This is a genomic window from Mesorhizobium sp. M1403 (assembly GCF_040317695.1).
Taxonomy (GTDB): Bacteria; Pseudomonadota; Alphaproteobacteria; order Rhizobiales; family Rhizobiaceae; genus Mesorhizobium.
Genome location: NZ_JAMYKY010000008.1, coordinates 115,344 through 171,544 on the forward strand (window position 1 = coordinate 115,344; position 56,201 = coordinate 171,544).

The window sequence follows — 56,201 nt, forward strand, 5'->3', positions numbered from 1 at the left end:
AAGGAAGTCGGCAAGGCCGTCTACCAGAACCGCCCGCTGTCGAAAGCCGGCATCTCCGAGCGCTTGTTCGCCTTCCTGTTCTCCGGCCTTGTCTATCCGCAGATCTGGGAAGATCCCGAAGTCGACATGGACGCGATGCAACTCGGCAAGGGCCACCGCATCGTCACCATCGCGTCGGGCGGCTGCAACATCCTCGCCTATCTCACCCGGTCGCCGGAAAGGATCGATGCCGTCGACCTCAACGCCGCCCATATCGCGCTGAACCGCATGAAGCTCGAAGCCGTCCGTCACCTGCCGTCGCAGGGCGACCTGTTCCGTTTCTTCGGCGCGGCTGAGACCGGGCACAATTCGCAGGCCTACGACCGCTTCATCGCACCGCATCTCGACCCGGTCAGCCGCCATTATTGGGAGCGCCGCAACTGGCGCGGCCGTCGCCGCATCGCTGTCTTCGACCGCAATTTCTACCAGACCGGCCTGCTTGGCCTGTTCATCGCCATGGGCCATCGCACCGCAAAATTCTTCGGCGTCGAACCGGCCGACATCATGGACGCCAAGAGCATCGCCGATCAGCGCCGCTTCTTCGACGAAGAGCTGGCGCCTGTGTTCGAAAAACCGCTGCTGAAATGGGCGACATCGCGAAAGGCTTCGCTGTTCGGCCTCGGCATTCCGCCGGCCCAGTACGATTCGCTGATCACCTCGGGCGACGGCACCATGGCCAGCGTGCTGAAGGCGCGGTTGGAAAAGCTCGCCTGCGATTTTCCGCTGAAGACCAATTATTTCGCCTGGCAGGCTTTTGCCCGCCGCTATCCCAATCCCGGCGAGGCCGCCCTGCCCGCCTATCTCGAAAAGCGCAACTACCAGACGATCCGCAACAATGTCGATCGCGTGGCCATCCACCACGCCAATCTGATCGAGTTCCTTGCCGGCAAGGATGCGGGCTCGGTGGATCGCTTCGTGCTGCTCGATGCACAGGACTGGATGACCGACGACCAGCTCAACGGGTTGTGGGCCGAGATCACCCGAACCGCCTCCACCGGCGCCCGCGTCATCTTCCGCACCGCAGCGGAACCCAGCCTGCTGCCCGGCCGCGTCTCGAATTCGCTGCTCGACCAGTGGCGCTACGAGAACGACGCCTCGCGCGAGTTTTCGGCGCGCGACCGCTCGGCGATCTATGGCGGCTTTCATCTCTACGTGAAGCAGGGCGCATGAGCACGACCGAGTTGCCGGCCAGCCATGCCGAGCTGATGGACGGCGTTTACCGCTGGCAGCGTCATATCTACGACCTGACCCGCAAATATTATTTGCTCGGTCGCGACCGGCTTATCGCCGGCCTGGATGTGCCGGCCGGCGGCACCGTGCTCGAGCTCGGCTGCGGCACCGGCCGCAACATCATCCTTGCCGCCCGCCGCTATCCCGGCGCGCGCTTCTTCGGCCTCGATGTTTCGGCCGAGATGCTGGAGACGGCCACCGCCGCCCTTGCCCGCGAAGGCCTCTCCGGCCGCGTCACGCTGGCGCGCGGCGATGCCACGGATTTCGACGCAAAGGCGCTGTTCGGCGTCGAAAATTTCGACCGCGTCTTTGTCTCGTATTCGCTGTCGATGATCCCCGGCTGGGAGAAGACGGTATCCGCGGCTCTTGCTGCCCTGTCATCTGGCGGCTCGCTGCATATCGTCGATTTCGGCCAGCAGGAGGCCCTGCCCCGCTGGTTCCGCACGCTGCTGCGCGGCTGGCTGAAAAAATTCCATGTCGAGCCACGTCAATCGCTGCGCGCGGTTCTGGATTCGGAATCTGCAAGAACCGGTGCAAGCTTCCGTTTCCAAGCGCTTTATCGCGGCTATGCGTGGCTCGCTGTGATCGGCCTAGGTCGATAGCCAGGGTGTGTTGAGATTCAGGTCAGGCCGAGTCGAAAACGGTGGGCTCCGAGAACCGGCGCGGGGCGTACTTTTGGGTACGTGAGCACCGGCCTACGCCGGCCGTAGCCTTAACTGCCACGACCGCTTATGAGTGCTTTGGCCGGCGAAGGCCGGAAGCGCAGGAAACCGCCGTTTGCAGGCCGGTATCACCTGAATATCGATACAGCCTAATGCAGCGCCTTGACCAGCGCCGCCACCATTACCTGCGGCCGGTAGCCGAGCCTGGCCGGCGTCAGCCCGAGCCGCACCACAACCAGCTGCTCGGAGGGAATGATGGCGACCGTTTGCCCATCATGCCCCTCCATCCAGTAGGTGTCCTTGGGCAGGCCGGCGGCAATGCCGGCGCCGGGATTTTCCTCGTCGCCCGGCCCTTCGATCCATAATTGCCCCTTGCCGTAGACCTTCGAGGCAGTTGCCGGTTCCCGCATCCAGTCGACGAAGCCGGCGGGCAGGATCGCCTTGCCGTTCCAGACGCCACCCTGCAGCAGGAATTGGCCGAAGCGCGCCCAGTCGCGTGCCGTGGCATAGAGATAGGACGAGCCGACGAAGGTGCCGTGCTCGTCGGCCTCTAGCACCGCGCTCCGCATGCCGAGCGGATCGAACAGCGCGACCCTCGGCCACGCCAACGCCTTGTCCTTGTCGCCGATCGCGTCCTGCCACAATCGGGACAGCATCACCGCCGTGCCGCTCGAATAGGAAAACACCTTGCCGACCTCGCCGGTCAGCGGCTTGGATCCGGCAAAGCCTGCCATGTCCGGTTCGAGATAGAGCATGCGCGTCACATCGGCGACGTCGCCATAATCCTCGTTGAATTCCAGTCCGCTCGACATTGCCATCATGTCGGCGAGGCTGATCACGGCACGGCCATCTGCTTGCCAGGGTCGAAACAGGCCCTGGTTGGTGATCGCCAGCTTGCCGTCCTTCATCAGCGTGCCGACGATCGCCGCATTCACCGTCTTGGTCATTGACCAGCCCAGTAGCGGGGTCTTTTCGGAAAAGCCGTCGCCATAGCGCTCTGCGACGATGCGGCCGTTCTTGACCACCACCACCGCCCGCATGCCAGCACCGGTCAATGCCGGATCGTCGAGGATTGCCGTGACCTCGGGATCCTGCGAGGCATCGGCCTTGTCGCCCTCCGGCCAGATCGCATCGGGCAGCGGCGCCGGCGTCGGTGCAACTCCCGCGACAGCCTTGGCGGCGGCAATATCGCTGTCGGGAACCGAGGCGCAGCCGAGCCCGTCGCGGGCGACCGCGACACTCTTGCCGAGCCCGCCGAACAGGCCCGCCGAAACCGTTCCCTTCTCCTTGTCCACCGACACTCTCATCAGCTTCAGCAGCGGATGGCCCGGCGCCTGCACATCGACGGCGAGCACGTCGTCGGCGTCTCGCCCTGCGATGAAGACGTTCGAACAGACGATCTTGGCCGAATAGCCGGAACCGACGCGGATCAGTTCCGGCGGCGCGAAATACAGCCAGCCGGCGAGTGTCGCGGCGGCCAGCACAGCCAGGCCCAGCAGCCATTTGACGAACTTCAGAAGGATCTGCATTTTTTTCGAATTCCCCCCGAGCGCGATCTATGTCATCGATTTGCCGCCATTGTTTCGGCAAAATCGCGGCTCTTGTCGAGCGCCGTCAACCGAATATCAACCATGATCGGCGATCACGAGGGACTGGGCGATTCTGTGGGGTGATCGTCCGGCTGGGCTTGCATGCATGTGTCCCAAACTGCGCAACGGTTTGGGAATGCATGAAACGAAGATCCAGGCGCTTCGCGTAAGTCAGTTTCAAACGCGTCGCGCCCGGTCGAGGGGCCACCCGCGGAAAGACCCATCAGCGGCCGGCTGAAACCGGCTCGGGAAGTAGCGATGCGCCGTTTCGCGGTCCTCATCACGCTGATGCTGCTTGGTGCCTGCTCGACGGTCGATGATCTGACGCCATCGCTGTCGTCGCCCAGCGCCCCGACGGTTGCGGTACGCGCGCCCCGTTTTGCCGATTCCGACCCGCATGAATGGGATAGCGGCGCACCGTGGAGCTACGCCGTCCACGGCACCGACGTCTCCAAATACCAGACATCGATCGACTGGCCGGCGGCCAGGGCCAGCGGCATCTCCTTTGCCTTTATCAAGGCTACCGAAGGCGGAGACCGGTTCGATGAAGCTTTCAACGAGCATTGGAGCCGCACGAAGGCCTCGGGTATCCCCCGTGCCGCCTATCATTTCTTCTACTTTTGCACGCCGGCCGCTACCCAGGCGCGCTGGTTCATCCAGAACGTGCCCAAAGACAGTTCGGCGATGCCGCCCGTTCTCGACATGGAATGGAACCCGAAATCGCCGACCTGCAAGCTGCGGCCAGATTCCGCCACGGTACGCAGCGAGATGAGCACATTCCTCAAAATCGTCGAAAAACACTACGGCAAGAAGCCGATCATCTACACGTCGGTCGACTTCTTCGAAGATAATGGTCTATCGGGTTTCCGGGGCTACCCCTACTGGCTGCGCTCCGTCGCCGGGCACCCGCGCCAGAAATACGGCAGCCATCCATTCACCTTCTGGCAGTATACCGGAACGGGCGTCGTGCCGGGCATGGCCGGAAACGCCGACATCAACGTCTTCAACGGCTCCGAAGCCGCCTGGAAGAAGTGGTTGCGGCAGAACACCCGTTGACACCAGGCCTGCCGCCTGCTTTTCGACACAGCCAATGACGAATACCCGCAACCGCTGGTAATCTTCTCGGAAGGATGGCGATGCGATCGCGCTTTGGAATTCTCGCGGCGCTGCTCCTGACCGCCGTGCCGGCCGCGGCACAGCAATGCGGCGGCGATTTCGAGGCATGGAAGCAGGGCGTGGCGGCGGAGGCCAGGGCGGCCGGCGTCGGCGCTGCCGGCCTTGATGCGCTGGAAAACGCCACCCTCGATGAGAAGGCGCTGGCACGCGACCGCGCCCAGGGCGTCTTCACCCAGACCTTCATCGAATTCTCGAACCGCATGATCTCGTCGCACCGACTGAAGCAAGGCGCGGCCAATCTGCAAAAATATGCCGAGGTCTTTGCCCGCGCCGATCGCGAATACGGCGTCCAGGCGCCGGTCATCGCCGCCTTCTGGGCCCTGGAAACCGATTTTGGCGCCGTGCAAGGCGATTTTCATACGCTGAACGCGCTGGTGAGCCTCTCGCATGACTGCCGCCGCCCGCAGTTGTTCCGGCCGCAGATCGTGCCGCTGCTGATGCTGATCGATCGCGGCGTGGTGCCGGCCGACGTGACCGGTGCCTGGGCCGGCGAGATCGGCCAGACGCAGATGTTGCCTTCCGACTATCTCGGTCATGGCGTCGACGGCGACGGCGACGGCCTGGTCGACCTGCGCGGCAGCGCGCCCGATGTGATCATGAGCACGGCCAGCAAGATCCAGTCGCGCGGCTGGAAGCGCGACCAGCCTTGGATCGAGGAAGTGCGTGTGCCCTACGATTTGCCGTGGGAGCAGACGGGGCGCACCAACAAGCTGCCGTTGACGCAATGGACCCAGTGGGGCGTTACCAGGCCAGACGGCACGCCGCTTCTCGACAACGGCCTGAAGGCCGGCCTGGCGCTGCCCATGGGCCGCAAGGGGCCAGCCTTCCTGACCTACGACAATTTCGACGTCTATCTCGAGTGGAACCAGTCCTTCACCTATGCCCTGACCGCGGCAAATCTTGCCGCCCGGCTGGGGGGCGCGCCGCGATTCGATCCGCGCAACCCGGAACCCGGCCTCAACGGCGACCAGATGAAGGCGCTACAGACCAAGCTCGAGGCGAAAGGCTATGACGTCGGCACCGTCGACGGCATTCTAGGCACCAACACCCGCGAAGCGATCCGCAAGGAGCAGATGCGGCTGGGCCTGCCGGTCGACGGCTGGCCGACGCTCGAGCTGCTGGCGGGGCTGTGAGGGCGGTGAATGGTGAATGGTGAATGGTGAAAAGAATAGCACCGGAGCCGCACTGAACACCAGAGCTACTACTATTCACTATTCACTATTCACATCACCGCCTGGCAAGCAAGAAATCGATGAAGGCTCGCAGCGGCGCGGGAACCTGCCGGGAACTTGCGTGATATAGATAAAAACCCGGAAATCTCGGCGACCAGGCTTCGAGAAAGCGGATGAGCTTTCCCGCTTCGATCCACGGCCGGACCTGGTATTCCAGCATGTACGCCACGCCGACCCCATCCAGAACCGCCCCGATCATCAGGTCCGTATCGTTGACCGTCAGGCCACCGCTGACGGCCACTTCCAGGGCACGTTGGCCTCGGGCGAACTCCCACCGGTAGAGATTGCCGCCGCTCGGCCACTGGAAATTGATGCACTGGTGCTGATGCAGGTCCGCGGGGTGACGGGGTATCGGGTGATGCTGCAGATACCTCGGCGCCGCCACTGCAGCCATCTCGAGCTCCTCGCTGAGCTTCACAGCCACCATATCCTTGTGCAGCCGCTCACCCAGTCTGATTCCAGCATCGAAGCGGCCCTCGACGATGTCGGTGAGCATGTCGTCGACAATGATTGTGAGGGCGATATCGGGATAGGCGCGGCGGAAATCGCCGAGGATCGGCGCGATGAAACGCGTGGCGGCGATGCGCGGAACATTGATGCGCAGCGAGCCTGCTGGCCGGCCGCGTGATGCATGCGCGTCCGCGACGGCGCCTTCCAGTTCGCCGAATGCCGGTGCGATGCGGGCAAACAGCTTCTCGCCCTCAGCGGTCGGCGACATGCTGCGCGTGGTGCGGTTAAGCAGGCGGACACCGAGACGCTCTTCCAGCCCACGTATCGTCTGGCTGAGTGCTGGAGGCGAAATCCTGAGCTTGGCCGCGGCGCGGACAAAGCTTCCCTCTTCGATGATTGCTGCAAATGCCGTGAGTTCGGAAAACTCGCTTCCTCGCATTATGTACCTCAGGCTTAACAAGTCAGTTAGATAATAGGCTATTCTCTGAGCAATAGCATGCCCCTAGCTTTTCCCCGGAACGCCGCTCGATCGAGGCGGCCGTAGCCAGACGAAGGAACAGCCATGCATCGTCCACTCGAAGGCAAGACCGCACTTGTGACCGGCAGCTCGCGCGGCATCGGACGCGCCATCGCCGAGGGGCTCGCGGCCAAGGGTGCTGCCGTGGTCGTCAACTATGTCGGCAACGAGAAAGCAGCCAGGGAAGTCGTTGCCGCCATTGAAGGGATTGGCGGAAAAGCCGTCGCCATCCAGGCGGACGTCTCCAGCATCCCCGACATTCGCAAGTTGTTCGACGAAACCGAACGGCAGATGGGGCCGATTGACATCGTCGTAGCCAATGTCGGCGTCGCCGTCATAAAGCCGCTCGTCGAGGCCACCGAAGCGGACTTCGATCATGTGTTCGGGGCCAATGCCAAGGGCACCTTCTTCACGCTTCAGGAAGCGGCGCGCCGCGTTCGCGACGGTGGCCGCATCATTGCCGTCTCCACCGGTGGAAAGAAGATGTTCTTCACGCACACGGCGCTTTATCTCGGCAGTAAGGGAGCCGTCGAGCAGTTCGTCCGCGTCCTCTCGCGCGAACTCGGCCCGCGCGCCGTTACCGTGAATGCGCTTTCGCCAGGCTTCACCGACACCGACCTGCTTCCCGACCGGGACCGCGCCGTGGCCGCCGGCATGTCGCCCTTCGGCCGGATCGGAGCACCGCGCGACGTCGCCGATGTCGCGGTTTTCCTGGCTTCCGACGAAGCTCGCTGGCTGACCGGCGAGAACATCCAGGCCGGCGGCGGAGTAGCCTGACTGAATGGTGAATGGTGAATGGTGAATGGTGAATGGTGAATGGTGAATGGTGAATGGTGAATGGTGAAAAGAACAACACCTGAGCCGCGCAGAGCACAAGAGCTACTACTATTCACTATTCACTATTCACTAATCCGCCATCGTCTCGAGGCTGGCGAACCCTTGCGGCGCGTCGCCTTCGTCGAATGGCGTTGCCACCTCGACGAAGGTGTCGGGATAGAAGCCGTTGAACCGTGTCCTGAGCGACAGCGAGTAGGCGCCGATATGGCCGATCTCGATCCAATCGCCGGTATCGACGGTTTCGGGCAGCCAGAACGGCCGCGACAATATGTCGACGGAATCGCAGGTCGCGCCACAGACCTTGAACGGCACGATGGTCTTGTCCTCGCCATTGCGCGAGCGGATCGCCGGATCGGGGATGAAGCGTGCCGGCAGCGTGATCTTGCCGGTCCATGAATCCGACAGCGACGCCCAGATGCCGTCATTGATGTAGAGCCTTTTGCCCTTGCGCAGCAGCACGCGCACGATCAGCGACAGGCAGCGCGCCACGATCACTCGGCCGGGCTCGGCCACCAGCGGCATCTGGTCGAATTGGTACTCTTGGAGGTCGCCTGATAATCGCGACATGATCTGGCCGAGCGACGGCATCTCCGGCTTGCGGCTGTTCGGGTCATGGCCATATTCGGCCGGAAAGCCGCCGCCGACATCGAGCCCGGCAATGTCGAAACCGACGCGGTTGCGCACCCAGTCGGCCGAGGCCAGCGCCCGCTCATAGGTGTCGGGATCCTCGATCTGGCTGCCGACGTGAAAGCACAGCCCGACCTTGTAGCCGGTTCGGTTCAGCCGTTCGGCGAGTTCCACCGCATTGGCCGGTCCGGCGCCGAACTTCTTCGACAGTTCGTAGGCCGCCGAGCCTTTCGTCTGGATGCGCACGAACACGGTAATCGCGCCCGGATCGATGTCGAGCGCCCGCACCACCCTGGTCAGCTTGGTGATCTCGTCCTCATGGTCGAGCGAAATGACGCGGATGGCGTATTTCTCCAGCGCCAGCCTGATGTCCGACTGCGCCTTCACCGGGTGCATGTAGAGCATCTCGGCGTCGGGCGAGACGGCGCGCACGGCGGCGAATTCGCCGGGCGAGGCCACATCGAAGGCGCTGACGCCGGCCTCGACCAGCGCGTTGAGCACGATCTGCTCGCCATTGGTCTTGACCGCATAGGCGGTCTTGCCGGGAAACATGCCCATGAACTGCTTGGCGTCCGCCTTCAGCACCTGCGGGCGGAAGCAATAGATCGGATCGTCCGGGCGAAGCGCCAGCGCTGCCTCGCGGGCATTTTCGAATCGCTGCATGGACGAATCCCTTGACTGAGGCTGCGCACAATTAATCCAAGCTAGCGGCTAATGAAAACAATTCCATGTCTCGCCGCCCTGACTTCGCCGCGCTATTCCGGTTCTGCACGCCGGTTATGAGCGAACTAGGCCATCGCTCAGGTTTCGGTGGCCCTTGCGGCCGGATCGGGTATGGCGTGAACAGACGCCTGAAGAGCATCTCGTCTGGGAGGACGGCCAATGGCGATAGCTGCCACCACCACGATGCGCGGGCCGATGGTGCTCAAAGACTGGGCGCAGCTTCTGCTGCTCGGCGCCATCTGGGGCGGTTCGTTCTTCTTTGCCCGCATTGCGGTGTCGGAACTTCCGCCGCTGGTGCTGGTGCTGTTCCGCGTCACCATCGCGGCGATCGCGTTGCAGCTCTATCTTGCGGTCCGCGGCCCGTCCTTTCGCCTCGCCTTCCCACATATCGGCCTGTTCTTCCTGTTGGCGCTCGCCAACAATGTCATCCCTTTCTCGCTGATCTTTGCCGGCCAGACCGAGCTTGGCGCCGGTGTCGCTTCCGTTCTCAATTCGACGACGCCGTTCTGGACGCTGATCCTCGCCAACGCGCTGACCAGCGACGAAAAACTGTCGTGGAACAAGCTTGCTGGCATCGCCCTCGGTATCGCGGGGACAGCGGTGATGATCGGTCCCGCGCTGATTGCCGGGCTCGGCGGCCCGGTCTGGGCGAAATTCGCGCTCATCGGAGCGTCGGTATCTTATGCGATTGCTCTGATGATGGCCCGCCGCTTCAAGGGTGTGCCGTCACCGGTCATTGCCACCGGACAATTGACCTGCTCGACCATCATCATGGTTCCGGTCGTGCTGCTTAGCCATGGCCCGGCCAATCTGTTTTCGGCCTCGCCGCCGGTGTGGGCGGCGGTGCTGGCACTGGCTCTGCTGTCGACGGCCTTCGCCTATATCCTCTATTTCAACCTCGTCGCTTCTGCCGGCGCCACCAACGCCTCCCTGGTCACGCTCATCGTGCCAGCCAGTGCCATCCTGCTCGGCTTTCTGTTCCTGGGCGAGCGGCTCGAACTGTTCGAACTCGGCGGCATGGCGCTGATCGCGCTCGGTCTCGTCACCATCGACGGTCGCCTGTTCGGGCGGCGTTAGAGATGGCGCAGCGAAGTTGTCGCTTCCGATGCTGCGCTATATGGGCGTGATCGCCGGAACAGATGAACCCTGCCATTCCAGACGCCAGAGACCGCCTTGCCGGAGATTCTGAACGAGATCGGGATGGAAGGCGGCGAGGCAGGTCCCGCCAACATGTCTCACGGAAGGATAGACAAAACCGGTCGCGGCGTCTTGCTTGCGGAGTTGCTTCGCCAGCGCCTGACCGGCAGGATAGGCTAAGGCAGTATCCGGATCGAGCACCGGGTCCTTGCTGAACTCAGCGCCGCGCAGATCGTGAAACGAGCCTATGAAGTCGGCAACGAGCTCCGCATAGTCGGTAACGTTTTCGAACCGTTCGATCGCGGCAAGCTCGCGCGTCAGATGAAACGAGACCTCGCCGAGCGCGGTTTCCGCATCGAACGCACAGTACCACACCCCCCTGGCATCATCGTTGAAACGATTGCCGCCCGGACGGGTGTAAGCGAACGCCGCATTGATGAAGGTGTAGCCCGGCCTCCCGAAAACCAGTTCGCGCGGATCGAGGTCGGGCAATCCCCCTTGCTGCGCCTGAAGACGGCCGCTGGTGGCTCCTTCAAGCTCCGCAAGATCCTCCAGATCTCCATGATTCCGGGCCAACGGCATCAGGACCGGCTCCTTGAGCCTGCCTGTCGAAATCAGCCGGATCGTGTCGCGCTGGGAAATGTCAGCGCGCGGCGGGATCTGCATTCAAAGTCCGCCACGCAAAGCGTCGATGTGTTGGCGAACCTGCAGCAGCTTCGGAATGCCGCCCTCGATCATCACGTCCAGGGGGCGCCGGCCACCATACAGAGGTCCTTTGTTCGGCAACCGCACCCATTCATCGGCAAGCGCTTCGGAAAACAGAAGCCGCAGTCCCTTGAAGATGCCGATCAGGGCGCTGATGCGTGTCAGCGAATCCTGGGAGAGAACGCCCTCCCACTCGCCTTTCTTCATGCGGAACCAGGTTCTCTCCGATACGTCGCCGATCAAGGTGCAGATCTCGGTGCTGGTCAGATGCCAGATGTCTGCGAGCCTGACGATGCCGGCAACAGCCGCTGGCGTGAGCCGCGCCCGTGCCGAGGCATCCGCCAGATTTGCCGGCAAAGCCTGATTTGCAGGATCGCGAACCGCATAAGCGACACTCATTCCAACCTCCATCACTTGGCAGACAATATACTGCCAATTGGCAGGATATGCAAGTCCCGGCTATCCTCACAACGCGCTGCTGGTTGCCCCATCGCATTCGTATAGCGTGCAGCACCCGGCTGGACATGCAAAGGACGCTCCGACGCTCCGAACCTTCAGTCGGTCCGAAAATCGAATCCGATTTCTGGCGCGGTAGCGCTGCCATTCTCGTTACTGCCCCGGCTTTGCCACAAATTATTCACAGGTCCCGGGCCAGCTTTTGACAAAGAGTTTCAATGCCTAACGGCAAACGGCAGGTCGCAAATTCCACAATCTCGTCGCATTGCAGCAAAGTTTCTGCTTGCCTGTGGCACAAATGACCCTAGACTCTCGCCATAGCTCTTTAAGAGGAGGCTATGACATGGGACTGACGAGGCCGATCAACGCATTGATGATTTGTGCTGCGTTTGCATTCATCGGCGCCCTCATTATGGGCGTCCTTCCATAAGGCCGCTAAGCGGGGGAAGACCAGCACCGAATACTACAAACCATTGAAAGGGCCGGGCATTTTGCCCGGCCTTTTGCATTCCCCCGATCTTTGACATTTCGCTTTACGCCGCGGCCGATCCAGCTGCCTCGACTTCGTGCGACCTGATGCCGATCATGTGGCAGATGGCAAAGACCAGATCGGCCCGGTTCATCGTGTAGAAGTGGAAATCGCCGACGCCGCGCTCGACAAGGTCCAGCACCTGCTCGGCCGCAACCGCGGACGCCACCAGCGCATGCGTTTGCGGGTCGTTCTGCAGCCCATCGAAGCGCTCGGCCAGCCATGCCGGCACCAAGGCGCCGCAACGCGCCGAGAAGTTGGCGACCTGGGTGAAATTGTGCACCGGCAATATGCCCGGCACGATCGGTATGTAGATGCCGGCCCGCCGTGCCCGCTCGACATAGCGTTCATAAAGATCGTTGTCGAAGAAGAACTGGGTGATCGCCCGCGTCGCTCCATTGTCGGCCTTGCGCTTCAGCATGTCGAAGTCGGTGGCGAAATCCGGGCTTTCCGGATGCTTTTCCGGATAGGCCGAGACCGATATGTCGAAATCGCCGGCGCCCTTCAACGCGTCGACCAGCTCGGCGCCATTGGCATAGCCTTCCGGATGAGGCCGGTAGGCCGCGCCGACGCCCTCGGCCGGATCGCCGCGCAGGGCGACGAAACGCTTGACGCCCATATCGGCGAACTCTCGGATCACCGCATCGACCTCGTGACGCGCCGCATCGACGCAAGTCATGTGCGCCGCCGGAGTCAGCGTCGTTTCGTTGAGGATGCGCTTGACGGTGCGGGCCGTGCGCTCGCGGGTCGAACCACCGGCGCCATAAGTGACGGAGACGAATTTGGGCTTGAGCGGCTCCAGCCGGGTGACCGTATCCCACAGCCTTGCTTCCATCTCGTCGTTTTTCGGCGGAAAGAACTCGAACGAAACCCTGACCTTGTCGCCGATGTCGGGGCGGCGGGAGAAGCGGAACTGGTTCATCAGGCGGTTTCCCCTATCGGATACGCATTGGCCGGTTGTCTGTCGTTGGAAGGCTCGGCAATCAGCATGCGCCGATCGCGGCCGAGCCAGAGTTTGACGGTGAGCTTGGCCTCGTTGCCGCCGCGCGGCTCGAATTCCTGGCTGTCCTCGAGGTCGAGGCCAGCCTCGGAAAACCAGTCGCCGATTTGCCGGTCGGAGAAGCCGAGACGCATATGCGCGTGCTCGTCGCGCAAAAACTCCAGCGTGTGCGGCGCGAAATCGACGATCACCAGCCGGCCGGCTGGGCGCAACAGCCGTGCCGCCTCGCGGATGGCGCGGGCAGGATCGTCGAGATAATGCAGCACCTGATGGATGGTAACGAGATCGAAGGCGTCGCGTTCGACCGGCGGCGCAAAAATATCGCCCTGCCGCACCTGCGCATTCGAAACGCCGGCCTTGTCGAGATTGGCGCGCGCCACCGTCAGCATCTCGCGCGACATATCGATGCCGACACCGCGCCGATAGAGCGGCGAAAATATCTCGAGCAGCCGTCCGGTGCCGGTGCCGAGATCGAGCATCGACTGAAACGGCCGCTTGCCGACGAGCTTGACGAGTGCTGCTTCGACCGCGCGGTCCGGCACGTGCAGCGAGCGGATATGGTCCCAGCTTGCGGCGTTTACCGAGAAATATTCGGCAGCCCGGTCCTGCCGCTTGCGCTTGACCGCGGCCAGCCGTTCGAGATCACGCTCGACCTGCGGATCGGCGCCGCGGATGCCGGAGACCAGCCTGAGCACGAAATCGCGCGACGTGTCGGAATCCGAAAGCCGGAAGAAGGCCCACGAACCCTCCTGGTAGCGGCCGATCAACCCGGCCTCCAGCAGCAATTTCAAGTGGCGCGAGACGCGCGGCTGCGACTGGCCGAGGATTTCGGTGAGATCGGAAACGGTCAGGTCGCCGCGCGACAGCAGTGCCAATATGCGCAGCCGGCTGGATTCGGCCGCCGCCTTCAATGTATCTACCATCGTGTCGAGAGCGACATGCATGCGAGCATTCTCTTTGAAAAAGATATAAACATATGTTTATGTCGATTTTGATAGGCTTGCAAGCGCTATGTCGCTTCCGGACAAGAAAATGACGCATGCGTGGCGGATCGCGCAAAGCCGCAAGCATCGAGGCGAGAACCATGTTCGAAACGCGCAGCGGCGAAAAGCTTCTGGAAACCGACCCGGAAACGATGCCGCCGGATGGCCATGTCGTCTTCATCGGCCGCATCGCTTCGCCTTGGACGACACGGGAGACTTGCCCCAAAAACATGAGGGCCGCGCGGGAGACGGGACAGCCAGCGCACTTGGTCATCGACCCGCTCTACCGGGATGGCCTGCTTGGGCTGGAACGCGCCAGCCACGTGATCATCCTGTCCTGGCTGCACCATGCGCCGCGGCAACTGATTGTCCAGAAACCCCGCCATGCAGTTGAACCGAAGGGCGTCTTTTCGCTGCGCTCCCCTGCCCGGCCGAACCCAATTGGGCTGCATGTCGCCAGGCTGGTTGCCGTCGACATCGATATCGGCCGCATCGATCTCGACGCCATCGACGTGCTCGACGGCACGCCGGTCATCGACATCAAGCCTTATTTCGCTTCGACCGATGCCTTCGCCGAGGCGACCATGGCCGGGCGGGACGAGTCACCCAGACCGGATGAGCAGTGAGCGCCCCGACCGGCCGCCGCCGCGCTATCGCCAAGGCGCTGACAGCGCTCCTGCCGCTGGCGCCCTATGCCGACATGGAAAAGATCCGTGCCGATGCCGGCGCCGTGCATATGAAGACCTTGCCGCCGAGCATTGCCGTATGGCTGGCGACAATAGCCCACATCCGCCATATGCACACCGACTACGAAAAGCTGCTGGCCGAAGGCTATGACCGCGATTCCGCGCGCTTCTTCGTCATCGAACAGACCAACATCGTGCTCACCCGCTGGCGCGCCACCCGCTTGCTCGACGATGGCGATGAGGCATAGAGCGATGCAAGCACACGCGTCGAGTTCTACGCTCTTCACCATTGTGATTGGCGAAATCCAGGGATGACAGCCAATCTCCAAAGTTGCAGGACTGAACGAGGCGCTAAACTAGCGTGCCAGCAAGCTCAAGGCAGTCGCGACGATGTCGGCGACCGGACGCGTGCCATCCAAGGTTATTGCCGCCTCGTCCGTCGCTGGCGCCTCCAGCGTGGCGAACTGGCTGTCGACCAGGCTTGCCGGCATGAAGTGGCCCTTGCGATTGCCGACGCGCCGCATCGCCGTTGCCGGGTCGATCTCCAAATAGACGAAAACGATATCCGGGCAAAAGCCGCGCAGGCGATCGCGATAGCTGCGCTTCAGCGCCGAGCAGGCAGCGACCACACCTTGCCCGCTTGCGATCGAGGCGGCCATGCGCTGGCCGATCGCGTCGAGCCAGCCCTCGCGCAGCGCGTCGGTAAGCGGTTGTCCGCTCGCCATGCGCGCGACGTTTTCGGGCGGATGCAGCCTGTCGCCTTCGATAAAGAGGGCGCCCAATGCTGCTGCAAGCGCGTCGCCGACGACCGACTTGCCGCATCCGGCAACGCCCATCACCACGATGGCGGGTATCGTTCGAACAGTGCTCGCCGGCTTATATGACACGTCGTTCCCGGTCATGCAGGTCAGCGGCTTGCCGGCGCGCGGCCATAGAGCAGCAGCATAGCGACGATGACGACGCCGTAGATGATCTGCCGCCCCGCCTCCGGCATCTGCATGACGGAGAGAATTGATTGCAGGAGCGTGATCAGGATGACGCCGGCGACGGTACCGAGATAGGAGCCCCGCCCGCCGAGGATCGAGGTGCCGCCGAGCACCACGGCGGCGATCGACGGCAGCAGATAGGCATCGCCCATCGACTGTGCCGCCTTGGAGGCATAGCCGGCCAACAGCACGCCGCCGAAGGCCGAGAGCCCACCGGAAACCGCAAAGGCGATCATCACCACGCGCCGTGTGTCGATGCCGGAAAGATAGGCGGCACGCTCGCGGTTGCCGATGCCGTAGACAGTGCGGCCGAAGCCGGTGCGGGTCAGCACGAACACCATTGCGGCGCCGATCAGCGCCCAGATGAGAACTGCGTTCGGCACGCCAGGAACGGCAAAGCCGGTCGCCAGATAGCGCATCGCACCGGTTGCCGAATCCTGCGGCGAGAAACCGCCCGTATAGACCACCATCAGCCCCTGCGCGACCGCGTTGGTGGCGAGCGTGATGATCATCGAGGGAATGCGCAGATAGGCGACGCCAATGCCGTTGACGATGCCGATCAGGACACCGCAGAAGATGCCGAACGGAATGGCAAGCGCCACGCCGACAGGGCCGTACGCGGCTGCGGCACAGGCCATCATGGCGCCGACCGCCACCGACCATGGCACCGACAGGTCGATCTGGCCGAGCAGGATGACCAGCATCATGCCGGTGGCGATGACGCCGAGAAACGAGGCCACCTTGAGCTGCTGCAGCAGGTATTCAGGCGACAGGAAGCTGCGCGAATAGAGGCTGCCGAGCAACAGCAGCAGCACGATACAAGCGAACGCCGTCAGCACCGCCGGGTCGGCGCGGCGAAGGAATTTCGGCATGCGGCCGGCGAGACCACTTACAGTCGTTTCGCTCACAGGAACCACTCCAGCCGGTTGCGGACCCGAAACAGGGCGAAGGCGCCGAGGCTGACCGCGATCAGCAGGATCACGCCCTGGAACAGCGGCTGCCAGAGCGGATCGAAATCGAAGACGAACAGCAGGTCGCCGATGGTGCGGAAGGCGAGCGCGCCGAAGATCGCGCCGATGGCGCTGCCCTTGCCGCCGAACAGCGACACGCCGCCGAGCACGACCGCGGCGATTGAAAACAGCGTGTAGGCGTTGCCGCTCGCATAGGCCGCATCGCCGGTATAGGTGAAGAACGTCAGGAACAGCCCGCCGATCGCGGCAAGCAGCCCGGCAAGCGCATAGGCGGCGAACTTTCCACGCCGGATCGGCACGCCGGACATGTAGGCCGCCATCTCCGAGGAGCCGGCTGCATAAGCGGCGCGGCCGAGCACCGACCGGCTGAACGGCACCCAGACGACAAGCACGACCGCCACCAGCGCCACCAGGCTCGCCGGCACAATACCAAACAGGCGCCCGGTCAGCGCGTCGGCGAGCCCCTCATTGACCGAGCCGCCCGGAAACGGCCGCAGCAGCAGCGCGATGCCGAAATAGACCGCGCCGGTGGCGATGGTGGCGACGATCGGCTGCAGGCGCCCATAGATAACGATGGCGCCGTTGATTGCCCCGCACAGCAGCCCGGTGCCGAGCACGGCGATGACGCCGAAGGCGGTCTCGATGCCGGTGCCGACGACCAGCCACGACGCCAGGCAGTTGGTCAGCGTGAAGATCATGCCGACGGAGAGGTCGATGCCGGCGGTGATCACCACCAGCGTCTGCGCCATGGCGACGAAGGCGAGCAGCACGCCCTTGTTCGAAGCCGTCTGTACGACGTTGGCGGTGAAGCCCGCCGGATGGTTCGAGGTGTAGATGACGAACATGACGACGAAGATGCCGAACGCCAGCAGCGTTCCGCGCTGTTCGGCAAGCCAGTAGCGCCAATCCTTCACGCGTCCGCTCCTTGCTTTGGCATCTCTTCGTGAATGTTGAGCGCGCTGGCGATCAGCGCCCGCTCAGTGATTTCGGCGCCGACCAGTTCACGCTTTACCGCGCCGTCATAGAGCACCAGCACCCGGTCGCAGCAGCCGATCAGCTCGTCATAGTCGGTCGAATAGAACAGGATTGCCGCGCCGCCGTCGGCAAGCTTGCGCATCAATTGGTAAAGCTCCTGCTTGGTCCCGACATCGATGCCGCGTGTCGGATCGTTGAGCAGGATGATGCGCGGCTGCCGCATCAGCCATTTGGCGATGACGACCTTCTGCTGGTTGCCGCCGGACAGCGCGCCGACCGGAATGTCGAGGCCGGCCGTCTTGATCGCCAGAAGACCGACCATGTCGTCGATCAGCCGCTGCTCGGCGGCGCGATCGATGATGCCGGCCCTGGACAGCCGGTCAAGGGCGGCGAAGGAGAGGTTTTCGCGCACCGTCATCGGCAGCATCAAGCCTTCGGTCTTGCGGTCCTCCGGGATCAGCGCCATGCCGATCCGGTCATCGCGCGCGGCGGCCGGGCTGGCGATCGCCACCGGCCTGCCGTCGATCAGGATTTGGCCCGACAGGCCGCGCAGCACACCGAAGAAGGCGAGCAGCAATTCGCGCTGGCCCTGGCCGTCGAGGCCGCCAAGCCCTACCACCTCGCCCGCCCCGACCGACAGCGAGACATCGTGCAGCCGATCAGTCCATGACAGGCTGCGCGCCTCGAGAGCCGGCGTGGCTGCAGCAGCCGCCCGCGCGGGCTTGGGCGGAAAGATGTGGCTGTATTCGCGCCCGATCATCAGTTCGACGACCTCATTGTCGCTCTTGGTGCCGGCCGCATAGCTGGCGACATTGCGGCCATTGCGGAACACCGTGCACTGGTCGGCCAGCTCGGCGATCTCGTTCATGCGGTGCGATATGTAGAGCAGCGCCAGCCCTTCCGAACGCAACCGCTTCAACACGGCAAAAACCCTGGCGACGTCAGCGGCGGTCAGCGCCGAGGTCGCCTCGTCGAGGATCAGGATGCGTGGCTTGCGCGCCAGTGCCTTGGCGATCTCGACCATCTGCCTTCTTGAAAGAGGAAGATCCTTGACCAGCGCCAGTGGATGGATATCGGAGGCGCCAGCGCGAGCCAGGGCTTCTTCCGCAACGCGGCGCTGTGCCTTGCGGTCGATCATGCCGAAACGCTTGGGCGGATCGGAAATGGCGATGTTGTCAGCCACGCTGAGTTCGGGGACGAGCGACAGTTCCTGGAAGATGCACACGATGCCGGCCTGGTTGGCGGCGGCCGGCGAAGCGAAGGTCACTTCGCTTCCGTCCAGCATCATGCGGCCTTCGTCGGGCGCGACGACCCCCGCCATGACCTTGATCAGCGTCGATTTGCCGGCGCCGTTCTCGCCGAGAATGGCGTGGATGCTGCCTGGAGTGACCGACAGCTCGGCCTTTTCCAGCGCCCGCACGCCGCCATAGCGCTTGGATATGCCTTCCATGCGGAAGAGCGGAACCGCACCGTCCATCGGCCCTCCCCAGGCGCTTGGCAATCAGGATGTCGAGCGCCGACGCCGCGGGATTTCCCGCGGCGTCGGGCTGTTGGAGCTTACTGGTTTTCCTTGCTCTGGCCCATGATTTCCTGCGCCGTGAAATTGATGCCGCAGGTCGGGAAGGAATTGCCGACGAAGAAATTGTCGGACTGGTCGGGGAAGTAATCCTGGCCTGCCTTGAAGTTCGGATCCTCGACGATCGCCAGCGGCAGCTTGACCGCTTGCGGCACGACCTGGCCTTCAAGTGCCGCAATCGCTGTCTTGATGGCAACCGCAACCTGGGCCGGGCCGGTACCGGCCGACGAGCATTTCAGGCCGTCAGCGGCGAACTTGGCGCAGAATTTGCGGAAGCCATTCTCCGTCTCGCCGCCGAACGGCACGAACGGATGCTTGGCATCGATCATCGCCTGCACGATGCCGGTATCGCCGCCCTGCCCGGTAACGCCGTCGAAGGGACCATTGGTGGCAATGGCGTCGGCCGAAGCCTTTTGCGCAACGCCGTCATCCCATTTGCCGACGACCTCGGTGACATCCCACTTCTTGCCGGACGCGTCGAGAACCTCGTGGATGCCGTTGTGACGGTCGGTGTCGACGGACGTGCCGGCGACGCCGCGCACTTCCAGCACCTTGCCGCCGTTCGGCACGTGCTTGACCAGCCAGTTGCCCCACAATTCGCCAAGGCCTTTCTGGTCGACATTGACGTTGATGGCATCCTTGGTGTCGAGGATGTTGTCGAAAGCGACCAGCACGACGCCGGCTTCCTTGGCCCGCTTGATGACAGGGCCGAATGCGGTCGGATTCTGAGCGTTGACGACAATCGCGTCATAGCCGGAATCGATGAAATTGTTGATTGCCGAAATCTGGGCCGGCACGTCTTCGCCGGTCGAGACCACCTTGAATTCCTTGAGCTTGGCTGCGACCTCCGGCTGCGCTGCATAGGCCTTCGCCGTCTGCACCATCTGGATGCGCCACGTGTTGGCGATGTAGCCGTTGGCCAGAGCGATGCGGTATGGGCCGTCTTTTTTGGGGAACTTGAAGAACTGCGTATCGGCAGACCAGGGCGCGAAGCACTCAGGCTCGGCCGATGGCCCCTTGACGATTTCAGGATCGGCGATCGCCGACGAGCTCAGCATGACAAAAGCAGTGGCGGCAACGATACCGCCAACGAGTGACTTGATCATCGAATATTCCTCCCAGTTGCAGTTTTGTTTGTTGTTACGTCGATGAATTTGCGCGTTCCCGGCCCGGCACCTCCCGCCTTACCCGTTGCGCGTTCAGGTGGCCGAATGCCGACCCGATTTCCTCCTTTATTGCCCGGCTAATCCCGCAAAAAACTATCATATTATACATAATAAACAAGCATGAGCTGTCGCTTATGTATAATAAACAGACTCCGCTCTTCGAGGCGAAATTCCGACCGTGGAAAGTGGTAGCGCTACCATGACGTTATGTAAAGCGCCATTTACATTGCGTTGAGCTCGCTTCAGCGCGCCGTGCTTTCACGTCGCTTGAGTTCGAAGCCGAGGTCGACGACCCGCTGCTCCGGCCTGTTGCCCTCGATAGCCGCAAGCGCCATAGCGACAGCCCGCCGGCCGATCTCGTAGCGATAGGTCCGAACGCTGGTGACCGACGGGAAAGCAACCTCCATCATGTCCAGATCGTTGAAGCCGACGATGCCGATCGTCTTCGGCACGGCGATCGAAGCGCGATGGCATTCGAACAGCACGCCAAGCGCGATATCGTCATTGTTGCAGAATACCGCGTCGAGGCTCGGCACCTTGGCCAGCGCGTCGCGGAACAATTCGCGGCCGAGTGTCACGCTGGAGGGCACCGGCGTCGTGGTCGTGAGCCTCGGATCGAACAGGCCGGCCGCCTCCATCGCCGCGCGATAGCCGGCAAGCCGCCGCTGCGAACGCGGATCCATGCGCGCGCCGATGAAGCCGATCCGGCGATAGCCCGCCTCGATCAGATGTTCCGCCGCCGCCTTGCCGCCCTCGAAATGTGAGAAACCGACCATCATGTCGACCGGATCGGGCCCGGTCTCCATCACCTGCACCACCGGACAGCCTGCCGTTTCCAGCAGTTTTCGCGAGGCCGGCGTCTGGTCGATGCCGGCCACGATCAGCGCGGCCGGGCGTTGCGGGCCAAACACCTGCAGCAGCCGCTCTTCCTCGAGGCCGGAATAGTGGGTGTTGCCGAGCTGGATGCGGAAAGGGCCGTCCGACAGGCTGTCGTAGATGCCGCGCACCACTTCGGCAAAGACGTTGTTGGTAAGCGACGGTACCAGGACGCCAAACACCTCGGCGCGCGCCGAAGCCAGCGCCCGCGCGTTCGGGTCGGGCACATAGCCGAGCTCGTTCACCGCAGACTCGATCTGGCGGCGCAGATCTTCCGAGACACGCCCCGGCTCACGCAAGGCGCGCGATACGGTAATGGCGCCGACGCCGGCCTTGCGGGCGACGTCGGCGATGGTCGGGCGGCCGCCGCCGCGGCGCGAGCGCGGCTTGATCACTATACTCGTCCCGACGCCGGGCAACCGCCCAGACGCGACCGTGAGACGATGTTCAGGGTCTTTGCCACTGCTGCCTTGCCAACCCGTTGCCACACCTTGTCTGGCGTCGCGCAGCCTTCGGCTATTGTCAAGCGACGGCCGGAGAGACTGTGCCCGTATCGCCGTGCTTCAGGCCGTCACAGCAGCGCTGCGGCGGGCCTTCCACAGCAGCAGCGCCATGGCCAAAATGTTCAGCAGGTTCCAGGCAATGCCGTTGAGGAACGCGGCGGCATACGAACCGGTCAAATCGTAGATCCAGCCCGACATCCAGCCGCCAATAGCCATGCCGAAGATGGTCGCCATCATAACGATGCCGACGCGCTGGCCAGCCTCTTTGGCAGGCATATATTCGCGCACGATGATCGCATAACAGGGCACGATGCCGCCCTGCGACAGGCCGAAGACCAGCGAGACGACATAAAGCGAGGCCAGCCCGTCGAACGGGATATAGAACAACAGCGACAGGCATTGCAGCACCGAGCCGATCAGGAGGGTTTTCACGCCGCCGATGCGATCGGCAAGGAAACCCGAGCCAAGCCGGCTGACGACGCCGGCCGCCAGCATGATCGACAGCATATCGGCGCCATGCGCCACGCCGTAGCCGAGATCCATGCAATAGGCGACGATATGGACTTGCGGCATCGACATCGCCACGCAGCAGCCGAGCCCGGCGACGATGAGCAGCGCCTGCAAGGCCGCCGGCGACAGCGAGATCGGCTGGACCACGCGGCTGCCCGGCGATCCGGGAGCCGCCTGGGGCGGTGCGCCGCGCCGGAGCAGCAGGATCAGCGGCACCATGGTGACCAGGCAGACGACACCGATCGCGGCATAGGTGAAGCGCCAGCCTTCGGTCTGCATGACATAGGGCATCGCCGTCGGCCAGATCGCTCCGGCGAGATAGTTGCCGGACGCGGCAGCCGTCACCGCAACGCCGCGGCGCCGGTTGAACCAGTGCGAGATGTCGGCAATCAGCGGCCCGAAGATCGCCGACGAGCCGACGCCGATCAACAGGCCCTGGACGAGGGTGAACTGCAGGATCGAACTGGTCAGCGACGCCAGCAGGAAGCCGGCGCCAAGTGTAATCGCGGCAATCAGCGCCGGAACCCAATACCCCACGCGGTCGATGGCGCGGCCGAACAGCACATTGCCGGCGGCAAAGCCGACCATGGTCGCAGTATACGGCATCGAGGCAGCGGCGCGATCGACGCCGAATTCTGCCTGCACGGCGGGCAGCACCACGACCACCGCCCACATGCCGACCCCGCCTATGGTTGCCAGCAGCATCGAGACGCCGAGCCGTATCCAGGCATAGGCACTGTCGATGCCGGAACTTGCTGCCTGGTTTGAGACGATGGGGGTCAAGAACGTTTCCTGTCCGCAGTTCTTAAATCGGCGGTTCTGACCACTATCAGCGCATTCGCATCGCGGAGCAGCGCCACGACGGGCCAATCCGTGGCTCCAGGGATTCGGGCCGAAGTGGAACAGTGGCGCACCATAGGGCGTTTTCTTTTCGAACGAGCTTGTGGAAGGAGTTTGCCATGACCGCGCAACGGAAATGGTCTGCCGACGTCACCGAGCATAGCGACGCGCTGGATCTCGAGGAGCACATCTTCGAATCCCACGATCCGAGGAAGATCGCCGCCTCGCTGAAGCGGTCGGCCGAGCACAGCGACCGGCGCAAGGCGGGGCCGTTTCAATCCGCCATGTCGATGCTGAATTTCTACATCAACCGCGCCGGCAAGAACCTGCCGGCGGCGCAGAAGAAAGTGCTGGAGGACGCAAAGGACGAACTGCGCGTCCTTTTTGGCCGCCCAAAGGAAGACTAGAATCGGTCACTATTGATTGGTTCTGCCAAATCAGGCTGAACTGGACCTAGTGACAGGGCCTCTTTGTCGCCAGTCTGCAGACTGGCTTGCATTCGCAAGCCTGCAAAAGCCTGGCGTCATGACGGTCAAGATCGGCATCAATCCCATCACCTGGAGCAATGACGACGTCCCGGCGCTTGGCGGCGACACGCCGCTGCAGACCTGCCTGTCCGAAACCGCACAGGCCGGTTATCGCGGCACCGAGCTCGGCGGGAAATTTCCGCGCCAGGCTGAGGTGCTTGGGCCGCTCCTGTCCTCCTATGGCCTGGAACTCGTCTCCGGCTGGTATGATGGCCGCATCCTCGACCGTACGGTCGAAGAGGAATTCGCGGCGATTACCCCGCATCTGGCGTTGCTGCGCGACCTCGGCGCCAAGGTCGTCGTCTATGCCGACACCTCGCGCGGTCGCCATGACGGCATTTTCGCACCGATCTCCGAGCGTCCGCGCCTCGCCGACGGCGACTGGCGGGCCTATGGCGAGAAACTGACCGCCCTCGCCGACAGCATGGCCGCATTCGGGGTCGGCATGGCCTTCCACCACCACATGGGTACCTTCGTCGAGACGGACGATGAAGTCGACAGGCTGATGGCGGCGACGGGCCGAAGCGTCGGCCTTTTGTTCGATACCGGCCACTGCCTGTTTTCGGGCGGCGACCCGCAATCGCTGTTGCAGCGGCATCTCGACCGTATCGTGCATTTCCATTGCAAGGATGTTCGCACGGCGGTGCTGGAAAAGGCACGCCGCGAGGACATGAGCTTCATGGCGGCGGTAGTGGACGGCATTTTTACCGTGCCCGGCGATGGCTCGGTCGATTTCCTGTCATTGCTGAAACCCCTCGCCGCGCGCGGCTATGAAGGTTGGATCGTTGTCGAGGCTGAGCAGGATCCGGCCAAGGCGCATCCGCTGACCTATGCCAGCAAGGGCTATTTCTCGCTGCTCGCCACCGCCCGGCAGGCCGGCTTCGAAGTGGCGACGCGGCAGGCAAACTGACCGGCCCGCATTGCGAGCCGGAGGAACATAATGGGCGCGCGCCTCGATGGGGTTAGCGACGCGAATGCGCCCGGCGATCCGCGCCGCCTTGCTCCCTGCGCGGCGCGGATCGCAGAATCCCGGCTCTGGATTTCAAACCCCGACGTTCGAGCTTGAGGCCGGCCGGAAGCCGTGCCTTGATGCAACCGAGGAGGAGCGACATGGCTTTCGAAGCTGCGCTTGGCATGGAACGGCTTTGCACCATCCGGGAGATTGCCGAGAAGGCGGAACTTGGCGCCGCCACCGTTCATCGCGCGCTGAAGAACAGCCGCGAGGTCCACCCCGAAACCAGGCGACTGGTGCTTGATACCGTCTGTCGGCTCAACGAGGAAAAGATCGCCCGCGCCGCCCGGTTCGTCGGGGGATAGTGCCTTGGCCGACCACATGCGCCTTTCCCTCGACATCATGTCGGTCGACCGCGCTTCGGAAGAACCGATGCATCGTCAGATCTACGCCGCCTTGCGACGCTTCATCCTTGACGGCCAAATCCCGCAGAACACGCTGCTGCCGTCGACGCGCTCGCTGGCCGAAGATCTGAAGGTCGGGCGCAACACGGTCATCGCCGCCTATGACCAGCTCCTCGCCGAAGGTTTTATCGAGGCGCGTGCCGGATCGGGCACCTGGGTAGCGCCGATCCAGCAGAACCGCCCCTTGGCATCTCTGCGCGCCGGACTGGCAGCGCCGCAAAAACTGTCGCGGCGCGGTCAGACCATCGTCAACGGCCCGCAACCGCCGCGTAATGCCGGCGTCATTAATTTCCATCCGGGCGTGCCTGAAACGGCGTCGTTTCCGTTCACCATCTGGTCAAGCCTTCTGGTGCGTAATGCACGCAGCCGCGACGAGAGCCTGCTTGGCTATCTCTCCTTTGCCGGCCACCCCGGCCTGCGTCAGGCCATTGCCTCGACCATCGGCCTGTCGCGCGGCATCAGCTGCACCGCCGACCAGGTGATCATCGTCACCGGTGCACAAGCAGCACTCGATCTCGTCTCGCGCGTGCTGATGGACGAAGGCGACCATGTCTGGATGGAGGAGCCCGGCTATCTCGGCGCCAAGAGCGCCTTTCTCGCCAGCGGCGCCAGGCTGGCACCGTTGAAGGTCGACCGGCGTGGCTGGCATCTTGCCGATCCGGAGCTGCCGCCGCCGCGGCTGATCTATGTGACGCCATCCTGCCAATGGCCGTTCGGCACCATCATGCGCATCGAGGAGCGATTGCAGTTGCTCGACATCGCCGAACGCAACGGCGCCTGGATCGTCGAGGATGACTATGACGGCGAATACCGGTTCCGCGGCCGGCCGGTGCCGGCGCTGCGCGGGCTCGATCATGCCGACCGCGTCGTCTATATCGGCAGCTTCGGCAAGACGCTGATCCCGGCGCTGCGCATCGGCTATCTGATCGTGCCGCGCGAACTGTCGGTGCCGTTCGACCGGGCGGTGAGCATCACCGGCCAGTTCGCGCCGCTGATCCTGCAGGCAACGGTCAACGATTTCATCACGCAGGGCTATTTCGCCACGCACCTCAAACGCATGCGCCGGCTCTACGCGCGCCGGCAGGCGAACTTCGTCAAGCTGTGCCAGGAGCATCTGGCGGAATGGCTGACCGTCACGGAAAACGATTCCGGCATGCAGCTGCTGGCGAGCTTCGTCAGGCCCTACAAGGACAGCGACGTGGTCGCCGCCGCCGTCAAGGAGGGGCTCGACGTCCAGGGCATCTCGATCAACTACCATTCCACAGAACCCGAGCACGGCCTGCTGCTCGGCTATGCGGCAATGGACGAACGCCAGATCCTGCGCGCGGTGCTGGCGCTGCGCGCCGCGTTCCTAAGGTTGGACAGAAGCTAGAGCCAGGCTTCCCCAATCCGGGCTTTCCGGCGCCGGCGCATGTTGCCTGGCAAGATCGGGAATCCCTAGGATCCCGGCTAGCGACGCCGATGCAGCCACGGCCGCGCCCGCTTCGCTCTCTTGGCGCGAAGAGATCGCCCCACGGATCAGCCGCGCGCGCTTACCCTACTGCTTGATCTCGGGTTCGACGAGTTTCGCCAGATTCGCAGCGACTCCTGCCAGCCGAGATAGCAGGCCTCAACCGGGATGGCATCTGGAATACCGGCCTGCGTGATATTCACTTCGGTGCCGACCGACACTTTCTTCAATGTCACGGTCACCTCGATCTCGCCGGGCAGGTTGGGGTCGTCGAACCGGTCGGTGTAGCGCAGCTGCTCATTGGGCACGAGCTCGACATATTCGCCCCCGAACGAGTGGCTGTCGCCGGTGGTGAAGTTGCGGAAGGACATTTTGAACGTACCGCCGACTTTCGCCTCGAAGTGATGAACCGTGCAGGTGAAGCCGTTCGGCGGCAGCCATTTCGCAAGTGCATCCGCTTCGAGGAACGCGCGGTAGACTTTCTCCGGGCTGGTTGTCAGAACGCGGTGCAGACGTACGGTGCCGGGCATATCGTTAATCCTCCGTGGTTGGTGATCGATGCCCCTAGGACGAGCGGGAGCCCGGCCTATCCGACACGGGCCTGCGGATTTTTTGACGACCGGTTATGCCGGCCGGAATCCCCGCCCGGCCGCCGGACAAGGAACTCGGCCGCAGGGTAGCAAACCGCGTCGGAACTGGTCTAGTTCACACTGTCGAACTTCTGCAGATCAACCGGTGCCGCTTTGCGCAATTCGACATCATCCAGCGAAGCATTTTCCAGCGCCACCCGCGCCGCCGCGTCGATGTTGTGGATCATGTCCTGAATATCGGTATCGTCATGCGCCGGGTTCATGGCGATCATCACCGTGCGATTGAGGATGTCGAGCGAGCGCTTGCCGAGGTCGTCGGCGTAATCCAGCCGCAGGCCCTGGTTCTCGGGCAATGCATAAGGATTGAGCGCCGGATGATGCGCCCCTTCATGCATCAGCACCTGGTCCCACTGGGTGAAATTGTGACGGCCGGTCTTGCCGGCAACGACGCTCGGAATGGTCTTCGAAAAAGTCTGCGCCGCCTGCTCGCTCGGCAGTAGGTACATCACCTGTGCGGCGCAATCGTCGTCCGGGCTGTTCATCGGCGACGGTGTCAGACCGAGATTGCCGAGATGGCGGGTGCCGGCCAGCACCATCTTCTTCTCGGCGCGCATCGCCTCGATGATGCCGTCCAGTCGATCGAGTTGGACGTTGAGCATCGCCCCCATCAGTTCGGAAGCACGCGCGCCGATGCCGGCGAAGGGTTTGATGCTGTCGCTTCTGCCCTGCCAGTAGAAATGGCAAGGGTCGATGGCGCAGCGCGCCCGCTCCGCCACTTTCGGGTCGCTGGTGGCAATGCCGCCGCCCTCGCCCGAGGTCATGTTCTTGAAGTAGTTGAAGGAATAGGCGCCGGCATGGCCGATCGAGCCGAGCTTGCGGCCCTCATAGCCGCCGCCGATGCCTTGGCAGACATCCTCGAGCACCAGCAAGCCGCGCTTGGCAGCAATGTCCATGATCGCATTCATGTTGCAGGCCGCGCCCCACATATGCACCGGGATGACCGCCCTGGTGCGCGGCCCGATGGCATCGCGCAAGGCGACGGGATCGATGGTCAGGCTCTCGTCGATGTCGACGATGACGGGAATGGCCCCGACCGACAGCACCGCGGTCGCTGTCGCCATATAGGTGTGCGCGGGCACCAGGACCTCGTCCCCCGGACCGATGCCGAGCCCGATCAGGCCGGCCGCGAGCCCATAGGTGCCGCTGGCGGCCAGTGCGAAATGCTCGACGCCAAGATGCTGCGCATAGCGGGCCTCGAAGCGGTCGCATTCGCTGTCCTTGCCGTAACGAAACAGCGCGCCCGAGCGGATCACCCTGGCAATGGCTTCGATTTCCTCTTCGCCGGCGGTGTACATGGCAGGCCTCCAAGTTACTTGGTAGTTTGGGTCACTTGGTAATGTGGGTCGCTTGATGGTGTGGACAGCTGTAGGCTTGTGGGCACAGTTTGGAAGAACCACTCCGCCGCTATTCGACCAAGCCATCTGCGCCCGGAAGACGGTTCCTATGAGTGGTTTTGAACCCTGATTGGGGAAATCGGCAGCTAAGTGTCTCAGCCGGCAGGCAAATCGTACCCATCCGAATTCGCCAAAGTGGCCCTGTCGGAAAGCCAGCTTTCGGCGTTCCATTCCGGCCAGTTGGGCAAACGGTTGGTTCCATGAAATACGGGACACACTTTGGAAGACCCTCGAGACCGGCGCGCCGGCGGAAAGGCCGACATTCGTGAACGCCGCCGGCTCCAGCAAACGGATCGTGCTCCACGAGGACGATGTCGGCATGTGCCACGGCGCCAACAGCGCCTTTCTCGAATTGAACGGGCTAGGTGTCTGCAGTTCCGGCGCGGTGATGGTGCCGTGCCCGTGGTTCCTCGAAATGGCCGAAAGCGCCGCAGCCAACCCTGGCCTTGACCTTGGCGTCCACCTGACGCTGAACAGCGAGAAACAGCACTACAAATGGCGGCCGCTGACCGCGCCGTCGCGGGCGGCCGGCCTGACCGACGAGTTCGGCTTCTTATGGCCCGACGTGGCGACCACGCGCCGCAAGGCGGTGCCGCAGGCGGTCGAGGCCGAGCTTCGCGCCCAGATCGACACCGCCTATCGCGCCGGCATCGACGTCACCCACCTCGACGCGCATATGGGCGCAGCATTGTCGCCCGAATTTTGCGACATCTACATCAAGCTCGGGCTCGAATATCAGCTGCCCGTGCTGCTGACCAAGACCCTGTCCGCTTATTCCCCCAACGACAATCTGGTCGGCGTCACCGAGGAGGCGTTCCAGCGCGGCGTGGCGCTGGCCCGCGCCGGCGGCTTTGCCATTTTCGACGCCGCCATCCAGACGACCTGGGGCCGGCCGCGCTCCAGGCCGATCGAGCCCGTTTACAAAGCGCTCATCGAGGGTGTGCGCGAGGGCCTGACTTTCTTTTGCCTGCATTGCAACGCGCCCGGTGAACTCGAGCTGATCGAGCCGCGCTCCGCCTATATCCGCACCCAAGAGTACGAGCTGTTCCGCGACCAGGGCTTTCGCGACTGGCTCGCCGCACAGCCGATCGATGTCATCGGCATGAAGCCGTTGCGCGAGGAGCTTCGCGCAGCACTCTCGGCCGGGCGATCGTCAACATCAGCCCGCGGCAACAACGCGGGCGAACAGCGATTGACGTCGGCAAAGGCCCGCAAAGCGGCCACCCGATCCGCGACGTGAGCCGATCGTCGCGGCCGGAAAACGGCGCCAGAGGGATTGGAACTGCAACGACAAATGGGAGAATAAGATGAAAACTCTTCTGAAAGCGGCATTGGGCGCCTTCGTCACGGCGGGCCTGATGACAGGCATTGCATATGCCGCGGGCCTCAAGGATCCGAAGGACGTCCACATCACGTTCGTCGTGCATGGGTCGGCGTCCGATCCCTATTGGTCGGTGGTCAAGCGCGGCGTCGATGACGCGGCCGCCCTCACCGGCGCCAAGGTCGAATATTACGCGCCGCAGGTCTTCGACGTGGTCGAGCAGGCCCGGCTTCTGGACGCCGCCATCGCCACCAAGCCGGACGGCATCGCGGTCTCCATCGCCGACGCCAATGCACTCGGCAAATCCGTCAAATCCGGGCTTGCCGCCAATATTCCGATGGTGGTTCTGGATTCCGGCGAGAAGGAAGGCGCCGAGCTCGGCACCACGCTCTATGTCGGCACCGTTTCCGAATATGATTCCGGCAAGAAGGCCGGCGAGCGGCTGGCCAAGGAAGGCACGCTCAAGGTCGTCTGCATCAACCACGAGGTCGGCAATGTCAGCCTCGACCAGCGCTGCCAGGGCCTCAATGACGGGCTGAAGCCATCCGGCGGCGGCACCGAGGTTCTGGCCGTGGCGCCCGATCCGGCCGACATCCAGCGCCGCACCGAAGCCTATCTGTCGGCGCATCCCGACACCCAAGCCGTCTTTGCGCTTGGTGCCACCGCCGCCAATCCGCTGATCCCGATGTTCCGCGACAAGGAACTGTTCGGCAAGCTCAAGCTCTACACTTTCGACATCAGCCCGGAGGTCCTCGACTCTGTCGTCGCCGGCGAAATGGGCTTCGGCATGGACGCCCAGCAATATCTGATGGGCTATCTGCCGGTGATCTATCTGGTCGAGCAGGCGACGCACGGCTTCTGGCCGCAGAACAACGCCTATACCGGGCCGCTGTTCATCGACTCGCCAGAAAAAGCCAAGGCGATCCTGGCCCTCGCCAAAGAGGGCATCCGCTAGGCCAGCACTCCGACGGAACGGGAGAATGCGCCAGGCGCTCTCCCGATCCGTTCGAAGATTGCGAATTGAGCGATTGGAGAGCCTAATGGCGGTCGTGGAAGACAAGGCGATACCTCCGGGCGAACTGAAGGCGACCGACCGCTTCGGCATGACGTCGAAGCGGGCCGCCGGCGCCGACGAGCGGCTGGCCAGCACCGGCAAGCTGACCCAGTGGCTGCGCCGGCCGGAAGCCGGTGCTGCCGGCGGGCTGCTTGCGACGATCATCATCTTTGCGCTGCTGCCGGGCGCGGCGAACCTCTATTCGCTGCAGGGGTCGATGACCTTCCTGACGCTGTCGGCGGAGCTCGGCATCGTCGCCACCGCAGCAGCACTTCTCATCATCGCCGGCGAGTTCGACCTTTCGGTCGGCTCCATGGTCGGCTTTGCCGGTGTCGTCATCGGGCTGACGGTGAAATACTGGGGCCTGCCGTTATGGGGCGGCATCGCCTGTGCCTTCGCCGTTGCCATCCTCACCGGCTATCTCAATGGCCTGATCGTGGTGAAGACGCGCCTGCCCTCCTTCATCGTCACGCTCGCCACGCTCTATATCCTGCGCGGACTGTCGATCGGCATCACCCGCGCCGTCACCGGCCGCACACAAATTCCCTACATCCTCGAAGGCGCACCGGACCCGGCGACGGCTGGCCTGTTCAACGGCCATCTGCTCACCGGCCTGTTCCACTGGATGGGCGCGCAAGGCTGGATCGGCACCCGCAGCGACGGCATTCCCTTCGTCGCCGGCATTCCGATGTCGATCGTCTGGTGGCTTGGCCTGACGGCGCTGGCCGGCTACGTGCTCACCCAGACGAAATACGGCAACTGGATTTTCGCTACCGGCGGCGACCTGATCGCCGCCCGCAACGTCGGCGTGCCGGTCGATCGCGTCAAGATCAGCCTGTTCATCTACACCGCTTGCGCGGCGACGCTGCTTGCCACCATCCAGGTGATGGAGGCGGGCTCCGCCGACACCACGCGCGGCCTGCTCAAGGAGTTCGAGGCGATCATCGCCGCCGTCATCGGCGGCGTGCTGCTCACCGGCGGCTACGGCACAGTCTATGGTGTGCTGTTCGGCGCGCTGATCTTCGGGCTGGTGCAGATGGGCATCTTCTACACCGGCATCGACACCGACTGGTTCAAGGTCTTCCTCGGCATCGTCATCCTGATGGCCGTGCTGGTCAACAACTACATCAGGCTGAAGGCGCTCGGCCGCGGAGGTGGCAAATGACCGAGCGGGCCCAAATGAGCGAACCCGCAATGGAACTGCGCGGCGTCAGCGTCAATTTCGGCTCGGTGCGCGCGCTCCAGGACATCGACATCAAGGTCTATCCGGGCGAGGTCCACTGCCTGCTCGGCGACAACGGCGCCGGCAAGTCGACGCTGATCAAGGTTCTGTCCGGCGTCTACCGGCCGAGCAAAGGCGAAATCCTGGTCGACGGCAAGCCGGTCACCTTCCGCAGCCCGCGCGACGCGCAGGAGCTCGGCGTGGCAACGGTGTTCCAGGACCTCGGCATGATCTCGCTGATGTCGATCACCCGCAACTTCTTCCTCGGCCGCGAACCGACCAAAAGCAGCCTGCCCTTCTCGCGCATCGACAAGGAGCGCGCCAACACTATCGCCAGGCAGGCAATGGCCGATATCGGCATCGATGTGCGCGACCCGACGCAAGCCGTCGGCACGCTGTCGGGCGGCGAGCGCCAGTCGGTGGCGATCGCCCGCGCCGTGCATTTTGGCGCGCGCGTGCTGATCCTTGACGAGCCGACCTCGGCACTCGGCGTCCACCAGGCGGCGATGGTGCTGAAGTTCATCATCGAAGCACGCATGCGGGGCCTGGCCGTGATCTTCATCAGCCACAACATCCACCATGCCTATCCGGTCGGCGACACCTTCACGCTGCTCAACCGCGGCCGCAATCGCGGTACCTACGCCAAATCGGACATCTCGCGCGACGAGGTCATCTCGATCATGTCGGGTGGCGAGGATCTGAAGGCGGTCGAGGCGGAGATTGCCGGCCTGCTCGCCCAGATCGGCAACCGGCCGCCTGCGGCGGCTTGAGCTGACAATCGGACATCGCGGGGATGATGGCATGAGCAGGTTACGCGTCGGGGTCGTCGGCGCCGGCATGATCTCGCAGGTCGAGCATATTCCCAATCTGCTGCGCCTCGGTGAATTGTTCGAGCTGGTCGGCGTCGCCGACCCCTCCAGGATTTCACGGCAGTTCGTCACTGACACCCATGGCATCGCCAATTTCGAAACGATCGACCAGCTCTTCGACCAGCGCCTCGACGCGGTAGTGATCGGCTCGCCGGACCCATTGCATCACGAACAGGTGCTGGCGGCGCTGGCGCGCGGCCTGCATGTCTTTTGCGAAAAGCCGCTCTGCTATTCCCTGGCGGAAATCGCCGAGATCGTCGCCGCGCGCGATGCCGCCAGGAAAATCATGCAAGTCGGCTACATGAAGCGCTTCGATCCGAGCTACCGGCTGGCGCTCGCTTCGCTGCCGGGGGCATCGAGCACGCTGCGCTCGGTCTCGGTGGAAGTGAACGATCCCGACGCCTGGCCGTTCATCGCCCACCTGCCCTACAGGCGCGGCACCGATATCCCGAAGGACATGGTCGCCGCTGTCGCCGCCAAGCAGAAGCGCCAGGTCGAACAAGCCATTGGCGTGCCTTTCACTGATCTCGCTTTCCGTGGATTTACCGGCGCTTACAGCTCGGCCTTGATTCACGATGTCAATGCCGTCCATGGCCTGCTCGACGCGCTCGGCGTGCCAGACGGCGAAGTCGTCGGCGCGCAGATCTTCGCCAATGGCGACGGCGGCCAGGGCGCCGTCAGGCTGCTGGACGGACAGGCGCTGTGGACCATGACGCATCTCACCGTGCCCAAGCTCGCCGACTACAAGGAGCGGATCACGCTGTTCTTCGACGATGCCAGCCTGGAGCTCGAATTCCCCTCGCCCTGGCTCAACCATCATCCGACCCGGCTGACGGTGACGACCTCGCACGGTCACACGCTGTCGAAGAAAGATTTGCGCGCTGGCTACGCGGAAGCCTTCGTCGAGGAGATGCGTGGCTTCTGGGCGGCGATCGTCAATGGCGACCCCGTCGTCAACCCGCCCGAACACGCCGCCCGCGATCAGGCCTTGCTGCTCGGGCTGACCCGGCGGCATCTCGCGACCGGACCGTTCGACTGAGCACTCAAACCGGGAGCCGAACGGCGGCTACCTGGACTTGATGACGCCGTCGGTATTGGCCAGCAGCTTGCGCACTGCATTGCGTGCCGCGTCCGGCCGCTGCAGGCGGATGCTCTTCTCGATTGCCTCATGCAGCCTCTGCGCATGCTGCAAATCGTCGAGTTCCCGGGTCGTAAAAGCGAACAGATGATCGAACGCCGATTCGATCAGCACGCCGAGCGGCACCAGCAGATCATTGCCCGAGGCGCGCAGGATGGCGAGGTGGAACCGCGTGTCGGCGCGGGTGCGCTCCTGCAGGTTGGTCGCCTCGCCCATCTCGCGGCAGGCCTGGCTGATCTCGGCCATCTGCTCGTCGGTGCGCCGCATCGCGGCAAAAGCGCTGGCCTCCGGCTCGATGATGTGGCGGAATTCCTGCACCGTCCGGAGGAACACCTCGCGGTCCGGCGAGGTCGCGTACCAGGCCAGCACGTCGCGATCGAGCAGGTTCCAGCGCTCCTTCGGCTCGACCCAGCTGCCGATTTTGGGACGTGACGCAAGCAGGCTCTTGGCCATCAGCATTTTTATGGCTTCGCGCACCGCCGAGCGGCTGACGTCGAAGGTCTCCGACCATTTGGCTTCGTTGGGCAGGATGGTTCCCGGCGGATAATCGCCGCGCACGATCCTCAGCCCGATTTCGTTGGCGAGCGAGGCATGCACGCTCGACCCCGGCATGCGCGCCGCATCGGCGCGGCGAATACCGCTCGTGCGTTCGGCGAACGCCTCGGCCGCTGTCTTTCCCTTATTCGGCTTCGCGTCCTGCATGGCTCCACAAAGTCCGGATTTGGAGGCGTGTCAAGGAGATGAAATCGACGGCAATATCTCGGTTTGATTTTCCGTATCCGTCGCCTCGCCGACACCGCGCTTTGCCGGGCGTTCACGCCGGGGAGGCACGAACGGCTTCTCTTGGTCCCGACTGAATTCCTCGATCAGGAAATCAAGGAAGACGCGGATTTTCGGGGCAAGATGCTGCCGTGCCGGATAGACCGCGTAGAGTGTGGTTTCGACCTTGTCCCAGTCATCCAGAGCCGATTGCAGCCGGCCTGCTTTCAGGTCGCTTTCGACATAGGGATAGGGGATCAGGCTGACGCCGAAGCCGGCGCGCAGCGCATCGCGCACGGCAAGGCTCGAGGAGACCGAATATCGTCCGTCGATGGCGATCCGCTCGCTGCGGCCGTCCTTGCGGAATTCCCATATGTCCGCATGCCCCGAGAGGCTGAACCGGATGCAGTTGGCCGCCTTCAAATCGGCAGGCGTTTGAGGCCGGCCGTGCTGCTCGAAGTAGGCAGGAGCTGCACAAAGCACGTGCGGCATGACCGCAAGCTTTCTGGCGACCAGGCTGGAATCCTCGAGATTGTCGCTGCCGCGAATGGCAAGGTCAAATCCCTCCCGCACGATATCGACGCGCCTGTCATCAAGATGCAGGTCGAGTTTCAAATCGGGATAGCGCGATAGAAACGCGGGAATGGCAGCCGAAAGCCGCGTCAACGTGACAGTCATCGGCGCGCTGACCCGCAACGTGCCGCTCGGCGCCGTCTTGATCGGGCCGAGGACCTGGTCGGCCCTGGCCAGCGCATCGAGCCCCTGCGTGACATGCTCCAGATAGATCCTGCCTTCTTCGGTCAGGGCCATCCGCCGCGTCGTCCGGTTGATGAGCCGGACCCCCAGATGCGCCTCCAGCTCGGCGATGTTCTTGCTGATCGCGGGAGGCGAGAGACCGAGCCGCCGTCCGGCTTCGGCAAAGCTGTTCAGTTCCGCCACATGACGGAAAACCTGCAACGCAGTCAGGCGATCCACTGCACCATTCTCTCCCAGTAAACAATGTCTTTCAATTGTCACATATTATCGTCTGTTGGTAAATTCCATATCTGCTTCCCGAACAACTTTCTCAATTTCGGAATGATATGATGACCAACCCCACAATCTCCCTTATCGAGCGACGCATGTCGGCCAATCGGTTCGATGCCTCGTACGCATTGACGGATGCCGAGGTCGAGGAACTGGCACGTCTCGCAACCCGCGCGCCAACCGCCTACAACCTTCAGAACTGGCGGTTCATCGCCGTGCGGACGCCGGAAGCAAAGGCGCGGTTGCGCAGCGTGGCCCATGGCCAGGCCAAGGTGCAGGAAGCAGCGGTCACCTTCATCGTCTGCGGCGTATTGCCCGACCACGCTGCCCTCACAGCAAGGCTGCATCCTTTCGTGCAAGCCGGCTTCATGCCGGCGGATATGGCTTCGGGCTGGCAGGAAGGCGCCCGCGCACAATATGCCGATCCTCGGGCAGCCCGCGACGAAGCGGTGCGCTCGGCAACGCTTGGCGCTGCAACGCTGATTTTTGCAGCCGAAGCGCTGGGGCTCGTCGCTGGTCCGATGGGAGGCTTCGATGCCGAAGGCGTGGCCCGCGAGTTTGGCCTTGGACTGAATGAAGTGCCGGTGATGCTCATCGCGGTCGGCCGCGCCGCGCCCGGCAACTGGCCGCAAAAGCCGCGCCGCCCTCTTGCCGAAGTACTGGAAATCTTATGAAAACGTGCCGTTTCGATCTGTTGCTGACAGCCATTGCACCCGCGATATGGGGCAGCACCTATATCGTCACCACCCAGTTCCTGCCCAACTTTTCGCCGATGACGGTCGCAATGCTGCGTGCCTTGCCCGCCGGATTGCTGCTGCTGGCGATCGTTCGGCAACTGCCAACGGGCATCTGGTGGCTGCGCAGTTTCGTCCTCGGAGCCCTCAACATCTCGATCTTCCTGAGCATGTTGTTTGTCGCCGCCTACCGGCTTCCGGGCGGGGTCGCCGCGACGGTGCTGTCGGTCCAGCCGTTGATCGTGATTTTCCTTGCCGCTGCCCTGCTTGCCAGCCCTGTCCGACCGTTAGCGATCGTCGCTGCCCTTGTCGGGATCGCCGGTGTTGCATTGCTGGTGCTGACCCCGAACGCGACGCTCGATGCGGTCGGCGTTGCCGCCGGCCTCGCCGGGGCGGCCTCCATGGCCTTCGGAAGCGTATTGGCCCGTAGGTGGCAACCGCCAGTATCGCTGCTTACCTTTACGGCATGGCAGCTGACTGCCGGTGGTCTGCTTCTCGTTCCGGTGACGCTGCTTTTCGAGCCTTCCATCCCGCTCCCGACCGGCACCAACCTGCTTGGACTGGCGTGGCTCGGCCTGATCGGCGCGGCGCTGACCTATGTCCTCTGGTTCCGGGGCATTGCGCGACTGGAATCCGCAGTGGTGTCATCGCTGCTTTTCCTCAGCCCGGTGACCGCCGTGCTGCTTGGATGGGTATTCCTGGATCAGACACTGACCTTGCCTCAAATCGCCGGCGTCGTTTTCGTCATCGGCAGCATCTGGCTGGCTCAACGGCCCACCGGCAACGAGTCCTGATGCATGTCGCTCAAAAGTGTGCAGCGGGTTTGCGATACGACATGCATCAAAACAAGAACCTGAAGCGCGTAGCATGAGGCCGGTCGAACGCGACGCGTTTTAGGCCGCCGACTTGTGTCGGAGGATTGTTCGGCACTATGGTCCAGCGGCATAGCCGGAGGATCCGCCGATGCCACAACGCCCCTATGATGAGCGCCTGCTCCGTCAGGCGTTCGAAGTCGCGCGCAAGGCCCGCGATGCCGGCGAACATCCCTTTGGTTCGCTCCTCGCTGACAAGGACGGCAATGTTTTGCGCGAGCAGCCCAACGCTTACAAAGCCGGCGGGGGCGACCGCACCGCTCATGCCGAAAGGCTGCTGGCCTCATGGGCGGGGATGAATTTCAGTCTCGAAAAGCTGGCCTCCTGCACACTCTACACTTCGGCCGAACCTTGCGCGATGTGCTCCGGCACAATCTATTGGGCGGGCATCGGACGGGTCGTCTTTGGCCAGAGCGAACATGACCTCAAGGCATCGACGGGTGCACATGTCGAGAATCCTACACTCGACCTGCCCTGCAGGATCGTCTTCGAAGCTGGGCAGCGTCCGACTGAAGTCGTCGGTCCGCTGCTTGCCGATGAAGCGGCGCAACTCCAGGCCGAATTCTGGAAAGACAAGTAGGGTTCAGGACTCGTTGATGCAGAGGCAGAGGCGACTGCTGACGTGGACTACGACCTAGGACGTAGACTCATGTCGTTTAGCACCCGCCGATCATCGACGCGCGGCACCCCTCGCGGCTTGTTGGGCAACAGCGGCTCGATCACGGGCCATCCGATGTCGGTCAGATCATATCGGCTCATGCTGAGCCTGAATCAGATTCCTCCGCAATATGAAAGTCCCGGTCGGAAAACGACCCCATTGCGGACCTACGCCCAACAAGGATATGTTGCCGCCGCGCGCGTAGGCATCCCGCTTCACCATCGCGCATGTTCCATGAAAGCAAAGAATAGATTCGACTCGCTCATGCACGCGGTCTGTGTTGGTCATGGCTATTGTGGAGGAAGGCACGGCGACAAGTTCATGCATGTCACCGATTTTATTCCTCAAGCCGGTGATGTTACAGCGGATCAATTCGTGGAATGGGTATTTCTAGCTGAATATGAGAATGAAAGTGAACGAATGTCTCCCAGGTGGGATCGGCATCGCCAGAGGATACGAGACTTTTTCGTTGAGCATATGGGATCAGACGTCGTCGATGCCAGCCAACTAAAATGGGGCGTGAAGGGCTAAGCCAACCCCTTTACTCTGCTTCCCACCCATCACGGTCATACCGCATTTATGAGTTTACGGCTTAGAGGCCGGTGAGCAATTTCTTAAGTAGAGCATTAAGAGTTTCCTGCTCCGCCGGCGTCAGCACGGAGATTAATTGCTCTTCCAGCGCCACCATTGGACCAATCAAATCGTCGATCGCGCGCTTGCCGCCAGTCGTCAGCGCAATTTGCTTGCCGCGCCGGTCGTCGGGATCGGGGCGTCGTTCAACCAGCCCGGCGCGCTCCAGCCGGTCCAGGCGGCTCGTCATGCCGCCCGAGGAGATCATTGCCGATTCGTAGAGCTGAGTGGGTGAGAGCATATAGGGTTCACCGGCGCGCCTGAGCGGCGTGAGCACATCAAACTCACCTACATTCAGCCCTGCGTCTTTGAGCAACGGGTTCATGTGATCGCGGATAACCCGCGCGGCGGCATCAAGCAGACGACCTACCGTTTCAACAGGCAGCAACGGAAGATCGGGGCGCTCGCGGGCCCACTCCTTAGCTGCGGCCTCGGCGCGATCCATGGCAAATGTTCCCTTGGCAAAATGTATCTTGCAATCAAGATACATTGCATCTACTTACATCGCAGCGAGATAATAACTCAGCGCGCGCCCCTGGAGAAGGAGAAATCGATGCCCAAAATGATTTTCGTGAACCTGCCTGTCCGTGACCTGTCGGCGTCGACGGCGTTCTACGTGGCGCTAGGCGGCACTGTGAACCCGCAGTTTTCTGGCGAAAAATCCACCTCGCTCATGTTCTCGGACACGATCGGGGTGATGCTCCTGACCCATGACCACTACCGCGAATTCACCACACGCCCAATCGGCGACGCACGGCGCGACAGCCAGGCAATGATCGTCCTCACTGTCGATAACCGCGACGCCGTCGATGCAACACTGACCAGCGCGGTTGCGGCGGGCGGTCGCGCCGATCCCAACCCGGCGCAGGATCTTGGCTTCATGTATAACCGCCACATTGAAGACCCAGATGGCTACGTCTGGGAAATAGTCTGGATGAACCAGACGGCGAACGCCTGAACGTAGGGTGTGGGCGCATCGATCGTAGCGGGTCCTGAGCCCAGCCTCATGACCAGCAATTGCGGGCTGGCCCAGTGCCGGCTCCGCGTCAGCTGCCTCCGTCAGCTCGTCTTGACATATTTCCGCCAGCTGTGTTCCGGCCGGAAGCCGAGCATGTTGCGCGCCTTGCGGTTGGAGAGCAGCGTCTCGTATTCGCCAAGTTCGCCCTTGACCGGCACATCGGGGTAAAACCGCTTCAGCAGTTCGGCTGTCGGCAGGTCGGACGAGGTGTCGTCATTGGCGGCGTTGAACACCTGATAGCCGAGCCCGTCCTTTTCGATGGCGCGCAGCGTGATCTGGCCGAGGTCGCGCGCGTCGATATAGCTCCAGGCAATGCGCTTGCGGAAACCCGGATCGGCGAACCATTTCGGAAACAGCGAATATTCATGCGGCTCGATGACGTTGCCGATGCGCAAGGCATAGATGTCGGAGCCATCGCGTTGTGCAAACGCCCGCGCGGTCTTCTCGTTGACGACCTTGGACAGCGCGTAGCTGTCCATCGGATCGACGTCGTACTCCTCGTCGAGCGGAAAATGCGTCGGATCGCGCGGTTCGTTGGCGAAGACCAGGCCGTAGGTCGTCTCGCTGGATGCGATCACCACCTTGCGGATACCGAGCTTCACTGCGGCCTCGATGACATTGTAGGTGCCGAGCGCGTTGATGCGGAACACCTCGTTGTCGGGCGTGATCATGATGCGCGGGATGGCCGCGAAATGCACCACGGCATCGACCGGCTGCGAACGCAGCGACGGATCGAATTCATGCAGGCCGATATAGCTCGACAGCGCGTTGAACACCTGCCCGCTGTCGGTGATGTCGGTGATCAGCGTGCGCACCTTGGGATTGTCGAGCGGCTTGGTGTCGATGTTGAGCACCTGGCAGCCCTGCTCGACCAGATACTGCACGACGTGGCGCCCGGCCTTGCCGCTGCCGCCGGTGAACATGATCCGCTTCGTCATTTTGCTCTCCCTGGAATTCACGTGTATTGTCAGACAATATCGAACTCTGCAATCGCCTGCCACGGCATGCGGCAAAAACCCGCTTCAACAATTCGCCGGCAAGGTGCAGCGCCGTCATCCATCACTGCAAATAGGACGAAACGACATGAACACTACCGCCGCGAGCGAAAAGATCGGCTTCATCGGGCTGGGCCTGATGGGGCACGGCATAGCGAAGAACATCGTCGACAAGGGCTATCCGTTGACGTTTCTCGGCCGCAAGAACCGCGCACCGGCGGAAGACCTGCTCGGCCGCGGCGCCAAGGAAGCGGCGACCTCGCGCGACGTCGCCGCGGCATCCGATATCGTCTTCATCTGCGTCACCGGCTCGCGCGAGGTCGAAGCCATCATCCGCGGCCCAGGCGGCCTCAAGGAAGGCCTGAAGCCGGGATCGGTCGCCGTCGACTGCTCGACCTCGGATCCTGTCTCGACGGTGGCGCTGGCCGCCGAACTCAAGGCGCTCGGCGTCGATTATGTCGATGCCCCGCTCAGCCGCACGCCGAAGGAAGCGTGGGAAGGGACGCTCGATGCCATGGTCGGCGCGCCCGACGCGGTCTTTGCCCGGTTGAAGCCGGTGCTCGAAACCTGGGCCGGGCGCATCGTCCATATCGGCGACACCGGCGACGGCCACCGCATGAAGCTGCTCAACAACTTCATTTCGCTCGGCTATGCCGCGATCTATTCCGAGGCGCTGGCGTTGGCGCAGAAGGTCGGCATCTCGCCGCCGCGCTTCGACAGCGTCATCCGCAACGGCCGCATGGATTGCGGCTTCTACCAGACCTTCATGCGCTGGACGCTGGAAGGCGACCGCGACGCGCACAAATTCAGCATCGCCAACGCCTTCAAGGATCTCACCTATCTCGAATCGATGGCGGGTGCTGCCGGCATCGCCAATCCGCTCGGCAACGCCACCAAGAACGCCTTCGCCGGCGCCTTCGCGGCCGGCCCCGCCGACCAGTATGTGCCGATGCTGGCCACGCATATCGGCAAGGTCAACGGCGTCGACCTGATGCCGACCAGGGATGGCAAGAAGCAGACGATCTGAGCCGGCCGATCAGCTTTTGGCCACGCAAGCTTGCCGCAACATTCCGAGGCGTCAGCGCCACTGGCGAAGCTGCCAATCTTCCCCCTTGAGGCAGTGCAATCGCATGTAGGCAAGAGCCCCCTCACCCGGATTGCCAACCGAATTGCGAAGGGCAATTCGGGGCAATCCAACCTCTCCCCGAGGGGAGAGGAGATCGCCAGCGCCGGCGTCAGCCTCTTCTCCCCAGCGGGGAGAAGGTGGCCGCGAAGCGGCCGGATGAGGGGGACTCCTTACGCGATTTGCCCTGCCTTGTTGGGGGAGATGCCCGGCAGGGCAGAGGGGGGTGCTGTCCCTCAGACCTCAGATCGGCAACACTGCAATTTCAAAGCCGAAACAAAAAACCCGCCTCGGTAGGCGGGTCGCCGGCGCCAATCAGCACCATAACCAGATTAGTAGCATAGCTGCCGGCACAAAGCAAGAACAAAATACGCTGCGGCGGTAAAAAAGTCCGAATCCCTGGCCCATCCGAGGTCGCCGCCCTCATTGCCTAACGTTGATGATTAGCGAAAGCCGAAGTGGCATCCAATCTCCCCCCTCGTGGGGGAGATGTCCGGCAGGACAGAGAGGGGCGCGAAGGAATGCCGAGTTTTGCAATCGTTCGGAGCAATGCCAGCCCTGGTGCAACCATCACCGCCGCGACCGCCCGATAACATCGTCGGTGTTGGCGAGAAGCCTGTGCACCGCGGCACGGGCTGCGGCGGGCCGCTGCAGGCGGATGTTCTTCTCGATCGCCTCGTGCAGTGCCTGCGCCCGACGCTGGTCGCTGGTTTCGCGTGTGACGAAAACAAAGAGGTGATCGAGCGCCGATTCGATCAGCACGCCGAGCGGCACCAGCAGATCATTGCCCGAGGCGCGCAGGATGGCGAGGTGGAACCGCGTGTCGGCGCGGGTGCGCTCCTGCAGGTTGGTCGCCTCGCCCATCTCGCGGCAGGCCTGGCTGATCTCGGCCATCTGCTCGTCGGTGCGCCGCATCGCGGCAAAAGCGCTGGCCTCCGGCTCGATGATGTGGCGGAATTCCTGCACCGTCCGGAGGAACACCTCGCGGTCCGGCGAGGTCGCGTACCAGGCCAGCACGTCGCGATCGAGCAGGTTCCAGCGCTCCTTCGGCTCGACCCAGCTGCCGATTTTGGGACGTGACGCAAGCAGGCTCTTGGCCATCAGCATTTTTATGGCTTCGCGCACCGCCGAGCGGCTGACGTCGAAGGTCTCCGACCATTTGGCTTCGTTGGGCAGGATGGTTCCCGGCGGATAATCGCCGCGCACGATCCTCAGCCCGATTTCGTTGGCGAGCGAGGCATGCACGCTCGATCCGGGAAAGTGTGCGGCGTCGGCACGCCGAACGCCGGCCGGCCGCTCAGCCTCTGCCTTCAACTTGGCGGGTCGCTTTTTTGATGTCGCGTCCGGCATTCGTATTCCCCGGCAGCCGCTTGTCGAAAGCCTGAACTCAGGACACGACAAAGCAGCGGCCTACGCTCCAAAGCAGCGTCGCCTCGTGCGTTCGTATGGACGGTCTGTGACGGGGCGCCCGTCGAAGGGCGCCCCGAAACTGCGAACCTACTTCTGGATGCAGGTGTCGACCGTGTCCTTGGTGCATTCGTCGAGGCCGGTGAACACCGGATCGGCGACCGGCTTGCCTTCGACCAGGTCGATCATCACCGAGGGCGCCTTGTAGCCCATCTCGAACGGCCGCTGGCCAACCAGCGCGGTCACCAGCCCGTCACGGGCAATCGCCACCTCGTCGCCGATCGTGTCGGCGGCGCCGATGACGAAGGCGTTGCTGGCGATCTTGTCGGCCATCGGCTTGAACAGGTCGCGGTAGGGCTGCGGAGCGCCGAACAGCGGCCAGCCGCCCATGATGCCGAAGGCGTCGAGATCGGGATTGGCAGCGAGGATGTCGGTCATCGCCTGCACGCCCTTGGCGCCGTCGTCATTGGTGAACACCGGGCAGCCGGCAACTTCCGTCCAGCCGCCTTCGCCTGCCAGCGCGGCGAGGCCGTCCTTGCCCGAAAGCGCGTCACGCATGCCCTGCGCGCGGCGCAGGATGTTGTCGGCCGCCGGATTGCCTTCGATGGTGCAGATCTTGCCGCCATTCGGCTTGGCCTTCTTGATGTATTCGCCGATCTTGTGACCCATCAGGTAGTTGTCGGTGCCGAGGTAGGTCTTGCGCAGCGCCGCATCTTCCTTGCTGAGGTCGGCGTCGAGGGTCATGATCGGGATCGACGGATTGGCGCTTTTGATCGTCTGAGCGATCAGCGGCGCGTTCGATGGCGAAATCGCCATCGCCACAGTGTCGGGCTTGCTCAGCATGTCCTGGACGATCTGGGCTTCACCGGCCTCGTCCGAGGTCGACGCCGGTCCAGTGTAGAAGCACTCATATTCCGAGCTGGCGTTTTCCTTGTTCCATTTCTCGCAACCCTGGTGGATGGCCTCGAAGAATGGATTGTCGAGACCCTTCACGACGATGACGAGCTGTTTCTTGGCCATAGCCGGCCCGGCACCCAACGCCATGATGGCGGCGGCAGCGAGCAATAGTGATTTCCTCATGTCAGTCCTCCCTTTTGAAACAAACGGACACCGCGTGCCCGCCACACACAGATCGACCCGGAGCAAGATGACAGAGGACGTCGCACTCGTGTCGCCAAGCCAGGTCGATAAGCATTTTCATATTCAGTCTCAGACCGGCACCGACAGATACTGCTGGTTACCAAATCCCTGACCGACAAACCTTCACCGATTCCTTCCGGCAACCCGGGGGATCGGCGCAAGCTCCTCCGACACTTAGCTAATATCGCCTTGTCACCGACGTCAATGCTATTTGTCCTACAAAACTGATTTTTCGAAAGAAGCCGTGGTTGACGCCAAGGTGGCTTATGCGTAAATGGGCAAAATCGCTGCTTCCGGGAGGAACTGGGGAGAGCGAAAGGCCGCGGCAGAACCGCAGGCCGCAAAGCACGGGGAGGCAAGAAGGCTGGTGGCGGTTCTCGAACTCACCAACATCTCGAAGCATTTTGGCGCCATCCAGGCGGTCAACGACGTTTCGTTGTCGATCGAGGCCGGACAGGTTGTCGGCCTGATGGGCGACAACGGCGCCGGCAAGTCGACGCTGGTCAAGATGATCGCCGGCAATTTCCCACCGAGCCATGGCGCGATGCAGATGGACGGCAAGGAGCTGATCCTGCACAAGCCGGTCGAGGCGCGCCAGCATGGCATCGAAATCGTCCATCAGGACCTGGCACTGTGCAACAATCTGACGGCCGCCGCCAACGTCTATCTCGGCCGTGAATTGCGCCGCGGCCTCGGGCCGCTTCGCATCCTCGACTATGCCGCGATGTACAAGCGTGCCGGCCAGATCTTCGCCGAGCTGAAATCCGAAACCCGCCCGCGCGACCTGGTCAAACAGATGTCGGGCGGCCAGCGGCAAGCGGTGGCGATCGCCCGCACCATGCTTTCGCAGGCCAAGATCGTGCTGATGGACGAGCCGACCGCGGCGATCTCGGTCCGCCAGGTCGCCGAGGTATTGAACCTGATCCGCCATTTGCGCGACCAGGGCATCGCCGTCGTGCTGATCAGCCACCGCATGCCCGACGTCTTTGACGTCGCCGACCGCGTCATCGTCATGCGGCGCGGCCGCAAGGTCGCCGACAAGACGATCGCATCGAGTTCGCCGGAAGAAGTCACCGGGCTCATCACCGGCGCTATCGAACAGGTATGATTGACGCCTCAACCATGAGTAAAAAAGGTCGATAATGGCAGTCACCCTTGATCAGACGATCGCGCACAAGCAGCACACCTTGCTGAGCAAGGTGTTTGCCAGCCAGACCTTCTGGGTGGTGATCGCGGTCATCCTCGCCTGCCTGTTCCTGTCCGTGGCCACGGATTCCTTCGCCACGACCAAGAACCTCTACAACATCACCCGCAACATCACCTTCGTCGCCATCGTGGCGCTCGGCATGACCTTCGTCATCATCACCGGCGGTATCGACCTGTCGGTCGGCTCGGTGCTTTGCCTGTGCTCGATGGTGCTGGCCGTGACCATGCATGCCGGCTACGGCATCGAGACCGGCATTGCCGCAGCGATCGCGACGGCGCTGATCATCGGCGCCTTCAACGGGGTTCTGATCGCTTATCTCGGCTTTCCGCCCTTCGTGGTGACGCTTGGCATGCTCTCGATCGCACGCAGCCTTGCCATGGTCGCGTCCAACAACACCGTCGTCTTCCAGTTCGGGCCGGACCACGACAAGCTGCTGGCGCTTGGCGGCGGCGCCTGGGTGTTCGGCATCGCCAATCCGGTGCTCTATATGATCGTACTGGCGATGATCACCGGCTTCGTGCTGCGCTGGACGAAATTCGGCCGGCACATCTTCGCCATCGGCGGCAACGAGCATGCGGCGACGCTGACCGGCGTTCCGGTGCGCCAGATCAAGGTTGTCGTCTACATGATCTCGGCACTGGCGGCGGGCCTTGCCGGCATCATCCAGACCGGCTGGCTGGGCGCGGTCACCACAAATCTCGGCAACGGCATGGAGCTTCAGGTGATCGCCGCCACCGTCATCGGTGGCGCCAACCTGGCCGGCGGCATGGGCACAGCCTTCGGCGCAGTCGTTGGCGCGGCGCTGATCGAGGTCATCCGCAACAGCCTCGGCCTGCTCGGCATCAATGCCTTCTGGCAAGGCGTGTTCATCGGCGGCGCCATCCTGCTCGCCGTGCTGTTCGACCGCATCCGCAATTTCAGGCGCAACGACTGAACTTTTCCGCCGGCGGGGCAAAGTTGCTTCGCTGGCAAAAGTCCTTGCTCAGCCTCGAAGGGAGTGCCGGTTGCCGTCGACCGCACCGGTCTTGCCATACCGGCCTGGAAACGCTCGCCTTCTTCCTATCGCCGAGTCTGAAAATCCGCCGCTGCGGCGCATGGCCGGCGCCCGAGCGTGCACATCCGTCTTGACGCAAGCCCGAACTGAGCCGCACAATCGCTCGCAGCAGGCGAAGGGAGGCCAGTCGCCTGCGGGAGGATATACCCATGACGGAAGCGATCAGGCTCTACTGGGGCCGGTTCGGACATGTTTCTGTCCTGAACGTCGCCAGCGACTTCGTCACCCATGCCCATGTCGAGGCGCATATCATCATCTGGCTGGAAGGCACGGCCGGCGAGATGACCATCGGCCGCGAGACGGTGCGGCTTGGACCGGGCACCGCCGCCGGCATCAATTCCTTCCAGCCGCACAGCCACGCTCTGTCCCGCGACGGCACGCCCGGCCTGTTCCTCGCCTTTTACATCGATCCGGACTGGGCTCGAAGGCGCCGCGAGCTGCCTTCCGCCGCGCCGCTGTTCTCCGCCCCGGCAATCACGCTCGAGCCTTGGCTGCACAAGGCAGCGGCCAACCTTCTCGACCATCTCAGCGACAATGAGAGCATCGACGACATCGCCAATTACGAGATCGAGCGCTTCATCGACAGCGTGCTCGATGCCGCCGACGCCTGCGCACCGCAGACGGTGCGCGCCCGCGTCAACACCATGCAGGATTTTCGCGTCCGCAAGGCGATCCAGCTGATGAAAGCCAATGTCTGCGAGCGCATCTGCTTCGACGACGTGGCGCGCAGCGTCGGCCTGTCGCGGCCGCATTTCTTCGCCCTGTTCAAGGAACAGACCAATCTGACGCCCAACGTCTATTGGAACACGCTGCGCATGGAGGAAGCGGTGCGGCAATTGCAGTGGTCGCAGGAGCCGCTGATCTCGGTCGCCTGCAATCTCGGCTTCACCACCCAGGGCAATTTCTCGCGCTTCTTCCGCGACCATGTCGGCGTTCCGCCGACGCTTTACCGCGAGGCGGCGCGGGCGATCAGCTGAGCGCCCGTTTTTCAGACTAATTGATAGGCGTTCAAGACGCATTGATAAGCGCCGCCGAGTCTGCCGCCCTACCCTCCCAAGCAGCTGATTTGCAAGGGAACGATCATATGGCGAAAGTCACCATCTCCAGCGTCATCGACGCGCCGGTCGAAAAGGTCTGGGCACGCATACGCGACTTCAACGGTCTGCCGACCTGGCATCCGCGCATGGTCGAAAGCCACATCGAGGACGGCAAGGACGCCGGCACGATCGGCTGCGTACGCAATTTCCAGCTCGCCAGCGGCGCCCGCCTCCGCGAAAAGCTGCTCGATTTCTCCGACGAGAATTTCCTCGTCAGCTACTCCATCCTGGAGACGCCGCAACCGCTTACCAACCACAAGGCGACGCTGCAGTTGCGGCGGGTGACCGACGGCGACCGCACCTATGCCGAATGGACCGCCAGCTTCGACGCCCCTCCCGAAGAAGCCGACAAGCTGGCCGAAGGCATGGGCGCCAACGTCTTCCAGGGCGGCTTCAACGCCCTGAAGGCCCATTTCGCCGGCAAGGTTGAACTGAATTGAGCTGACAAACAGGAGCGTTCCATGGCGCTTGCACTGCAGACTTTCCCGACGGTGAAGGACGCTGGCGCGGCGCTGAAGGCCGCCGGCACCCGCTATCTCGGTGGCGGCACACTGGTCGTGCGCGCCGCCAACGAAGGCGACGTGTCGATTTCCGGTTTCATCCGGTCGACCGAACCGGCGCTGTCGGTCATCCGCATTTCCGGCGGCGAGGTCCGCATCGGCGCTTCGGTGACCATGGCGGCGATCGCCCGTCACCCGGATTTCGCTCCACTGGCCCACGCCGCGCGCGCCGTCGGCGGACCGGCGATCCGCAACATGGCTACGGTCGGCGGCAATCTCTTCGCGCCAACGCCTTACGGCGATTTCACCGTTGCACTGCTGGCTTTGGACGCAACCGTCACCACCGACTACGGCGAGCTGCCGATCGAAACCTTTCTGGCAAAGCGCGAGAGCAATCACGCCATCGTCACTGCGGTCGGCTTCACGCTTCCGAAGGAAGGCGGTTTTCGCTTCCTGAAAGTGTCGCGGGTCAAGCCAAAGGGCGTCTCGGTGCTGAGCATCGCCACCATGCTGGAACACACGCCGGACGGCACTGTCACGTCAGCGCGGATCGCGCTCGGCTGCATGGCCGACCGGCCGATCCGTGCCAGGACGGCGGAGAAAGCCTTGATTGGCCGCAAACTCACCGCAGACGGCATCGCACCGGCACTGGCCGTTGCCCACGACGGCACTTCGCCGCCAACCGATCCGATCGCCAGTGCCTGGTATCGCAACGAAGTCCTGCCGGTCCATCTCGGCCGGCTGCTGCTCGCCTGAAAGCCCTGGCTGCGGCGCAAGGAGTAATAAAGATGGCGAAGGTCCCGGTTCAGTTCACGCTCAATGGTGCCGAAAAGGCCGAGTTCATCGACAGCGGCACGACGCTGCTTCACGCGCTGCGCGACAAGATCGGCGACACCTCGCCAAAAGGCGGCTGCCATCAAGGCACTTGCGGCGCCTGCACGGTCATCATCGATGGCGAGCTCAGGCTGTCCTGCCTGACGCTGGCCGAGACCTGCAACGGTGCGGCCGTCACCACGACGTCGGGGCTTTCGGAAGGCGGCGTGCTGCATCCGCTGCAACGCGCTTTCCTCGATGCTTTCGCCACGCAATGCGGTTTCTGCACGCCGGGCATGATCATGGCAGCCAAGGTACTGCTCGATCACACGCCGAACCCCAGCCGCGAGGACGTGGTCGAGGCGCTGTCGGGCAATATCTGCCGCTGCACCGGTTACGAGCCGATCATCCAGGCGGTGCTGACGGCCGCGCGCTCCAATTCGCAGAACGCGGTTTGAGGGAGTTAAGAAAATGGAACTCCGCAAGAGCTATTTCGCCGACCAGCGCAAGGACGATCTGCACGAGATCGGCCAGCCGCGGCCGCGTTCGGATTCACCCGGCCATGTCACTGGCAAGACCACCTATTTCGCCGACCGCAATTTTCCCGGCATGCTGCACCTGAAGATGGTGCGCAGCCCGCACCATCACGCCCGCATACGCAGCATCGATACGTCCGAGGCGGAAAAGCATCCGGGTGTCGTCAAGGTGCTGACCGCCAAGGATGTGCCGCACAATGTCTACACCATCCTGATCCTGATCCAGATCGGGCCGGAGGACGAGACGGTGCTGGCTGACGGCAAGGTGCGCTGGAAGGGCGAGGCGGTGGTGGCGGTGCTGGCCGAGACCGAGCGCGCCGCGCAGGAAGCCGCCGCCAAGGTCAAGGTCGACTACGAGGTGCTGCCGGCCGTCTTCGACATGGAGGAAGCGCTGAAGCGCGACGCGCCGATCGTCAACGAGTATCACGGCCGGAACTATTACCTCTACGACAGCGGCGAATGCCGCAAGGTGCGCTTTGGCGATGTCGAGGCAGGCTTTGCCACAGCCGACCACGTGCTCGAACAGACCTATCAGTCCTCGCCGATCGAGCATGCGCCGACCGAGACGACCGGCTGCATCGTCGCACCGGAGGGCAACGACCGCTTCACCTGCTACACCAACACGCAGGCGATGTTCTTCACGCTCGACAACGCCTCGATCATCCTGCAGATGCCCGGCAACAAGCTGCATTTCGTCGGCGGCACCGTCGGCGGCGGTTTTGGCGGCAAGGTCGACGTCATCGTCGAGCCGATCGCCATCCTCGGCGCCAAACTAACCGGACGACCGGTTTGTTTTGTCTATAGCCGCGAGGAGGAGATGCAGATTTCCTCGCCGCGCGCCGCCGAGAAGGTCGTCATCAAGGACGGCGTCATGAACGACGGCCGCATCGTGGCGCGGAAAGTGACCGGCTACACCGATGCCGGCGCCTATTCGCGCCATTCGCCCTACGGCGCGCAGAAGGGCGCCGGGCATTATCCTGGCCCGTATACGATCCCGAATGTCTGGATCGACACCTACTGCGTCTACACCAACCGTACCCCGTCCTCGGCGATGCGCGGTTTCGGCGTCACCATCGGCGACTTCGCGCTGGAGGTGCAGATGGACAAGCTCGCCCGGCTGATCGGCATGGACCCTCTCGAATTCCGCTTCATCAACGCCTACCGCGACGGCGACATGAAGGCACACCGGCAGCCGACGGAGGGGGCGGCGCTGATCGAGTGCATGCAGGAAGCCTCGCGCGCCGCCAACTGGCCAGTGGCGGAGAAGTTCATGACGATGTCGTCTTACGCGAAGGGAGCTTGAGATGGCGATCAGGCGCGGACGCGGCGTCGCCGCGATCAATTATCCGACCGGCATGAATCTCGGCGGCGACCCGACGCAGGCGCTGGTGCATTCGACGCCCACCGGCAATTTCATGGTCACGCTCTCCAGCGTCGACCTGGGCCAGGGCATGAAGCAGATCATGGCACAGATCTGCGCCGAGACGATCGGCGTACCGACCGACCGCGTCGTCGTCGACACCGCCGACACCGACACCGGCCCGCACTGCATGGGCACCTTCGCCTCGCGCGGCACGCATCGGGCCGGCAATGCGGTCATCCAGGCCGCCAGGGAAGCCCGCCAGGTGATGCTGGAAGTGGCGGCCGAGGAACTTGAGGTAAACGCCTCGGACCTCGAGACCGATGGCGAGGGCAACATCCTGGTCAAGGGCGCGCCGCAAAGATCGATCTCGATCTTCGATGTCGCGCTGTCGGCGCATTTCAAGCGCGGCCGTTCGATTTCCGGCCGCGGCATGTTTTTGATCCCCCGCTCCTATCCGGAGAAAGAGACCGGAGCGATGAAGCCGTCTACCTGCTACGCCCATGCCTGCACGGTGGCGGAGGTCGAGGTCGACGACGAGACCGGCGAGGTCACCGTGCTGACGGTAAAGAACGTGTTTGAGATCGGCCGCGCGCTGAACCCGAAAATGGTCGAGCAGCAACTCGTTGGCGGCTCGTGGATGGGCATCAGCCATGCGCTCTACGAAACGACCGAGCCCTATTATCCCAACCGCGACCATGGCGGCACCGACTTCAACCAATATCTGATGCCGGGTCCTGGCGATCTCGCGCAAACCGAGATCATCGTGCTGGAACGGCCCTCGGCGGACGGGCCGTATGGCGCCAAGGGGCCGGGCGAAATGTGCGCCAACCCGCAGATCCCGGCGGTTGCCAATGCCGTCTTCGACGCTGTCGGTGTGCGCATCGATACGCTGCCGATCACGCCGGAGCGCATCCTGCGGGCGCTGAAGGCGCAAGCCCCGAACTGAGTGCTGAAAATGCCCAAGAGAAGCGCTGAGACAGTCGCGACCTCGCCTGAGGCGGTGGCGTCGCGCCTCGCCGCCTCGCGCTATCTCGCCGATGAAAGCCTGGCCACCGCCATCTTCCTGGCGATCAGGCTGGGAAAGCCGCTGCTGCTCGAAGGCGCACCCGGCGTCGGCAAGACGGAAGCTGCGAAGGCGATTGCCGAGGTGCTCGGGCGCGACCTGGTGCGGCTGCAATGCTACGAGGGCATCGACGCCGCACATGCGCTCTACGAATGGAATTACCAGCGCCAGTTGCTCGCCATCCGCCATGCCGGTGAGCACGAGGTCGACATCTACGACGACCGCTTTCTCATCGCGCGGCCGCTGCTGCAGGTGCTGAAAGCGCCGGAAAAGCGCGTGCTGCTGGTCGACGAAATCGACCGTTCCGACCATGAATTCGAAGCGCTGCTGCTGGAGTTCCTGTCCGATTTCCAGATCAGCATTCCCGAGCGCGGCACCATTCGCGCGACTGCGCAGCCGATCGTCATCCTGACCTCGAACCGCACCCGTGAGCTTGCCGAAGCGCTGCGGCGGCGCTGCGTCTACCACTGGATCACCTATCCCGACGCCGGGCGCGAAGCCGAGATCATCATGCTGCGCGCCGGCGACGTCGCCGAGGCCACGGCGCGCGCCGGGGCTGCCGCAGTGCGCGACATTCGCGCCCGCCCGCTGGCGAAGCCGCCCGGCATCGCCGAAGCGGTCGAATGGGCGAACGCCGCGACGATCCTCGAAAAAGGCGGCAGTCCGTGGCCGGAAGCGTTTCGCCGCGCCATTGGCGTGCTGATCAAGGACGAGGAGGACCTTTCCTGCATCGCGCCCGAGCTCGGCAAGATTGTCGAGGAGGCGCTGGCGTGAGCCCCGCGGCTCTGCCTCGAGGGGCGACGCCCTTCCTCGGCTTCGGCCGGCTGCTGCGCCGCTATGGCTTTTCAGTGGCGCCCGAGCAGGTCTCCGGCTTCATGCAAGCGGTGACGCTGCTTGGGCCGCGCTCGATGGCCGACATCCGCGAAGCGGCGCTCGCCACGCTGGCGCCGCCGCCCGACCGCCGCGACGAATTCGAGGCGCATTTTCGGAGCCATTTCTATGGCAGCACCGCGGCAGTGGTCGGAGGCGAGGCCGACGAGGAAACCCGCATCAAGGATGACGGCGAAACCAGCGAACAAGAAATCGAGGTGGTCCGCCAGGAGCAAGGCGGCGAACTGTCTTCGGCCAGCGAACAGTTGAGCGTCCGCGAATTCAGCCGCGATAGCGACGGGCTTGCCGCCTTCCGCCGCAAGCTCGCCACCGCTTTGCCCGCCCGCCGCTCCTTCCGCACGGTGCGCACGCATGCGCGCGGCAAGCTCGACCTGCGCCGCTCGCTGCGCGAAATCGTCAGTGCCGACGGCGATATCCCCTCGCCGCTGCTGCGCCGGCGGCAGACAGTGCCACGCAAGCTACTCATCCTGATCGACGTGTCGGGCTCGATGAAGCTCTACACCTCAGACTATCTCAAGCTGGCGCATGCGGCCGTGCAAGGCGCCGACCGGGCGGAGGTCTTCACTTTCGGCACACGACTGACCCGTATCACCTCGGCGCTGCGCATTCGCGACCGCGACCAGGCGCTGGCCCGCGCCGCTGCCCAGGTCGACGACTGGGACGGCGGCACCCGCATGGGACCGACACTGCTTGCCTTCCTCTCGGTGCCGCGTTTTTCGGCCTTTGCGCGCGGGGCGGCGATCGTCATCCTGTCGGATGCGCTGGAGCGCGGCGATCATGCCGAGCTGGAGACGGCGATGCGCCGGCTGAGCGCCCGCGCCTTTCGGCTTTCGCTGGCGACGCCGTTGGCCGGCGATCCACGCTTTCGGCCGGCGACGGCAGCGCTTCGCGCCATCCTGCCAGTGCTCGACGACCTGGTCGACGGTTCGTCGATCGCCGGCCTCACCGATTTCATCCTGTCGCTCGCCCGCCCAGCCCCGGCGGCCGCGGCAATCTGGAGGAGGGTTTCGTGATGCAGAAGGCGATCGACGCGCATTTCCACATCTGGCGCCAAAAGGACCAGCCCTGGCTGGTCGGGCCGATGGTGCCGCGCATCTTCGGACCGTATGAGCCGATCCGCCGCGACTATCCTATCGGGGAATTCCTCGCCGACCAGCAAGGCTCGGGCGTCGAGAAGGCGGTCTATGTCCAGACCAACTGGGCCAAGGAGGATTTCGAGAATGAGGTCGCCTTCCTGCAGAAAACCGCGGAACAAACCGGCTGGCCGCACGCCATCGTCGGCTATGCCGACATGACCGTGGACGACGTGCGTTCCCAGATCGACCGGCTGATCAAATACCCCCTGCTGCGCGGCGTGCGCATGCAGCTGCACTGGCACGAAATGCCGGCCTTCCGCTTCGCTGCCTCGGCCGATCAGGTCATCGACCCGAAGGTGCGGGCCAATGTGGCGCGTCTGAAGGACTACGGCTTGTCCTTCGACCTGCAGCTTTTCCCCGCCCAGATGAAGGACGGGCTGACGCTTGTCGGCGAGAACCCCGAGACCAATTTCATCCTCACCCACGCCGGCATGCTGACCGACATGGAGCCAGAGACCACCGAGGCCTGGAAAGCCGGCCTGCGCACGCTGTCAGCGGCCCCCAACCTCTATGCAAAACTGTCCGGCCTCGGCACCTTCGTCCACCGCAACGACCCGGCGCTGATCAGCTATATCGTCGACAATGCCATCGACATCCTCGGCAGCGACCATTTGATGTTCGGCTCGAACTTCCCGATCGAGAAACTGTGGACCAGCCACGCCGAGCTGATCAAGGCGCACCGGGAAGCGGTGGGCAAGCACGGCGCGGCCGCCGAGGCCGATATCTACTGGAACACGGCGGAGCGGGTTTATCGGCCGGTGTAGCGCGCATTCCCTTCTCCCCCTGTGGGAGAAGGTGGATCGGCGCGCAGCGCCGAGACGGATGAGGGGTGTTGGAAGGAACGCGGCGGTGGAAATACAGGCAATTTGAAGCACTTACGTCTTCAAGCTAGCAATCCTTCCGGCACCCCTCATCCGACCGAGCTTCGCTCGGCCACCTTTTCCCACAAGGGGAGAAGGGAAGGCGCCGCGCCTCACCGCACCTCGAACTGCGGATCGACCGGGATCTGCATCGCAGTGACCATCTGGTTGGTCTGCCCCGCCAGTCCGATGATCGACACCAGCTCGCCATGTTGCGCTTCGGTCATGCCCTTGGCGCGGGCTGCCGCCGTGTGCGAGTGGACGCAGTAGGAGCAGCCATTGGCTGTCGAGACGGCGATGTAGATCATCTCCTTGGTCAGCGGGTCGATGACGCTGTCCGCGACCATCACCGCCTTGAGCTGTTCCCACACCCGCTTCAGCGAGACCGGATCATTGGCCAGCCCGCGCCAGAAATTATTGACGAAATCGGATTTGCGCGTCGCGCGGATGTCGTCGAACACGGCCTTCACAGCGGGAATCGCCTCGACCTCGGCATCGGTCAGAAGTCTTGTGGTGGCCATGGGCAGGCTCCTTTCGGTTTGAATCGATGAGAGAGGTCGTTGAATCGGCTTGGTAGCGAATGCGGCTAACTTGCTCTGGTGATTCACGTTTTGCAGGCCGGCCCAGAACCCTGGAAATGCAGAGGCCCTCACCGTCGTCATCCTGGGGTCTGCGCCGCGTCGCTGCGCTCCTTGCTTCGCCCCTCGATGACGAATGGACTGGTGACTCCGCCAATTGTCGAAGTACGCATCGCCTGGAACCTAATGAACCGCCGCATACATGATCTTCTCCTCCGTCGCCTCGGCCGGCGAGAACTCCTCGACGATGCGGCCTTGCCGGCAGACCAGGATGCGGTCGGACAGGTTCATGATCTCCGGCAGGTAGGACGAGATGACGACGACGGCCAGGCCCTCATCGGCCAGCCGGTTGATGATCTGGTGGATTTCGGCGATCGCACCGACATCGACGCCGCGCGTCGGCTCGTCGAAGATGACGATGCGCGGCTTCTGCACCAGCCCCTTGCCGATCACCACCTTCTGCTGGTTGCCGCCCGAGAGCTCGACCACCCGCGCATTGTCGTTGATCGCCTTGACGTTCAGCGTCTTGGTCCATTCGGCCGACAGCGCCCGCATCTCCTGCGCATTGATCACCCAGCCCTTTTCCCGCCCGGCCGCCAAAAAGCCGCCGAACAGGTTCTCGGCAACGTCCATGGTCTCGAAAATCCCCTCGCTCTTGCGGTCTTCGGTGACATAGACGATGCCGTCCGCCACCGCCTCGCTCGGAACGAGATAGCGCA

At 63.3% G+C, this 56,201-nt stretch carries 57 protein-coding genes and 2 pseudogenes (2 of these 59 cut by a window edge); 34 read left to right on the top strand and 25 right to left on the bottom strand.

Annotated elements, in window-relative coordinates; translation table 11 throughout:
- Positions 1–1,209: the 3' portion of a BtaA family protein gene (locus NKH01_RS15930; protein WP_353021056.1), read on the top strand. It extends 90 nt beyond the left edge of the window; 1,209 of the gene's 1,299 nt are visible here — the last part of the coding sequence; its start codon lies beyond the left edge, outside the window; it ends in the stop codon at positions 1,207–1,209.
- Positions 1,206–1,871: a class I SAM-dependent methyltransferase gene (locus NKH01_RS15935; RefSeq protein WP_353021058.1), complete on the top strand. Its 666-nt coding sequence runs from the start codon at positions 1,206–1,208 to the stop codon at positions 1,869–1,871. The genes NKH01_RS15930 and NKH01_RS15935 overlap by 4 nt, the downstream gene beginning before the upstream one ends.
- A gap of 209 nt (positions 1,872–2,080) precedes the next feature.
- Here the strand turns inward: NKH01_RS15935 and NKH01_RS15940 are convergent, their stop codons facing one another.
- Positions 2,081–3,460: a serine hydrolase domain-containing protein gene (locus tag NKH01_RS15940; RefSeq protein ID WP_353021060.1), complete on the bottom strand. Its 1,380-nt coding sequence runs from the start codon at positions 3,458–3,460 to the stop codon at positions 2,081–2,083.
- A 318-nt stretch (positions 3,461–3,778) separates the two neighbouring features.
- On the opposite strand from NKH01_RS15940, the gene NKH01_RS15945 reads away from it, so the two are divergent.
- Positions 3,779–4,576: a glycoside hydrolase family 25 protein gene (locus tag NKH01_RS15945; protein ID WP_352815712.1), complete on the top strand. Its 798-nt coding sequence runs from the start codon at positions 3,779–3,781 to the stop codon at positions 4,574–4,576.
- A gap of 80 nt (positions 4,577–4,656) precedes the next feature.
- A complete protein-coding gene (locus NKH01_RS15950; protein ID WP_353021062.1) occupies positions 4,657–5,829 on the top strand; it encodes a lytic murein transglycosylase in 1,173 nt (390 codons plus the stop codon).
- A 94-nt stretch (positions 5,830–5,923) separates the two neighbouring features.
- Here the strand turns inward: NKH01_RS15950 and NKH01_RS15955 are convergent, their stop codons facing one another.
- On the bottom strand, positions 5,924–6,817 hold the full coding sequence (locus NKH01_RS15955; RefSeq protein ID WP_023721221.1) for a LysR family transcriptional regulator: 894 nt from the start codon (positions 6,815–6,817) through the stop codon (positions 5,924–5,926).
- 123 nt (positions 6,818–6,940) lie between these two features.
- Here NKH01_RS15955 and NKH01_RS15960 point away from each other — a divergent pair, with 123 nt between their 5' ends.
- Entirely contained in the window at positions 6,941–7,672 is a 732-nt protein-coding gene (locus NKH01_RS15960) for an SDR family oxidoreductase (RefSeq protein ID WP_353021064.1), read from the top strand.
- Positions 7,673–7,801: 129 nt separating this feature from the next.
- Here NKH01_RS15960 and NKH01_RS15965 read toward each other — a convergent pair whose 3' ends face one another.
- Positions 7,802–9,022: an alanine racemase gene (locus tag NKH01_RS15965; RefSeq protein WP_023721223.1), complete on the bottom strand. Its 1,221-nt coding sequence runs from the start codon at positions 9,020–9,022 to the stop codon at positions 7,802–7,804.
- Between the two features lie 219 nt (positions 9,023–9,241).
- On the opposite strand from NKH01_RS15965, the gene NKH01_RS15970 reads away from it, so the two are divergent.
- On the top strand, positions 9,242–10,159 hold the full coding sequence (locus tag NKH01_RS15970) for a DMT family transporter (protein WP_353021067.1): 918 nt from the start codon (positions 9,242–9,244) through the stop codon (positions 10,157–10,159).
- Positions 10,160–10,195: 36 nt separating this feature from the next.
- Here NKH01_RS15970 and NKH01_RS15975 read toward each other — a convergent pair whose 3' ends face one another.
- From NKH01_RS15975 to NKH01_RS15990, 4 genes are all read right to left on the bottom strand, one after another.
- Complete coding sequence (locus NKH01_RS15975) at positions 10,196–10,885, bottom strand: RES family NAD+ phosphorylase (RefSeq protein ID WP_352641190.1); 690 nt, start codon at positions 10,883–10,885, stop codon at positions 10,196–10,198.
- The gene (locus NKH01_RS15980) at positions 10,886–11,323 is read right to left on the bottom strand and encodes an MbcA/ParS/Xre antitoxin family protein (protein ID WP_023676794.1); all 438 of its coding nucleotides are present in this window, start codon (positions 11,321–11,323) and stop codon (positions 10,886–10,888) included.
- A 590-nt stretch (positions 11,324–11,913) separates the two neighbouring features.
- Positions 11,914–12,831 (bottom strand): methylenetetrahydrofolate reductase [NAD(P)H], encoded by a 918-nt coding sequence (gene metF, locus NKH01_RS15985; protein ID WP_023676795.1) that lies wholly within the window; start codon positions 12,829–12,831, stop codon positions 11,914–11,916.
- Positions 12,831–13,853, bottom strand: coding sequence for an ArsR/SmtB family transcription factor (locus NKH01_RS15990; RefSeq protein WP_352917621.1), 1,023 nt, complete (start codon positions 13,851–13,853; stop codon positions 12,831–12,833). Before NKH01_RS15990 ends, metF begins: the two co-directional genes overlap by 1 nt.
- 140 nt (positions 13,854–13,993) lie before the next feature.
- Here NKH01_RS15990 and tsaA point away from each other — a divergent pair, with 140 nt between their 5' ends.
- Entirely contained in the window at positions 13,994–14,518 is a 525-nt protein-coding gene (gene tsaA, locus NKH01_RS15995) for a tRNA (N6-threonylcarbamoyladenosine(37)-N6)-methyltransferase TrmO (RefSeq protein WP_352998764.1), read from the top strand.
- Positions 14,515–14,826, top strand: coding sequence for a DUF2293 domain-containing protein (locus NKH01_RS16000; RefSeq protein WP_352481556.1), 312 nt, complete (start codon positions 14,515–14,517; stop codon positions 14,824–14,826). The genes tsaA and NKH01_RS16000 overlap by 4 nt, the downstream gene beginning before the upstream one ends.
- A 108-nt stretch (positions 14,827–14,934) precedes the next feature.
- Here NKH01_RS16000 and NKH01_RS16005 read toward each other — a convergent pair whose 3' ends face one another.
- From NKH01_RS16005 to NKH01_RS16035, 7 genes are all read right to left on the bottom strand, one after another.
- A complete protein-coding gene (locus tag NKH01_RS16005; RefSeq protein ID WP_023721230.1) occupies positions 14,935–15,480 on the bottom strand; it encodes a gluconokinase in 546 nt (181 codons plus the stop codon).
- 5 nt (positions 15,481–15,485) lie between these two features.
- Positions 15,486–16,472 carry an ABC transporter permease gene (locus tag NKH01_RS16010; protein WP_023721231.1) on the bottom strand — a complete coding sequence of 329 codons (987 nt, stop codon included), beginning with the start codon at positions 16,470–16,472 and terminating at the stop codon, positions 15,486–15,488.
- Positions 16,469–17,449: an ABC transporter permease gene (locus NKH01_RS16015; RefSeq protein WP_023721232.1), complete on the bottom strand. Its 981-nt coding sequence runs from the start codon at positions 17,447–17,449 to the stop codon at positions 16,469–16,471. Before NKH01_RS16015 ends, NKH01_RS16010 begins: the two co-directional genes overlap by 4 nt.
- The gene (locus tag NKH01_RS16020; RefSeq protein WP_353021073.1) at positions 17,446–18,987 is read right to left on the bottom strand and encodes a sugar ABC transporter ATP-binding protein; all 1,542 of its coding nucleotides are present in this window, start codon (positions 18,985–18,987) and stop codon (positions 17,446–17,448) included. Before NKH01_RS16020 ends, NKH01_RS16015 begins: the two co-directional genes overlap by 4 nt.
- An 80-nt stretch (positions 18,988–19,067) precedes the next feature.
- Entirely contained in the window at positions 19,068–20,192 is a 1,125-nt protein-coding gene (locus NKH01_RS16025; protein WP_352481560.1) for a sugar ABC transporter substrate-binding protein, read from the bottom strand.
- 302 nt (positions 20,193–20,494) lie between these two features.
- A complete protein-coding gene (gene gntR, locus NKH01_RS16030; RefSeq protein WP_352481561.1) occupies positions 20,495–21,523 on the bottom strand; it encodes an HTH-type transcriptional regulator GntR in 1,029 nt (342 codons plus the stop codon).
- 168 nt (positions 21,524–21,691) lie between these two features.
- Positions 21,692–22,924 carry an MFS transporter gene (locus tag NKH01_RS16035; RefSeq protein ID WP_353021075.1) on the bottom strand — a complete coding sequence of 411 codons (1,233 nt, stop codon included), beginning with the start codon at positions 22,922–22,924 and terminating at the stop codon, positions 21,692–21,694.
- A gap of 176 nt (positions 22,925–23,100) precedes the next feature.
- Here NKH01_RS16035 and NKH01_RS16040 point away from each other — a divergent pair, with 176 nt between their 5' ends.
- From NKH01_RS16040 to mocR, 4 genes are all read left to right on the top strand, one after another.
- Positions 23,101–23,388, top strand: coding sequence for a DUF3175 domain-containing protein (locus tag NKH01_RS16040; protein ID WP_023721237.1), 288 nt, complete (start codon positions 23,101–23,103; stop codon positions 23,386–23,388).
- A 118-nt stretch (positions 23,389–23,506) separates the two neighbouring features.
- Entirely contained in the window at positions 23,507–24,418 is a 912-nt protein-coding gene (gene iolE, locus NKH01_RS16045) for a myo-inosose-2 dehydratase (protein ID WP_353021077.1), read from the top strand.
- Positions 24,419–24,618: 200 nt separating this feature from the next.
- Complete coding sequence (locus tag NKH01_RS16050; protein ID WP_023721239.1) at positions 24,619–24,825, top strand: LacI family DNA-binding transcriptional regulator; 207 nt, start codon at positions 24,619–24,621, stop codon at positions 24,823–24,825.
- Between the two features lie 4 nt (positions 24,826–24,829).
- Positions 24,830–26,296, top strand: a complete 1,467-nt coding sequence (mocR, locus tag NKH01_RS16055) for a rhizopine catabolism transcriptional regulator MocR (RefSeq protein WP_352908844.1) — start codon at positions 24,830–24,832, stop codon at positions 26,294–26,296.
- A gap of 165 nt (positions 26,297–26,461) precedes the next feature.
- On the opposite strand, the pseudogene NKH01_RS16060 reads toward mocR, so the two are convergent.
- Together NKH01_RS16060 and NKH01_RS16065 are read right to left on the bottom strand one after the other, a co-directional pair.
- A pseudogene (locus tag NKH01_RS16060) lies at positions 26,462–26,904 on the bottom strand (SRPBCC family protein).
- A 170-nt stretch (positions 26,905–27,074) separates the two neighbouring features.
- Positions 27,075–28,319: a DegT/DnrJ/EryC1/StrS family aminotransferase gene (locus tag NKH01_RS16065; protein ID WP_023721241.1), complete on the bottom strand. Its 1,245-nt coding sequence runs from the start codon at positions 28,317–28,319 to the stop codon at positions 27,075–27,077.
- 364 nt (positions 28,320–28,683) lie between these two features.
- Between NKH01_RS16065 and NKH01_RS16070 the strand changes: the two genes are divergently transcribed.
- The 5 genes from NKH01_RS16070 (at position 28,684) to NKH01_RS16090 (ending at position 33,923) form a co-directional block, all read left to right on the top strand.
- Positions 28,684–29,658, top strand: a complete 975-nt coding sequence (locus NKH01_RS16070; protein ID WP_353021081.1) for a polysaccharide deacetylase family protein — start codon at positions 28,684–28,686, stop codon at positions 29,656–29,658.
- A gap of 67 nt (positions 29,659–29,725) precedes the next feature.
- A complete protein-coding gene (locus tag NKH01_RS16075) occupies positions 29,726–30,694 on the top strand; it encodes a rhizopine catabolism ABC transporter substrate-binding protein (protein ID WP_023721243.1) in 969 nt (322 codons plus the stop codon).
- 148 nt (positions 30,695–30,842) lie between these two features.
- Positions 30,843–31,958: an ABC transporter permease gene (locus NKH01_RS16080; RefSeq protein WP_352788727.1), complete on the top strand. Its 1,116-nt coding sequence runs from the start codon at positions 30,843–30,845 to the stop codon at positions 31,956–31,958.
- A gap of 14 nt (positions 31,959–31,972) precedes the next feature.
- Positions 31,973–32,785, top strand: coding sequence for an ATP-binding cassette domain-containing protein (locus tag NKH01_RS16085; protein WP_353021083.1), 813 nt, complete (start codon positions 31,973–31,975; stop codon positions 32,783–32,785).
- A 31-nt stretch (positions 32,786–32,816) separates the two neighbouring features.
- Positions 32,817–33,923, top strand: coding sequence for a Gfo/Idh/MocA family protein (locus NKH01_RS16090; protein ID WP_353021086.1), 1,107 nt, complete (start codon positions 32,817–32,819; stop codon positions 33,921–33,923).
- Positions 33,924–33,950: 27 nt separating this feature from the next.
- Here NKH01_RS16090 and NKH01_RS16095 read toward each other — a convergent pair whose 3' ends face one another.
- Both NKH01_RS16095 and NKH01_RS16100 read right to left on the bottom strand, forming a co-directional pair.
- The gene (locus NKH01_RS16095) at positions 33,951–34,724 is read right to left on the bottom strand and encodes a FadR/GntR family transcriptional regulator (RefSeq protein WP_352481570.1); all 774 of its coding nucleotides are present in this window, start codon (positions 34,722–34,724) and stop codon (positions 33,951–33,953) included.
- A gap of 30 nt (positions 34,725–34,754) precedes the next feature.
- Positions 34,755–35,756 carry a LysR family transcriptional regulator gene (locus NKH01_RS16100; RefSeq protein ID WP_353021088.1) on the bottom strand — a complete coding sequence of 334 codons (1,002 nt, stop codon included), beginning with the start codon at positions 35,754–35,756 and terminating at the stop codon, positions 34,755–34,757.
- A gap of 110 nt (positions 35,757–35,866) precedes the next feature.
- Between NKH01_RS16100 and NKH01_RS16105 the strand changes: the two genes are divergently transcribed.
- The 3 genes from NKH01_RS16105 to NKH01_RS16115 all read left to right on the top strand — a co-directional run bounded on the left by NKH01_RS16105 (position 35,867) and on the right by NKH01_RS16115 (position 37,993).
- Positions 35,867–36,481 (top strand): nitroreductase family protein, encoded by a 615-nt coding sequence (locus NKH01_RS16105; protein WP_352788592.1) that lies wholly within the window; start codon positions 35,867–35,869, stop codon positions 36,479–36,481.
- Entirely contained in the window at positions 36,478–37,335 is an 858-nt protein-coding gene (locus tag NKH01_RS16110; RefSeq protein ID WP_353021091.1) for an EamA family transporter, read from the top strand. Before NKH01_RS16105 ends, NKH01_RS16110 begins: the two co-directional genes overlap by 4 nt.
- Before the next feature lie 169 nt (positions 37,336–37,504).
- Positions 37,505–37,993: a nucleoside deaminase gene (locus NKH01_RS16115; protein WP_023721251.1), complete on the top strand. Its 489-nt coding sequence runs from the start codon at positions 37,505–37,507 to the stop codon at positions 37,991–37,993.
- A gap of 74 nt (positions 37,994–38,067) precedes the next feature.
- Here the strand turns inward: NKH01_RS16115 and NKH01_RS16120 are convergent.
- Positions 38,068–38,172, bottom strand: a pseudogene (locus NKH01_RS16120) (IS5/IS1182 family transposase); the annotation flags it as partial.
- A gap of 58 nt (positions 38,173–38,230) precedes the next feature.
- On the opposite strand from NKH01_RS16120, the gene NKH01_RS16125 reads away from it, so the two are divergent.
- Positions 38,231–38,602 carry a hypothetical protein gene (locus tag NKH01_RS16125; RefSeq protein ID WP_352815688.1) on the top strand — a complete coding sequence of 124 codons (372 nt, stop codon included), beginning with the start codon at positions 38,231–38,233 and terminating at the stop codon, positions 38,600–38,602.
- A 61-nt stretch (positions 38,603–38,663) separates the two neighbouring features.
- Here NKH01_RS16125 and NKH01_RS16130 read toward each other — a convergent pair whose 3' ends face one another.
- Positions 38,664–39,146 carry a MarR family winged helix-turn-helix transcriptional regulator gene (locus NKH01_RS16130; protein ID WP_352815686.1) on the bottom strand — a complete coding sequence of 161 codons (483 nt, stop codon included), beginning with the start codon at positions 39,144–39,146 and terminating at the stop codon, positions 38,664–38,666.
- 108 nt (positions 39,147–39,254) lie between these two features.
- Between NKH01_RS16130 and NKH01_RS16135 the strand changes: the two genes are divergently transcribed.
- Positions 39,255–39,659, top strand: a complete 405-nt coding sequence (locus NKH01_RS16135) for a VOC family protein (protein ID WP_352815684.1) — start codon at positions 39,255–39,257, stop codon at positions 39,657–39,659.
- 101 nt (positions 39,660–39,760) lie between these two features.
- On the opposite strand, the gene NKH01_RS16140 is transcribed toward NKH01_RS16135, so the two are convergent.
- On the bottom strand, positions 39,761–40,657 hold the full coding sequence (locus NKH01_RS16140; RefSeq protein ID WP_353021093.1) for an NAD-dependent epimerase/dehydratase family protein: 897 nt from the start codon (positions 40,655–40,657) through the stop codon (positions 39,761–39,763).
- A gap of 145 nt (positions 40,658–40,802) precedes the next feature.
- Between NKH01_RS16140 and NKH01_RS16145 the strand changes: the two genes are divergently transcribed.
- A complete protein-coding gene (locus tag NKH01_RS16145; protein ID WP_352857971.1) occupies positions 40,803–41,741 on the top strand; it encodes an NAD(P)-dependent oxidoreductase in 939 nt (312 codons plus the stop codon).
- Between the two features lie 666 nt (positions 41,742–42,407).
- Here the strand turns inward: NKH01_RS16145 and NKH01_RS16150 are convergent.
- Entirely contained in the window at positions 42,408–43,187 is a 780-nt protein-coding gene (locus NKH01_RS16150) for a FadR/GntR family transcriptional regulator (RefSeq protein WP_023721256.1), read from the bottom strand.
- Between the two features lie 147 nt (positions 43,188–43,334).
- Complete coding sequence (locus NKH01_RS16155) at positions 43,335–44,324, bottom strand: sugar-binding protein (RefSeq protein ID WP_352481576.1); 990 nt, start codon at positions 44,322–44,324, stop codon at positions 43,335–43,337.
- Between the two features lie 427 nt (positions 44,325–44,751).
- Here NKH01_RS16155 and NKH01_RS16160 point away from each other — a divergent pair, with 427 nt between their 5' ends.
- From NKH01_RS16160 to NKH01_RS16210, 11 genes are all read left to right on the top strand, one after another.
- Positions 44,752–45,492, top strand: a complete 741-nt coding sequence (locus NKH01_RS16160) for an ATP-binding cassette domain-containing protein (protein WP_353021095.1) — start codon at positions 44,752–44,754, stop codon at positions 45,490–45,492.
- Between the two features lie 34 nt (positions 45,493–45,526).
- Positions 45,527–46,525 (top strand): ABC transporter permease, encoded by a 999-nt coding sequence (locus tag NKH01_RS16165; protein ID WP_023721258.1) that lies wholly within the window; start codon positions 45,527–45,529, stop codon positions 46,523–46,525.
- 269 nt (positions 46,526–46,794) lie between these two features.
- The gene (locus NKH01_RS16170) at positions 46,795–47,622 is read left to right on the top strand and encodes an AraC family transcriptional regulator (protein ID WP_352481578.1); all 828 of its coding nucleotides are present in this window, start codon (positions 46,795–46,797) and stop codon (positions 47,620–47,622) included.
- 107 nt (positions 47,623–47,729) lie between these two features.
- The gene (locus NKH01_RS16175) at positions 47,730–48,182 is read left to right on the top strand and encodes an SRPBCC family protein (protein ID WP_352481579.1); all 453 of its coding nucleotides are present in this window, start codon (positions 47,730–47,732) and stop codon (positions 48,180–48,182) included.
- Between the two features lie 21 nt (positions 48,183–48,203).
- Positions 48,204–48,998, top strand: coding sequence for an FAD binding domain-containing protein (locus tag NKH01_RS16180; RefSeq protein ID WP_352857976.1), 795 nt, complete (start codon positions 48,204–48,206; stop codon positions 48,996–48,998).
- A 32-nt stretch (positions 48,999–49,030) separates the two neighbouring features.
- Positions 49,031–49,513, top strand: a complete 483-nt coding sequence (locus NKH01_RS16185; protein WP_352481581.1) for a (2Fe-2S)-binding protein — start codon at positions 49,031–49,033, stop codon at positions 49,511–49,513.
- A 13-nt stretch (positions 49,514–49,526) separates the two neighbouring features.
- The gene (locus tag NKH01_RS16190; protein WP_353021099.1) at positions 49,527–50,894 is read left to right on the top strand and encodes a xanthine dehydrogenase family protein molybdopterin-binding subunit; all 1,368 of its coding nucleotides are present in this window, start codon (positions 49,527–49,529) and stop codon (positions 50,892–50,894) included.
- Between the two features lies 1 nt (position 50,895).
- Positions 50,896–51,900, top strand: coding sequence for a xanthine dehydrogenase family protein molybdopterin-binding subunit (locus NKH01_RS16195; RefSeq protein WP_023721264.1), 1,005 nt, complete (start codon positions 50,896–50,898; stop codon positions 51,898–51,900).
- A gap of 9 nt (positions 51,901–51,909) precedes the next feature.
- Entirely contained in the window at positions 51,910–52,791 is an 882-nt protein-coding gene (locus NKH01_RS16200; protein ID WP_352589804.1) for an AAA family ATPase, read from the top strand.
- The gene (locus NKH01_RS16205) at positions 52,788–53,921 is read left to right on the top strand and encodes a vWA domain-containing protein (protein ID WP_352495770.1); all 1,134 of its coding nucleotides are present in this window, start codon (positions 52,788–52,790) and stop codon (positions 53,919–53,921) included. The genes NKH01_RS16200 and NKH01_RS16205 overlap by 4 nt, the downstream gene beginning before the upstream one ends.
- Positions 53,921–54,808 carry an amidohydrolase family protein gene (locus tag NKH01_RS16210; protein WP_352788730.1) on the top strand — a complete coding sequence of 296 codons (888 nt, stop codon included), beginning with the start codon at positions 53,921–53,923 and terminating at the stop codon, positions 54,806–54,808. The genes NKH01_RS16205 and NKH01_RS16210 overlap by 1 nt, the downstream gene beginning before the upstream one ends.
- A gap of 209 nt (positions 54,809–55,017) precedes the next feature.
- Here the strand turns inward: NKH01_RS16210 and NKH01_RS16215 are convergent, their stop codons facing one another.
- The gene (locus tag NKH01_RS16215) at positions 55,018–55,425 is read right to left on the bottom strand and encodes a carboxymuconolactone decarboxylase family protein (protein WP_352547006.1); all 408 of its coding nucleotides are present in this window, start codon (positions 55,423–55,425) and stop codon (positions 55,018–55,020) included.
- A gap of 240 nt (positions 55,426–55,665) precedes the next feature.
- Positions 55,666–56,201, bottom strand: partial view of a sugar ABC transporter ATP-binding protein gene (locus NKH01_RS16220; protein WP_023721268.1) — the end only. It continues 961 nt past the right edge of the window; 536 of the gene's 1,497 nt are visible here — the last part of the coding sequence; the start codon falls outside the window, past its right edge — the gene reads right to left on this strand; it ends in the stop codon at positions 55,666–55,668.

Bases quoted from the DNA above. Each gene is read 5' to 3' on its own strand.
- NKH01_RS15935 (WP_353021058.1), top strand. From the start codon at position 1,206: ATGAGCACGACCGAGTTGCCGGCCAGCCATGCCGAGCTGATGGACGGC.
- NKH01_RS15940 (WP_353021060.1), bottom strand. From the start codon at position 3,460: ATGCAGATCCTTCTGAAGTTCGTCAAATGGCTGCTGGGCCTGGCTGTG.
- NKH01_RS15945 (WP_352815712.1), top strand. From the start codon at position 3,779: ATGCGCCGTTTCGCGGTCCTCATCACGCTGATGCTGCTTGGTGCCTGC.
- NKH01_RS15950 (WP_353021062.1), top strand. From the start codon at position 4,657: ATGCGATCGCGCTTTGGAATTCTCGCGGCGCTGCTCCTGACCGCCGTG.
- NKH01_RS15955 (WP_023721221.1), bottom strand. From the start codon at position 6,817: ATGCGAGGAAGCGAGTTTTCCGAACTCACGGCATTTGCAGCAATCATC.
- NKH01_RS15960 (WP_353021064.1), top strand. From the start codon at position 6,941: ATGCATCGTCCACTCGAAGGCAAGACCGCACTTGTGACCGGCAGCTCG.
- NKH01_RS15965 (WP_023721223.1), bottom strand. From the start codon at position 9,022: ATGCAGCGATTCGAAAATGCCCGCGAGGCAGCGCTGGCGCTTCGCCCG.
- NKH01_RS15970 (WP_353021067.1), top strand. From the start codon at position 9,242: ATGGCGATAGCTGCCACCACCACGATGCGCGGGCCGATGGTGCTCAAA.
- NKH01_RS15975 (WP_352641190.1), bottom strand. From the start codon at position 10,885: ATGCAGATCCCGCCGCGCGCTGACATTTCCCAGCGCGACACGATCCGG.
- NKH01_RS15980 (WP_023676794.1), bottom strand. From the start codon at position 11,323: ATGAGTGTCGCTTATGCGGTTCGCGATCCTGCAAATCAGGCTTTGCCG.
- metF (WP_023676795.1), bottom strand. From the start codon at position 12,831: ATGAACCAGTTCCGCTTCTCCCGCCGCCCCGACATCGGCGACAAGGTC.
- NKH01_RS15990 (WP_352917621.1), bottom strand. From the start codon at position 13,853: ATGCATGTCGCTCTCGACACGATGGTAGATACATTGAAGGCGGCGGCC.
- tsaA (WP_352998764.1), top strand. From the start codon at position 13,994: ATGTTCGAAACGCGCAGCGGCGAAAAGCTTCTGGAAACCGACCCGGAA.
- NKH01_RS16005 (WP_023721230.1), bottom strand. From the start codon at position 15,480: ATGACCGGGAACGACGTGTCATATAAGCCGGCGAGCACTGTTCGAACG.
- NKH01_RS16020 (WP_353021073.1), bottom strand. From the start codon at position 18,987: ATGGACGGTGCGGTTCCGCTCTTCCGCATGGAAGGCATATCCAAGCGC.
- NKH01_RS16025 (WP_352481560.1), bottom strand. From the start codon at position 20,192: ATGATCAAGTCACTCGTTGGCGGTATCGTTGCCGCCACTGCTTTTGTC.
- NKH01_RS16040 (WP_023721237.1), top strand. From the start codon at position 23,101: ATGACCGCGCAACGGAAATGGTCTGCCGACGTCACCGAGCATAGCGAC.
- iolE (WP_353021077.1), top strand. From the start codon at position 23,507: ATGACGGTCAAGATCGGCATCAATCCCATCACCTGGAGCAATGACGAC.
- NKH01_RS16050 (WP_023721239.1), top strand. From the start codon at position 24,619: ATGGCTTTCGAAGCTGCGCTTGGCATGGAACGGCTTTGCACCATCCGG.
- NKH01_RS16065 (WP_023721241.1), bottom strand. From the start codon at position 28,319: ATGTACACCGCCGGCGAAGAGGAAATCGAAGCCATTGCCAGGGTGATC.
- NKH01_RS16075 (WP_023721243.1), top strand. From the start codon at position 29,726: ATGAAAACTCTTCTGAAAGCGGCATTGGGCGCCTTCGTCACGGCGGGC.
- NKH01_RS16080 (WP_352788727.1), top strand. From the start codon at position 30,843: ATGACGTCGAAGCGGGCCGCCGGCGCCGACGAGCGGCTGGCCAGCACC.
- NKH01_RS16085 (WP_353021083.1), top strand. From the start codon at position 31,973: ATGAGCGAACCCGCAATGGAACTGCGCGGCGTCAGCGTCAATTTCGGC.
- NKH01_RS16090 (WP_353021086.1), top strand. From the start codon at position 32,817: ATGAGCAGGTTACGCGTCGGGGTCGTCGGCGCCGGCATGATCTCGCAG.
- NKH01_RS16095 (WP_352481570.1), bottom strand. From the start codon at position 34,724: ATGCAGGACGCGAAGCCGAATAAGGGAAAGACAGCGGCCGAGGCGTTC.
- NKH01_RS16105 (WP_352788592.1), top strand. From the start codon at position 35,867: ATGACCAACCCCACAATCTCCCTTATCGAGCGACGCATGTCGGCCAAT.
- NKH01_RS16110 (WP_353021091.1), top strand. From the start codon at position 36,478: ATGAAAACGTGCCGTTTCGATCTGTTGCTGACAGCCATTGCACCCGCG.
- NKH01_RS16115 (WP_023721251.1), top strand. From the start codon at position 37,505: ATGCCACAACGCCCCTATGATGAGCGCCTGCTCCGTCAGGCGTTCGAA.
- NKH01_RS16130 (WP_352815686.1), bottom strand. From the start codon at position 39,146: ATGGATCGCGCCGAGGCCGCAGCTAAGGAGTGGGCCCGCGAGCGCCCC.
- NKH01_RS16135 (WP_352815684.1), top strand. From the start codon at position 39,255: ATGCCCAAAATGATTTTCGTGAACCTGCCTGTCCGTGACCTGTCGGCG.
- NKH01_RS16140 (WP_353021093.1), bottom strand. From the start codon at position 40,657: ATGACGAAGCGGATCATGTTCACCGGCGGCAGCGGCAAGGCCGGGCGC.
- NKH01_RS16145 (WP_352857971.1), top strand. From the start codon at position 40,803: ATGAACACTACCGCCGCGAGCGAAAAGATCGGCTTCATCGGGCTGGGC.
- NKH01_RS16150 (WP_023721256.1), bottom strand. From the start codon at position 43,187: ATGCCGGACGCGACATCAAAAAAGCGACCCGCCAAGTTGAAGGCAGAG.
- NKH01_RS16155 (WP_352481576.1), bottom strand. From the start codon at position 44,324: ATGAGGAAATCACTATTGCTCGCTGCCGCCGCCATCATGGCGTTGGGT.
- NKH01_RS16165 (WP_023721258.1), top strand. From the start codon at position 45,527: ATGGCAGTCACCCTTGATCAGACGATCGCGCACAAGCAGCACACCTTG.
- NKH01_RS16170 (WP_352481578.1), top strand. From the start codon at position 46,795: ATGACGGAAGCGATCAGGCTCTACTGGGGCCGGTTCGGACATGTTTCT.
- NKH01_RS16175 (WP_352481579.1), top strand. From the start codon at position 47,730: ATGGCGAAAGTCACCATCTCCAGCGTCATCGACGCGCCGGTCGAAAAG.
- NKH01_RS16180 (WP_352857976.1), top strand. From the start codon at position 48,204: ATGGCGCTTGCACTGCAGACTTTCCCGACGGTGAAGGACGCTGGCGCG.
- NKH01_RS16185 (WP_352481581.1), top strand. From the start codon at position 49,031: ATGGCGAAGGTCCCGGTTCAGTTCACGCTCAATGGTGCCGAAAAGGCC.
- NKH01_RS16190 (WP_353021099.1), top strand. From the start codon at position 49,527: ATGGAACTCCGCAAGAGCTATTTCGCCGACCAGCGCAAGGACGATCTG.
- NKH01_RS16195 (WP_023721264.1), top strand. From the start codon at position 50,896: ATGGCGATCAGGCGCGGACGCGGCGTCGCCGCGATCAATTATCCGACC.
- NKH01_RS16200 (WP_352589804.1), top strand. From the start codon at position 51,910: ATGCCCAAGAGAAGCGCTGAGACAGTCGCGACCTCGCCTGAGGCGGTG.
- NKH01_RS16210 (WP_352788730.1), top strand. From the start codon at position 53,921: ATGCAGAAGGCGATCGACGCGCATTTCCACATCTGGCGCCAAAAGGAC.
- NKH01_RS16215 (WP_352547006.1), bottom strand. From the start codon at position 55,425: ATGGCCACCACAAGACTTCTGACCGATGCCGAGGTCGAGGCGATTCCC.